This window comes from Rhodoblastus acidophilus (genome assembly GCF_025961575.1).
Lineage (GTDB): Bacteria > Pseudomonadota > Alphaproteobacteria > Rhizobiales > Beijerinckiaceae > Rhodoblastus > Rhodoblastus acidophilus_C.
Genome location: NZ_JAOQNX010000020.1, coordinates 57,672 through 104,317 on the forward strand (window position 1 = coordinate 57,672; position 46,646 = coordinate 104,317).

Here is a 46,646-nt window from a genome sequence, read left to right on the forward strand (position 1 = left end):
CAGCGACACGAATGCAACGACGATAAAGCCGGAAATCCGCGTCTGCGCCGTCAGGCAGGACAATGTCTACGTCGAATCGGACATGACGTATCGACTGGGAGGCTGGCCGGTGAAACGGCGAAACATCGCCGCGAAGGCGCCGGGCGTGTCATAGCCAAGATCGGCTGCGATGACGCCGATCGGCGCGCCCGCAGCGATGCGTGGCAATGCGAGAACCACGCGGGCTTGTTGCCGCCAGTGTTGGAAGGACAGACCGGTTTCCTCGGCAAACAGGCGCGCCAAGGTTCGTGCTGATGCGCCTGTGATCTTTCCCCATTCCGCCAGCGTCCGATTATTGTCGGGGCGCAGCAAAAGCGCCGTGCAAACCCGGGTCAGGCGAGGGTCGCGTCCGATGGGCAGGCGCCAAGGGGCATCGGTCTCCCAGTCTAATTCCATCAGAATCAGGGTCATGATCAGGCCGTCTCGCCCGTCCGCCGGGTAGTCTTCAGGGATAGAAACGGCTCTGACCAGCAGTTCCCGCAACAGCGCCGATATGCTCACGACAGTTGGCTGCGCCGGGAACGTTGTCGGAATTTTCTCTGGATGGACGAAGACGGTTCGAAGCTCGACCGTACCCATCGCGCGCAAACTATGGACGAGATGAGGCGGCATCCACAGGGCGCGTTGCGGAGGAATGATCCACAAGTCGCTGCCAGCGGACATTTCCATGACGCCCGACACGGCATAGACGATTTGGCCGCGTTCATGTCGGTGGGGAAGTACGATGGTCCCATTTTCATAGGTTCGCGTCAGCGCCCTTACCGGTGGGCCAGCGAGTTCGCCTTGGACCGTTTGCGGTTGGTACAACGTCATGTCGAGTTTTCCGTGGCGCCCACGTGAATAGCAGAAGACGCGGCAGGTCGAGAATGCGATGCCTTCAAGCTTTGACGGTTGCGTATCGGCCGGGCCTTCACCGCATTGTTGCTGGAGGCGCCCCCGGCTTTTTGCCATGATCGCGCCCAATGCGACGAGAGGGGCGAGCCATGACCACTGGCGCCGACTTCATTCTGAACGCCCTGGTCCAGGAAGGCCTGACACATCTCTTCATGGTGCCGGGCGGGCTGGTCGATCCGTTCCTGCCCGCGCTGGCGCGCCAGCCGAAACTGCAGCCGATCGTCGCCGCCCATGAGGCCGGCGCCGCTTATATGGCGGACGGCTACGCCCGCGCGACGGGCCGTTTCGGGGTTGCGCTCGGCATTGGCGGGCCCGGCCTGTGCAATATGGCGACGGCGGTCGCCGCGGCCAAAACCGACGCCTCGCCGGTCCTGGTGCTGAGCGGCGAAATCCCGACCGACATGGAGGGGCTCGGCGAATTCCAGGACGCCAGTCAGGCGACCCTCGACGACACCGCGGTGATGAAGCCGCTCACGCGCCTGTCCGCGACGGTGGCGAGCGCGCGCTGTCTCGATCACTGGCTGCGCCGCGCTCTGACCGCCATGTGGACGCAGCCCCAGGGCCCGGCGCATCTGTCGGTGACGCGCGACGCCATGACATCAGCCTGTGCGGCGGACTACAAACCGGTTTCCCCTTATTTCGACGCGTTTTCCCCCCTGAGCCGGCCCGCGGCCCTGGCCGCCCTGAAACTCTTGGAGACCGGGCCCAAAATCGCCTTCCTCGCCGGCGCCGGCGTCGAGCACGACGACGCGGCGGGCGCGCTAAAAACGGTCGCCGAGCGCTGGTCGATCCCCGTCGCCACCACGCTGCGCGCCAAGGGCGTGTTCCCGGAAGACCACGACCTGTCGCTCGGCGTGTTCGGCTATGCGGGCGCCCGCCACGCGACCGCCGCCATTTTGAACGATCCGGCGGACGTGCTGGTCGTGCTCGGCTCCGGTTTCAATGAGCGCGACACCATGCACTGGACCCTGGACGGAAGCGCGCAAAAACCCCTCATCATTCATGTCAACACTGACATGGAGATTCTGGCGGCTCATGGCGTCGCCGGCCATATCGCGCCCGGCGATTGCCATGCCTTCCTCAATTTGATGCAGGAGCGCGCGTCCGCGCTCGACGCTGCGCTGGCGGCGGGCGCGCCGCAGCGGCGGGCGTGGCTCGCCAACATCAAGGCGGCGCCGCGCCTTTACGACATCGAAAACTGCGCGAGTCCAGCAAAACCCCTACATCCCGCAACCGCAATCGCGGCCCTTCGCAAAATTTTTCCGCGCGACGGCGTCGTGCTGATCGATTCCGGCGCCCACCGCGCCTTTGCCGGGCATTATTGGCGATCCTACATGCCGCGCACCTACATCTCCGCCACCAATCTGGGCCCCATGGGCTGGGCGATTCCCGCCAGCGTCGGCGTGCAATGCGCGCGCCCCGACCGCCGCGTCGCCGTGCTCACCGGCGACGGCTGCATGCTGATGCACGGCATGGAGGTGCAGACGGCGGCGCGCTACAACCTTCCCATCCTCTTTGTCGTGCTCAACAACAGCGCTTTGGGAAACGTCTGGCTGCGCGCCCATGAACTGGGCGAACTGCCCGCGGAACTCACCAGCCTTCCCGACCACGACTGGGCGGGATTCGCCCGATCGCTTGGCGCGCGAGGCTACACGGTCACCGACCCTTCAGCCTTGGAGGAGACGATTCGCCAGGCGCTGGCGGCAAAAACAACGGCGCTCATCGACATCAAAACCGCCAAAAATTGTCCGACGCCGGTCTATGATTTCAACGCCGGCGCAAAATCCTGGTCCTATCACGAATAAGGACTCGCCATGCCTGTGCTGCAAATGGACCCCGCAAAACTGCCGGCGCCGGCCCGCGCGCTGTTCGACGCCATCGCCGACAAGCGCAAGGCGCGCGGCCAGGGGTTTGGCGGCCCCTATACAGCGCTGTTCAACCATCCCGAACTGGCGCGGCGCGTGGAAGAGCTCGGATTCTACCTCAAATTCGAGGGCGCGCTGCCCCGGCCGGTCTATCAGTTCATCGTGCTCAGTGTGGCGCATGCGACCGGCGCGGGTTTCGAATGGCATGACCATGTGGAGCACGCGCGCGCCGCCGGTCTTTCGGCAGAGCTGATCGACGCCATCGGCGCCGGCCGGACGGAAACGCTGCCGCCCCCCTATGCGCTGCTCGCCGAGATCCTCGCCCGGACAATGGCGTGGCGCGCCGTACCCGAGGAGATGCAGACACGCGCCGCCGCGCAATGGGGCGTCGAGGGCCTGGTTGAGATCGTGGTCGTCTGCGGCTTCTACCAGATGTTCGCCGCGATCAATCAGGGTTTCGATATCCAGCCCTCGTCCCGATGAGCGGCGACGATCATTTTTGCAAGGGCGCGACCTTGGAAGCGGGCTTGCGCGCGCCGATCAGAAAGACTCCCGCAATCGCGATCGCCATGCCGACGACCTGCACCGAGCCGCTCGTCGAACAGCGCATAGGCCATGAGCGCCGTGCAGGCGGGGATGAGATAAAACAGACTGGAGACGCCGGAGACGGCGTGCTGGCGGATCAGCAGCATCAGCAGCAGGATGGCGCCGATCGACAGCGCCAGCACCAGCCAGCCGAGCGCGAAAATGAACTTCGGCGACCAGGTGACCGTTCGGGTCTCGAACAGCAGGGCCGCCGCGCCGATGATCGCCAGCGCGCCAAAATATTGCCAGACCGCGCCGCCCACCAGATCGACGCTGGTCGCGAATTTTTTCTGGTAGAGCGTGCCGGCGGTCATGGACATGAGGGCGATGGCCGCCGCGCTCAGGGTGGCGGCGTCGACGCCGGACTCGAGGCCCGCCTGGCGGTCGGCGAGCTTGGGGGCGATGATGAGCAGTGCGCCGAGAAGGCCGAGCCCCAGTCCCGCCCAATGGCGCGCCGCAAGCCTCTCCCCGAGCAGCGGCCCCGCCAGCACGCCGGTCAGGATCGGCTGCAGACTGACGATCAAGGCGATCACGCCGGCCGGCATGCCATGCCGGATCGCCCAGAACACGCCGCCCAGATAGCCTCCATGGATCAAAGCGCCGACGAAGGCCGCATGCCCCCGCGCCCGCCATCCGCCGGTCAAGGATCCGCGCAGCAACGCCACCGGCGCCAGCAGCAGGAGCGCCAGAATGAACCGCAGCGACAGAAAGGTGAAAGGCTCGGCGTCGGCCGCGCCGAGTTTCGAGCCGATGAAGCCCGAGGACCACAGCACGACGAACAATGCGGGAGCGAGGCGCAGCAGCATGAAAGGCAAGTCCCGGGCAGGCGGAGGCTGTGACCTATGGTTACTTCGGCTCGGCTCCGCCGTCGACGGCTTCGGCGCGCCTGCGACCCCTTGCGCCCCCCTTTTGCGCTTGACCTTTCCGTCCCCCTCCCTTATGAACGCGCACCTAGCCGTGCGCGGAAAACCTTCCGCGCCGCTTTTGTTTTCAAGAGCGATCAACGGTTTCCACGAATTTCGGCCGCGAGGCCAAACCGGGACGGGACGCCGCACACGTCCAGCGCCGGCGAGCAAAAGTTGAAAGGAACACCCATGTCCCGCCGTTGCGAATTGACCGGCAAGGCTGTCCAGACCGGCAACCTCGTCAGCCACTCGAACCGCAAGACCCGCACCCGTTTCCTGCCGAATCTGGTGAACGTGTCGCTGATCTCCGATTCCCTGCAGCGCTCGGTGCGCCTGCGCATCGCCGCCGCCGCCCTGCGCTCGGTCGAGCATCGCGGCGGCCTCGACGCCTTCCTGCTCAAGGCCCGCGACGCCGAGCTGTCGATGAACGCGCTCAAGCTGAAGCGCGAAATCATCAAGAAGCTCGAAGTCGCCGCCGCCTGAGCGTTTTAGAGCCACAAACGCGAAACGGGCCCTTGTCGGGGCCCGTTTTTGTTTGCGCCGTCAGTCCCGGCGCGCCTACAGGACCGTCACCGGCGTGCCGACCTTGACGCGATTGTAGAGGTCGACCACGTCGTCGTTCATCATGCGGATGCAGCCGGACGACACGTTCTGGCCGATGGTCCAGGGCTCGTTGGTGCCGTGGATGCGATACATCGACGATCCCAGATAAAGCGCGCGGGCGCCGAGCGGATTTTCCGGGCCGCCCTCCATATAGCGCGGCAGGTCCGGCCGGCGGCGCAGCATGTCCGGCGGCGGCGTCCAGGCCGGCCATTCCGCCTTGCGGCTGACGGTCTTTTGGCCGCCCCATTCGAAGCCGGGGCGGGCGACGCCAATGCCATAGCGGATGGCCTGGCCGGGCGCGGTGATCAGATAGAGATAGTGGCTGCGCGTATCCACCACGATCGAGCCGACCCTGGCGCCGCCCGCATAAGACACCGGCTGCCGGCGCCATTGGTCCGACAGCACGTCGCGGGTGGCGGGCGCATAGTCGGGCTCGCGGTAAGGCGGCGCATAGGCGCTCGGCCGCTGGCGCGGCATGCGCTGCTGTGGCGCCGGCCGCCCCTGCGGCTGGCCGCCAAAGAGGAAATCAACCAGTCCGCCGCCGTAATCCTGCGCCTGGGCGGGCATTGCGATGAAAAGGCCGAGACCGCAAAGCAGCGGCGGCAGAATGCGTGATTTGTGCATGGCCAAAATCCTGGAACGCCTGACTCCACCAATATAAACCATGAATCTTCAGCATGAAGATTTACCGTAAGTCGTAGTTATTCAAGTGATAATGGTAAACGTACGGTTCAAAAACTTGTTACGGCGCATGAGCGGAACCATTTTGGCGAGGAAGGCGGCGCGCAGTCCGGCGAGATCGGTCAGCGCCACCACGGCGGCGTAAAAGGCTCCCGCGATCGCCATTTGCGCGATCATCTGCAGCAGCCCCGGATGCGTGTTTCGGAACGGTCCCGCAAGCGCCGCCATGCCCGCGCTCGCCAAGACGCTCCAGACCAGATCGCGCGCCGGCGGCCATTGCGGCCGGTTGGCCCGGGCGAAGCCCAGCAGGGTCAGCAGGCCCAAAGCCATGGCGAGGCTTTGCGCCAAAGCAAGGCTCGACGCGTCTTCCGCCCGCGGCAGAATCAGGAAAATCACGGGATCGGCGACGCAGACGACCAAAGCGGCGACCACCACCGGCCGGGTTTTCCGCGCGATCTGGAAAACGGCGTTGAGCGCGAACTGGCTGAGGCCCAGACAGAACAGGCCGGGCAGCATGAGAGTGAGGAAAAGGCCGAAGGCGCCGCGATAGGCCTGCGGCACGATCAACACTTCCACGGAGGGCAGCACGATCCAGATGCCGACGCAGGCTGGCAGCAGAATGGCGAAGACCACGGCCATGTTGCGGGCGATCTGCTCGCGCGCCTTGTCCAAGCCGTGCAGATCGTGGGCGCGCACGGCGATCTGGAACAGCAGCACGTCGAGCGCCGAGCCGAGCGCGGCGACGGCGCGCAGCCCGAGATCATAGGCCAAGGCGAAGCGCCCGGTTTCGGCAAAGCCGAAAAAGCGCGTCGCCAGCTCGCGGTTCACCAAAGGGATCAACTGATAAAGCACCACGGCCGCGACAATGGGCGCGGCATAGGCCCCATAGCAGCGCATCAACCGTCGATCGGCTTTTTCGAAGCCCGCGCCGGGATCGTGCAAATGCTGGTAGGAAAAGGCCAGCGCCCCCAAAAGGCTGATCATGCCTGCGGCCAAAGTGACCCGCGCCGAGCCGGTCGCCCAGGCGCCGCCGGCCATGCACAGCAGCGAAAACATGTTTTTGATGACGACGATGCGCATATACAGCCGGTCGTCGAACCGGGCGCGGGCGAGCGCGGTCTGGTAGTCGAACAGGCCATTGGCGAAGGAGGCGGCGAAGGCCAGCGCCAGGAGGTCGCGGGGCAGGGAGGTTTCGGGCCCCAGCAGGGCCACCAGCGCCACCAGCGGAACGAAGCCGATCGTCACCAGTGCGAAGGCGGCGTCGAGCGTCGCCCGCACCCTGGGCTTGGCGTCACGGGTCCGCACCGAATAAAACCGGATCGCGCATTGGCGAATCCATTCGAACATCAGCGCCTGGCCGAAGATCATCACGCCGATCGCCAGCGCGAAACGCCCATATTCCTCGGGCCCCAAGAATTTGGCGACGATCAGGCCGACGATCAGATTGAAGATCGTGTTGATGAGAAAGGCGAAAACAATCCTCATGGCGTAACGTCAGGCGGGCGGGCGCGGCGGGGTCTCATCGGCTGTTTTTAACGCGGCGCGCATAAGAAAGTCTTGCTGGAGCCAGACGCGAGGCTTACAAAGCCTTTGTGGCCTCTTTGAGCCGGCCGGCTTGCCGCCACGTGATCGCAATCAAGCGCTAAAAGGCCGGGCAATCCAACCATTGCTCGCCCCAATTCGCCGCTCTTGCGGCGCAGGGAACTCTCATGTCCGCTTACGACCGTCCCGCCCTCGATCCCAAAAACCTCCGCCCGCGCACCCAGCTCGTCCATGGCGGCTCCGCCCGCTCCGGCTTCGGCGAGACGTCGGAAGCATTGTTCCTGACGCAAGGCTTTGTCTACAACAGCGCCGAACAGGCGGCGGGACGTTTTACCGGCGAAGACGAGGGCTTTCAGTACAGCCGTTTTGGCAATCCCACCGTCGCCATGTTCGAGGAGCGCATGGCGCTGCTCGAAGGCGCGGAAGCGGCGCGCGCCACGGCGACCGGCATGGCCGCGGTGACCACGGCGCTGATGGGCCAGGTGAAGGCGGGCGATCATGTCGTCGCCTCGCGCGCCCTGTTCGGCTCCTGTCTTTACATCGTCCAGGACCTGCTGCCGCGGTTCGGCGTGGAATCCACGCTGGTCGACGGCCACGATCTCGCGCAATGGAAGGCGGCGCTGCGCCCCAACACCAAGACCGCGTTTCTGGAGAGCCCCACCAATCCGAATCTGAGCGTGCTCGATATTTCGGGAATCGCCGAGATTGTGCATTCCGTGGGCGCGACGCTGGTGGTGGACAATGTGTTCGCCACGCCGATGATGCAGAAGCCCCTCGAACTGGGCGCCGATTGCGTGGTCTATTCCGCCACAAAACACATTGACGGCCAGGGCCGCTGTCTCGGCGGCGTCGTCCTGGGCTCCAAGGCGTTCATCGACACGCACATCCAGGTCTACATCCGCCAGACCGGCCCGTCGCTCTCCCCCTTCAACGCCTGGGTGCTGTTGAAAGGCCTGGAAACCCTGCCGCTGCGCATCGCCCAGCAGCAGGACAGCGCCGCGAAACTGGCGGATTTCCTGGCGAGCGAACCAAAAATTTCCCGCGTGTTCTATCCCGGCCGCGCCGATCATCCGCAGGCCGAACTGGCGCGCCGGCAGATGAAGGGCGGCTCGACCATGATCGCGCTGGAGGTGAAGGGCGGCCAGGCCGAGGCCTTCCGCTTTTCCAATGCGCTGGAAGTGATCAAAATCTCCAACAATCTCGGCGACGCCAAGAGCCTGATCACCCATCCTTCGACGACGACGCACCAACGCCTGACCGAAGAGGCCCGCCTCGCCGTCGGCGTCACCCAGGGCATGTTGCGGCTGTCGGTGGGCCTAGAGGATGCAGACGATCTGATCGACGATCTCAAGCGCGGCCTGGCGGCCGTCTAGGCGAGGCGAGAGAAGCACCTCACGTTAAAATCTGTCGCGATTTTCCGGCGCGCGTCCTTCTCCCCTTGCGGGAGAAGGTGGCGCGCCAGCGCCGGATGAGGGGTTCGTCCCGGCGCACCAGCCCGCGCTAGCGCACCCAAACCACGGTCTTGCAGATCAAGCCGCCCATGACGCAGCCGCTGGTTTTGAGTTTTTTCCCACTCAAAACCATCTTGCCGGAATAAGTGCGGCCGTCATCGGGATTGAAGGCCTTGCCGACCCAGGTGATCTGGTCGGAGCGCACCATGTCGAAGAACACGCGCTGGCCGACCTTCGCCGCGCCCTTTGCGCTGCGCAGCCAGGACACCGCCCCGCACAGCGCGTCGCCGCAGGACGAGAACTCGACCTTCACCGCGCCATCGTCGCGCGTCCAAACGCCCTGCACGTCTTCGGCCCGAACCTCCGTCGCGCCGACGGCGGCGCCCAGCAGCAGACCTAAAACTCCGGTGCGAAGCTTGACCAAGAAGGGCTCCCTGTCACGGCGGAACGGCTGGCATTAAGCTGCGCCTTCGCCACGGGCGCAAGCGGCAATTAACCCGACGCCGGGTTTAAGCCAAGCGTCCAAGGCGAAATCGGCGTGGATATGGTTTAGCATCGCGCCCGCGAGCAGGAGCGAATCTGATATGAGCACACGCCAGCTGGACCGGGCCCTTCAGCCCAAATCTTTGGCTTTGGTCGGCGCCAGCGACCGCGCGAACTCACGGGGACGCGCCGTGATGGGCAATATTGTCGCATCCGGCTTCACCGGCCCGCTTTATCTGGTCAATCCGCGCCACACCGAGATTGAGGGCCGCGTCTGCTACCCGAATCTGGCCGCGCTGCCGGAAATTCCCGATCTGGTCATGGTGATCACCCCGAAGGAATTCGTCGCCGGCTTCGTCAACGAGGCTGCCGATCTCGGCGCCCCCGCCGTGATGGTGATGACCAAGGACCCGACGCCGGGATCCGATTCGCTGTTCGAACAGGTGCGCGCCATCGCCAGGGCCCGCGACATCCGCATCCTCGGCCCCAACTGCCGCATGATGGCGCCGCGCGTAAAACTCAACGCGTCGCTGTCGGCGCTGCCGCCGGCGGCCGGCGATCTCGCGGTCATCTCGCAATCCTATGCCGTGCTCTACGCCATCAGCGCCTGGGGGCAGCGCAACCAGGTCGGCTTCTCCGGCATGATTTCGCTCGGCGGCATGGCCGACGTCGATTTCGACGACCTGCTCGATTATTACGCGCTCGACCCGATGACCCGCGCCATCCTGCTCTACATCGAGCATTTGGAGGATGCGAAAAGTTTTATGTCCGCCGCCCGCGCCGCCTCCCGCGTCAAACCGGTGATCGTGGTGCGGTCGGGGCGCCACGAGGCGGCGCGGCGCAGCGGCACGCATGCCGGCAATCTCGCCACCGACGACGATGTCTATGACGCCGCCTTCCGCCGCGCCGGCGTGCTGCGCGTGCCCGACATCGACGCGCTGTTCGACGCCGCCGAGGCCTTGGGTCGCGTAAAGCCGTTCAATGGCGAACGTCTCGCCATTGTCACCAACGGGCGCGGCGTCGGCTATCTCGCCATCGACCAATTGCTGGATCTCGGCGGCAAGCTCGCCGAGGTTTCGCCGGCGACCTGCGAAGCGCTCAAGCCGCTGTTGCCGGAAAGCTGGCCCGGCGGTTCGCCGGTCGAATTGTCGGGCGACACCCAGCCGGAGCAATTCGGCCAGGCGCTCTCCATGGTGCTGCAGGACCGCGCCAATGATGCGGTTCTGGTCATCCAGGCCCCCAACGTCCTGATCGACAGCAAGAAAATGGCCCTCGCCGCCGTCGAGGCGGTGAAAAAGCACCGGAAATCCTCGATCTCGCCCAAGCCGGTGTTCGTGGTCTGGTACGGCGCCGACGAGGAGACCAACCGCATTTTCGAGGACGCCCGCATCCCGCATTACGAGCGCGGCGCGGTGTCCGGCTTCATGCATATGGTCAAGTGGCGCAAGGCGCGCGAGGCGCTGATGGCGGCGCCGCCGTCGCTGCCGGTGGATTTTGCCCCCAACACGTCCAAGGCCCGCGCGGTGGTGGCGCAGGCGATCTCGCGCGGCCATGAATGGCTGGCGCCGGTCGAAATCAGCGCTTTGCTCGAATCCTACGACATTCCCATCGCCCCGGCCCGCCTCGCCCGTTCGCCCGAGGAGGCGGCGGAAGTGGCCCGCCTCGTGCTCGGCCGCTTCGGCGGCTGCGTGGTGAAGATCACCTCGCGCGACATCGTGCACAAATCCGATCTCGGCGGCGTGGCGCTCGACCAGCGCAGCATCGAGCAGGTGGTGGACACGACCCGCAAAATGCTGGAGCGGGTGGCGGCGGAGGCCCCGCACGCGCGGGTGGACGGCGTCACCATCCATCCCATGGTGCGCCGCCCCAACGCCCGCGAACTGGTGATGGGCGTCACCGACGATCCCACTTTCGGGCCGGTGATCGTGTTCGGGCGCGGCGGCAAGGCGGTGGAGGTCATCAACGACAAGGCCCTCGCTCTGCCGCCGCTCGACCTGTCGCTCGCCCGCGCCCTGATCGAGCAGACGCAAGTGGTGCGCGCCCTGCGCGATTACCGCGACGTCCCCGCCGCCGACATTGACGCGGTCGCCCTGCTGCTGGTCAAAATCTCGCAATTGTCCGCCGACGTGCCGGAAATCCGCGAACTCGAACTGAATCCGGTGCTCGCTGATGCGAACGGCGTGGTGGTGGTGGACGCCCGCGTGGCGGTGGCGCCCTTCACCGGCCGCGCCAGCTCCACCGCCAATCCGCGTTTCGCCGTCGCCCCCTATCCCAAGGCGCTGGAGCGCCACACCACGCTGAAGAACGGCACGTCGGTGCAATTGCGTCCGGTGCGGCCCGAAGACGAAGAGATGTACAAGGTGTTCTTCACCCATGTCTCCTCGGAAGACATCCGCCTGCGCTTTTTCGGTCCCGTCAAAGAGTTTTCCCACGCCTTCATCGCCCGCCTGATCCAGATCGATTACGCGCGCTCCTTCGTCATTGTCGCGGTCGAGGAGGAGACGGGGCTGATGCTCGGCGTGGTCAGGCTGATGCTCGACGCCGACCACGAGAAGGGCGAATACGCCATCCTGCTGCGCTCCGACATGAAGGGGCAGGGGCTCGGCTGGAAACTGATGAAATATATGATCGAATATGCCCGCGCCGACGGCATCCAGGAGATCGAGGGCCAGGTCCTGAGCGAGAACGGACCGATGCTGTCGATGAATCAGGCGCTGGGCTTCAAGATCATGGACGATCCCAACGAGCACGGGGTGAAGAAAGTGGTGCTGGACCTGACGGAGCCGCCGACGGAAGCGGCGTTGCGGCCGGACAAGTAGCATTTCCGGCTTGTTCAGCATCGGGATTTATCATGGCGCTTCCCTGACCCAGAGAAAGCCCGATGTCCTCGCTTGAAAACTGTCCGGCCTGCGGCGCGTCGGCGACGCGCTCCCATCCTGTGCTGACGGCGCCGTTCATCGCGGCCTACGTGCTGGAGCGACCGATCGAGCCTTGCCGTCTGATGATCTGCGATGATTGCGGATTGTGGTTCTTCGACCGTCGCTACAGCGATGCTGAAATGGCGAAGCTCTACGGCAATTATCGGGGCGACGGCTATTTCGAGGTTCGCCACCACTTCGAACCCTGGTACACGCGCGCCTTCAACGACCATCTGGGGCGCGATCCCAAAGAGATCGCCGCCCGCAACGCCGCGACCTCGGCGTTTCTGGAGGAATCCGACGACCGGAAAACCTTCGCCACGATCCTGGACTATGGCGGCGACAGCGGCCAGTTCATGCCGCCCGGACTGGGCGGAGAAAAATTCGTCTACGAACTGTCGGACGCGCCCTGTGTTCCCGGCGTGACCCGTATCGCCGACAAAAAGGATTTTGCCGCCGAAGGCTATGACCTGGTCATGCTCTGCCATGTGCTCGAACACGCGCCAGACCCGGCTTCGATGCTGCGCGAAATGCACGCATATCTGGCGGGCCCTGAAGCGCGGCTCTATGTCGAAGTTCCCTACGAGCGCGGCTGCAACCTGAAATTTGCCCCGCCGACAGACGCTTACCGTGCGTGGCTGAAATTCGTCACCCGCCTGCCTGCCCCCCTGATCACGCTGCTTGATTTCTATTCATCAGGTTTTCGCGACCGGTTTTCGCTCATTCCGCCCCTTGGTTTCTTCAAGATGCACGAGCACATCAACTTTTTCGACGCGCTATCCTTGAAGCGCGCCCTTGAGGCGACAGGTTATCAAGTCGTTCATTGCGCGACCGAGGGACGCTGCGTCCGCGCTCTTGCGCATCGTCCGGCATGACGGATATGGGCGGAGTTTGCGGCCGCCGCCGCGCGAAAAAGGGGAAACCGCTTCCCTCATTGACTTCGTTGGCGTAGGCTTCTAACCCTCGTTTCGGGAGCCGCCCTGGCGCCCAAGGATTCACTTTTGCACGCGGTTCGCGTCTCTATCGGGACAATGACATGGGTTTGCGTATCTCTGGAAAAAATATAAATATCGGCGAAGCCCTGCGCACACATGTTTCCGAGCGGTTGAAAAGCGTCACCGAGAAATATTTCGACGGTTCGGTCACCGGTCACGTCACCGTCGAACCCGAGGGCTCCGGCTACCGCACCGATTGCACCCTGCATCTCGCCTCGGGCGTCACCATCCAGGCTGACGGCCGCGCGCAGGAGGTCTATGCGAGCTTCGACCAGACGGCGGCCCGCATCGAAAGCCGCATGCGCCGCTACAAGCGCAAGCTGAAGGATCGCAGCGCCGCGCAGCGCGACGCCGCCAATTCCGAGCCGATGCGCTACACGGTTCTCAGCGCCCTTGATGAAACCGAAGAGGCGCCGCACGAGAGCGAATTCAAGCCGGCGGTTGTCGCCGAATCGGAAAAGACGCTGCAGCAGCTCTCCGTTTCCGCGGCCGTGCTCGAACTCGACCTGTCCGGCCTGCCGGTCCTGGCTTTTCGTCACGCGACCACGGGCCGCGTGAACGTGCTCTATCGCCGCAACGACGGCAACATTGGCTGGATCGATCCGGGCGGACGCGAGTCCAAGGCCTCATAACATCTGGCGCTTATGCGTAAGGCTGCCCGCCGGACTTTTGTCGGTCTGGCGGGCGCCCGCCGCCAAGGCGTCGGGATGGCTGTACTGTCCGGCACGAATCCTGCTAAAAGAAAGCGTCTGCGCAGGCGAAGGACAGCTTCACGATTTCCATTCGGCGCTGTAACGGAAAACGATCCGAAATGCCGCTAGAACACATCATCGTTCCCAACGCCATTATCCCCGCCCTGCGCGTGAACAACAAAAAGCAGGCGTTGCAGGAGCTGAGCGAGAAGGCTGCGGAAATCTCCGGTCTGCCCGCCCGCGAAATCTTCGACGCCTGGCTGCAGCGGGAAAAACTCAATTCCACCGGCCTCGGCGACGGCATCGCCATTCCGCACGGTCGGCTGCTGACCGCGGACCACATTTTCGGCCTGTTCGCCCGCCTCGAACGTCCCATCGATTTCGAATCGCTGGACAACCAGCCCGTCGACATCATTTTCGGCCTGATCGCGCCGGAATCAGCAGGCGCCGATCATTTGAAGGCGCTGGCGACCATTGCGCGCGTGCTGCGCAATCCCGCGACTGTGGCGAAGATTCGCGCGACCCGCGAACCCTCGGCGCTCTATTCGCTGCTCATCCGTCCAAGCCGCTCCTCCGACGCCGCCTGACGCTCGGAGCCTGCTTCGCAAACCTCCTGCAACAAAGTAGCCCCTCACCCTGAGGAGCCCGCGCGAGCGGGCGTCTCGAAGGGCGGGGGCGGTCCACGGGCTTTTCAGCCGCCCGTTCAGCTCCGAAGCGCCTCGACCAGCTCGGCGAAATTCCGGGGCGGATCGCGCTCGAACAACAGCTCTTCGCCGGTCGCCGGGTGATCGAAGCCGAGCGCGCGGGCGTGCAGCGCCTGCCGGTTCAGCGCCGCGAGCGCCGCGCGCGCCGCCTCCCCCAGATGCGCCGCCTTGGTCTTGAACCCCGCGCCATAGGTCTGGTCGCCGAGCAGGGGATGGCCGATATGCGCCATATGCACGCGGATCTGATGGGTGCGCCCGGTCTCCAGCTCGCAGGCGATCAGGCTGGCGATCGGCCGTCCCTCGCGATCCCGGCCAAAATTTTCCAGCACGCGCCAATGGGTGATCGCCTCGCGCCCGCGCGCCGCCGGAACCACCGCCATTTTCTCCCGCTGGATCGCATGCCGGCCGATCGGGGCGTCGACCATGCCGGCCTGCCGGTCGGGCGCCCCCCAGACCACAGCGAGATATTCGCGGGTGAGATTGAGCCGGCGGCCATGGTCGGCGAACAGCCGCGACAGTTTTTGGTGCGCGCCGTCGGTCTTGGCGATCACCAGCAGGCCGGAGGTGTCCTTGTCGAGCCGATGCACGATGCCGGGCCGCTTCACCCCGCCGATGCCGGACAGAGTGTCGCCGCAATGGGCGATCAGCGCATTGACCAGCGTGCCCGTCTCATTGCCGGCGCCGGGATGGACAACAAGCCCGGCCGGCTTGTCGATCACAACGATATGCGCGTCCTCGAACACCACATCGAGCGGAATGTCCTCGCCCATCGGCTCGGCCGGCGCCGCCTCGGGGATGTCGAGGACGATTCTTTGCCCAGCGCGGATTTTCAGCTTGGCCTGCCCCGCCTGGGCCCCATCGACGGTCACATGGCCGGCCTCGATCAAGGCCTGCACGCGGGTGCGTGAAACATTTTCGGCCTGAACCGAGGCTTGGGCGCCCAAATATTGGTCGAGGCGCTGGCCCGCATCGGCCTCGTCCACTTCAATTTCGATCTTTGTCATGGCGCCGATAGAAAGGCCGCAGAAAAAATTGTAAAGCCCGGCGATGAGAAAAGCTGTTGTGATCGGCGCCGGTCCCGCGGGCCTGAGCGCCGCCGAAGGATTGGCGCAGGCCGGCGTCAAAACCCATGTCTACGAGCGCATGGCGAGTCCCGCGCGCAAATTTTTAATGGCGGGGCGCGGCGGCCTCAACCTGACCCATTCCGAAGATTTTGAGCGTTTCTTGGCGCGCTACGGCGAAGCAAACGAAAAACTCGCGCCGTTCCTGCACGCTTTCGGGCCGGAACAGCTGCGCGCCTGGTGCGCGGAACTGGGGCAAGAAACCTTTGTCGGCTCCAGCGGACGCGTCTTCCCCAAAGCGTTCAAGGCCTCGCCTTTGCTGCGGGCGTGGCTGCGCCGCCTGGCCACACGCGAGGTCGAATTTCACCTTCGCCATCGTTTTCTTGGCTTCGAACAGGGCAAAGCCCGATTTGAAACGCCGGATGGCGTCAAAACCATCGAGGCCGACGCTTTTGTCTTGGCGCTGGGCGGCGCGTCCTGGCCCCGGCTCGGCTCGGACGGCTCCTGGGTCGAACCCCTTAAAAACATCGGATTGACCTCGACGCCCCTGCATCCCGCCAATTGCGGATTTGTGGTCGCGTGGTCGCAGCACATGATCGAAAAATGCGCGGGTCATACGCTCAAAAACATCGGCCTGTCCGTCAACGGGCGGTCCGCGCGCGGCGAATGCGTCATCACCCGCGGCGGGCTTGAAGGCGGGATCGTCTACGCCTTCTCCCAGGACGTTGGCGCACTCATTCGCGCCCAAAAATCCCCAAAAATTCGCATCGACCTGCGCCCTGATGTCACGGTCGAGACGCTGGCGGCCCGGCTGGCGCGCCCGCGCGGAAAAAACAGTGTTTCGAACTTCCTGCGCAAAGCCGCGCATCTCGATGCGGCGGCGGTCGCCCTGCTGCGCGAGAGTGGACCGCTTCCAGAAGACCCCGCCGCGCTGGCCGCCTTGATCAAATCCGTTCCGCTGGCGGTGCGCGGCGTCGCCGGGCTGGAGCGGGCGATTTCGACGGCCGGCGGCGTCATCTGGGACGATCTCGACGAAAACCTGATGGCAAAATCGGTCCCCGGCCTGTTCGTCGCCGGCGAAATGCTCGACTGGAGCGCGCCGACCGGCGGCTATCTGCTCACCGCCTGTTTCGCCACGGGCCGGGCGGCGGGCGAAGCCGCGGCGCGCTGGCTCAGAACGTCAGGGTGACGCTCACCGGCGCGTGGTCCGAAGGCCGCTCCCAGCCGCGCGCCTCCTTGAAAATGTCCATGGCGGTCAGGTTCGGGCCCAGGGTGTTCGACAGCCAGACATGGTCGAGCCGGCGCCCCTTGTCGGCCTTGGCCCAATCCGGCGAGCGGTAGCTCCACCAGGTATAAAGTTTTTCCTCCATGGGCCGGAAGCGCCGGAGCGCATCGACCCAGGCGCCGTCGCCCAGAATCGCCTTGAGCTTGTCGGTCTCAACCGGCGTATGGCTTACGACATTGAGCAGCGCCTTGTGGCTCCAGACATCATGCTCATGCGGCGCGACATTGAAATCGCCCACCAGAATCGCATTGGCCTGCGCAATCTCCGGGGACCGCGACCATTCATGCAATTCGTCGAGGAAGGCGAGCTTGTGGGCGAATTTCGAGTTGATTTCGGGATCGGGCTCGTCGCCGCCCGCGGGGATATAAAAATTGTGCAGCTGGATCGACCGGCCCCCAATTTCGAAGGCGGCGCCGATGTGGCGCGCATCGCCCTTGTCGCAGAAATCGCGGCGGCTGGCTTCGCCGAGCGGCAGGCGCGAGGCGATGGCGACGCCATGATAGCCTTTTTGGCCGTTGACCAGAATATGCTCATAGCCGGCTTGCCGCAGCGCGGAGAGCGGGAATTCGCTGTCGCGGCACTTGGTTTCCTGGAAGCAGATGATGTCGGGCGCATGACGGCTCAAGAAATCGGTCACCAGACCGATGCGCAAACGTATGGAATTGATGTTCCAGGTGGTGATCTTAAGGTTCAACGGTAACTCCAGAGCTGGCGCATCCCGGATTTCTTTGTACGCAACAATAGAGTAGCCCTCACCCTGAGGAGCCCGCCTTGGCGGGCGTCTCGAAGGGCGGGGGCGGTCCACGTTTTTTCAGCAGCCTGCAAGCGAGATCCGCGCCACTCATAAGGGCTATTCGGAAAAAATGCCTTCGCTGGGGATGCGAAACAGATTTGCGTTGGGCGTGGTCGTCTTGTCGATATTGTGCAGGACGACCAGCGTCTCATAGCCCTGCGGGTCCTTGACGGTCCACTGGGTCAGGTTGAAATTCTTCGCGTCAAAGTACAGGCCGATGGTCGAGGTGCCGCCGAATGTGGTGGAATCCTCGAGAATGATGATGGTCTTGTCCTTGGCCGTGGTGACGTTGGTGATCTTGACGTCCTTCTTCAGATGCACGTCGTTCTTGAGCAGGAATTTCAGCGGGGTCTGCTCAATGAAATAGGTTTCCTGCGTCTTCAGCTTGCGGTCGCGGATCGCGACGGAGCGGCCGTCGGCGATGATTTCCATGGTCGCGGGCTCCGCATATTCAAACCGCATGCGGCCCGGCTTCACCACGTAAAGCTTGCCTTCGGCGCGACGGCCATCCTGTCCGGTCTGGACGAAATCGGCGGTCATGGCGCGCGAGGAATTGAAATAATCGTCGGCCATCTGAATGGCGACCTCGGGGTCGCTGATCGGGCCGGCAGGCTTGGCCGCCTCTTTCTTGGCGGGCTCCGGCGCGGGGGCGGGCGCGGGCGCCGCGGCGGGCTCAGGCTTGGCGACCTTCTTGTCGGCGGCGGGCGCGGCTTCGGGTTTGACGACTTTCTTGTCCGAGGGTTTTGTGGTCTCCGCCAAAACCGGCTGCGCGCCGATCGACAGACTCAGGCCGAACCAAAAAATCGCCTTGCTCAGTTTCATTTGCGGGACCTTCGACCCTCAAACGCCGGCGAGTGTCGACGCGCGGGGCCTTGCATATCTAAGGAGGAGGGAAACGCACGGCGGGACTATAGAATTTTGTTTGTGGCGGCAATAGGACGCTAATCCACGTCGCCGCCGACGAGAATCTGGCGCTTGCCCGCATGGTTGGCGGGACCGACAACCCCCTCCTTCTCCATGCGCTCCACCAGGGACGCCGCCTTGTTGTAGCCGATCTGAAGCCGCCGCTGCACATAAGAGGTAGAGCATTTTTTGTCGCGCAGCACCACCGCCACGGCGCGGTCATAGAGGTCGCCGCCCTCCTCGTCGCCCATCGGCAACGGGGCGTCCTCGTCCTCGCCATCGTCCTCGACGGTCACGGCGTCGAGATATTCGGGCTGCCCCTGCATTTTGAGATGCGCGACCACCCGCTCGACCTCGGTGTCCGACACAAACGGGCCGTGGACGCGCACGATGCGGCCGCCGCCGGCCATGTAGAGCATGTCGCCCTGGCCCAGCAGCTGCTCCGCGCCCATCTCGCCGAGAATGGTGCGGCTGTCGATTTTCGACGTCACCTGGAAGGAAATGCGGGTGGGGAAATTCGCCTTGATCGTGCCGGTGATCACGTCAACAGAAGGACGCTGCGTCGCCATGATCAAATGGATGCCGGCGGCGCGCGCCATCTGCGCCAGACGCTGGATCGCGCCTTCGATCTCCTTGCCCGCGACCATCATCAGGTCGGCCATTTCGTCGACGATGACGACGATATAGGGCAGGGTGGACAGGTCCATCTGCTCCTGTTCGTAGATCGCCTCGCCGGTCTCGCGGTCAAAACCGGTTTGCACCGTGCGGGTGATGACCTCGCCCTTGGCGGTCGCCTCCGTCACCCGGGCGTTGAACCCGTCGATGTTGCGGACCCCCAGCTTCGACATTTTCTTGTAGCGGTCCTCCATCTCGCGGACCGCCCATTTGAGCGCCACGACCGCCTTTTTCGGGTCGGTGACGACGGGGGTGAGCAGATGGGGGATGCCGTCGTAAACCGACAGCTCCAGCATTTTGGGGTCGACCATGATCAACCGGCACTCCTGCGGCTTCAGCCTGTAGAGCAGCGACAGGATCATGGTGTTGATGGCGACCGACTTGCCGGAGCCGGTGGTGCCGGCGACCAGCAGATGCGGCATTTTGGCGAGATCGACGATCACCGGCTCGCCGCCGATGGTTTTGCCGAGCGCGATGGCCAGCCGGTGCTTGCTGTCGGAAAAATCGGGCGAGGCGATCAGCTCTCGCAAGAAAACCGTTTCGCGGCGCGCATTGGGCAGTTCGATGCCGATGGCGTTGCGGCCGGGGACCACGGCGACACGCGCCGAAACCGCCGACATCGAGCGGGCGATGTCGTCGGCGAGGCCGATGACGCGCGAGGATTTGACGCCCGGGGCGGGCTCGAATTCGAACAGGGTGACGACCGGCCCGGGATGGACGCTGACAATATCGCCCTTCACCGAAAAATCCTCGAGCACGCTCTCGAGCGCGCTCGCGCCCTGCTCGAGCGTTTCCTGCGAGAACGCGCGCGGACCGACCTTGGGCGGATTGAGCAAGCCCGTCTCGGGCAAGCCGAAAGGACCGTCCGCAACCCGCGACGCCGATTCATGCGCGGCGCGGCGCGCGCTGCGGCTGGGCGCCTCGGCGCCCAGGAAGGGGTCCGGTCCCGCCGTCTCCTGGCGGTCGAAGGCAAAGCCGACCTGCGGTTCGCGGCGATCGATCGGGGCCGCGCGCTTCCAGACGGCCAGACGCTTGAGCGCCGCCAGCGCGCGGCGGAAAAGCGGTTCCTTCTCGGCGCGCAGGCCGCTGCGCATGTCGCTGGCCGCGGGCTTTTCCCGTTGCGGCAGGTGGCCGAAGCCGGCGGCGATGGACAGCGAAAAAATCGCGGTGACGCCGAGCACCAGCGCGGTCAGGGCGAGGCCGGCGCCGGAGAAATACAGCCGCGGCAGCGACAGCACGGCGTCGCCGATCACGCCGCCCATTCCGGTCGGCAGCGGCCAGCGCTCGGTATTGGGCAGCAGCGAGGCGAGCGCCGCCGAGGCGATGATGCCGAGCAGCCAATAGCCCAGCCGCAGCTTGCCCGCATGGGTCGGCTGGTGGATCGCCACGCGCCAACCGAAGAAGCCGAGCGGCGCGAGCAGAGCGATGGAACTCACCCCGACCAGCTGCATGACGAGATCGGCGACGATGGCGCCATGGACGCCGAGGACATTGTGGACCTTGGCGTCGGTCGCATGGTTCAGGCTGGGGTCGTTGATCGACCAGGTCGCCAGCGACGCGCCGAGCGCGACGGTCGCGCCGATGATGGCGACGCCCATGAGTTCCTGCATGCGGCGCCGCACGAACAGCCGCGCCGACTCGGGCAGGAAATCTCCCAGAGGAAAGGTCGTGGTGCGCATGAGCCCCGGATTTGCTGCTCGCTGACAAGGATGCGTTCAGCATAGTCCGGCCGGGTTAACCAGCGCTTAACCTTCTGAGGGCGTGCGGACACAAAAAAAGCGGCTCGAAAGCCGCTTTGATTGGATTTGTTGTCCGCCTCAGGCGGCTTCCTCAACGTCGGCGTCATCCACGGGCTCATCGGCCTTGGCGGCGCGACGCGGGCTTTTCGCCAGCTGTCCTTCGATGACCTTGAGCGACTCGCTGTCGGTCAGCTTCTGCACGACGGCGATTTCGCGGGCCATGCGGTCGAGCGCGGCCTCGTAGAGCTGCCGCTCGGAATAGGACTGCTCCGGCTGCACCTCGGAACGGTAGAGATCGCGAACGACTTCGGCGATCGCGACGAGATCGCCCGAGTTGATCTTGGCCTCATATTCCTGGGCGCGGCGCGACCACATGGTGCGCTTGACGCGCGCCCGGCCGGTGAGGGTGTCCAGCGCCTTCTTGACCACGTCGGCCTCGGCGAGCTTGCGCATGCCGACGGACGCCACTTTCGGCGTCGGCACCTTCAGGGTCATCTTGTCCTTGGAGAAGGAAATGACGTAGAGCTCCAGCTTGAAGCCGGCGACTTCCTGCTCCTCGATCGCAGTGATCTGACCGACGCCATGCGCCGGATACACAATAAATTCATTGGCCTTGAAGGTCGCTTTCGTCGAACCTCCCTTGCCAGTCTTGCTGGCGACGGCCTGAGTCTTTGGGTCATTGGAACGGAGAGCGGCTGCGGCGTTCGCCGGCAAGGAGGGTTTTTTCTGCGTCACCTTGAACCATTCGCTAAGGTTTGAGTTCAAATCTTCAGTGCAGGAACTGTCGGTCCCGGGCTGAGTCTTCGAGAGGGCGGGGGCCGCCCGTTCAGCCCTTACGGACTGAAATCGCTTTCAAACGCGTGTGTCGATGGGCGTTCCCTTTGCTTGCTTACGAGCGGCGCAAAGACTGTTTCTTGGACTGTTGCCGGTCCGATTGTTTCCAGTCCGACCCTGAAGGGCTCCAGGCGAACGGACCTTTGGTCTTTCGAGTCTGCGCCTTTCAAGTCGAGTCTGCGCCTTTCAAGCGCGCAAGTCCCATCAAGCCCGCAAGGCCCGGGAGGCGTCATGGACGTCAGGCAAAAACAGGTCCCGCGCCTAAGCGGGGACCCGGCCGTGCGTCGATTATTCCTCGTGAGATGAGCTTGCTGAGCTTTCCGACGGTTGCGTAAGCTTCAATATCATAAGTTAACGAACGAATCAAAGGATTATTGACCCGCCAAAAATATCAGGCAGTCAATGGTTAAGATCGGGGCCGCAGGAGCCCGCTCGGGTCCCTGCGGCAAAACCTTGTTTCAGTCGCCCTTGCCGGGGGCCTTGCTGAAGAACGCTTCGAGCTTGCCTTCGCGACCGTCATATTCCTTGGCCTGGGCCATGGCTTCGCGCTTGATGGTGACGTTCGGCCAAACCTGCGCATATTCGGCGTTCAGCTTCAGCCACTTCTCGAGATCCGGCTCGGTGTCCGGCTTGATGGCTTCGGCCGGGCACTCCGGCTCGCAGACGCCGCAGTCAATGCACTCGTCGGGGTGGATGACGAGCATGTTTTCGCCCTCGTAGAAACAATCCACAGGGCACACCTCGACGCAATCCATGTACTTACACATGATGCAATTGTCGACGACGACGTAGGTCATTATCCTCTCCCCGCGCGACAAGGGACCGCGCGATCAACTTCTGGCGTGCGGGTAGCTAGCGCTTTTGTTGATCTCATGCAAGCCGCGCGTGGCGCGCATAGCCCGAATTATCGGCGGCCCCGCCGGCCTGTTTGCGTATCCGCAAAAAGCTCCGCGAGCTTCTCGGTCATGGCGCCGCCCAGCTCCTCCGCATCGACGAGCGTCAGCGCGCGGCTGTAATAGCGCGTCACGTCATGTCCAATGCCGATCGCCAGAAGTTCAACGCGGCCCTGGCTTTCGATTTGCGCGATCATATGGCGCAGGTGTTTCTCGAGATAATGACCGGGATTCACCGAAAGCGTGGAATCGTCCACCGGCGCGCCGTCGGAAATCATCATCAGGATCTTGCGTTGCTCGGGGCGCCCGAGCAGTCTCTTGTAGGCCCAGTCCAGCGCCTCGCCGTCGATGTTCTCCTTGAGCAGGCCCTCGCGCATCATCAGGCCGAGGTTTTTCCGCGCCCGCCGCCAGGGCGCGTCCGCCGCCTTGTAGACAATATGCCGCAGGTCATTGAGCCGACCCGGATTTTGCGGCTTGCCGGCGGCGAGCCAGGTCTCGCGGGCCTGCCCGCCCTTCCACGCCTTGGTGGTGAATCCCAGGATCTCCACCTTGACGCCGCAGCGCTCCAGCGTGCGCGCCAGAATGTCGGCGCAGGTCGCCGCCACCGTGATCGGACGCCCCCGCATCGAGCCGGAATTGTCGATCAGCAGGGTCACCACGGTGTCGCGGAAATCGGTGTCCTTCTCGCGCTTGAACGACAGGGGCGTCTGCGCGTCGATGACGACGCGCGACAGACGCGCCGGATCGAGAATGCCTTCCTCGAGATCGAACTCCCAGGCGCGGTTTTGCTGCGCCATCAGCCGCCGCTGCAGCCGGTTGGCGAGCCGCGCCACCACGGCGGACAGGTTCTGCAGCTGCTTGTCGAGATAGGCGCGCAGCCGCCCCAGCTCCTCGGAATCGCAGAGATCCTCGGCATTGACCGTCTCGTCGAATTGCGGCGCATAGGCCTTGTAGTCGAGGCCGGCGGGCAGGACATTGGGCTGCGGCGGGCGGCGCGTTCCCGAGGGTTCGTCGCTGTCGCCGGGGGTGAGATCGTCGGGCGCCTCGCCGGGCGGCCCGCTCTCCATTTCGCCCTGCACATCGGGCGCGGCCTCGTCGGACTCTTCGACCCGCTCGCTCTGCATCTGCTCGAAGGCTTCCTTGTCGCCTTCGCCATCCGCATCGGACGTGTCCGTCTCCGGATTGTCCTCGGATTCCTCCTCGTCCTCGTCGATGCGTTCGTCGCCCTTTTCGGCGAGTTCGAGATCTTCGAGAATGCTGCGCACCACCCTGGCGAAGCCGCGCTGGTCCTCGAGCGCGTCGGTGAGCTTCGTCAGCCGGTCGCCGCCGATCCGCGCGTGAATCGCGTCGCGCCAGAGGTCGACGACGGCGCGCGCGGAATCGGGCGTCGGCTGTCCGGTAAATTGTTCGCGGGCGAGCAGGGCCAGCGCGTCTTCGAGCGGGGCGTCGTCGCGCGCGCGCACGGAGGCGAGGCCGGCGCGCTGGTAGCGGTCGTCCAGGGCGGCGTGCAGGTTTTGCGCGACGCCGACCATGCGCCGCGCCCCGATACATTCGACGCGGGTCTGTTCCAAAGCGTCGAACACGGCGCGGCCGGTCTCGCCCTGCGGCATGACCTTTTGATGCAGCCGCGCGTCATGGCAGGCGAGGCGCAGCGCCGCGGAATCCGCCTGGCCGCGCAGCACCGTGGCGTCGCGCGCGCTCAGCCGGCGCGGCGGATCGGGCAGGCGCAGCGCGCCGGGATCGGCCGCCTGGACATAGCCGGGCTTGTCCACGATGAAACTGACGTCGAGTTCGGGCTTGGCCGCCATGGCGCGCAGGCAGCCGACCACCGCCCGCTTGAAGGGCTCCGCGGGGCCCTCGCGCGGGGTCGAGGGCTTTTGGTTGGAAAGCGTCACGGGCGGCCTCGCGCGCGTCAGCTCAACGCCACATTCACCGCCGATTCCGGCAGGTCCTTGCCAAAGCAGCGCTGATAGAATTCCGCGACCAGCGGACGTTCGAGCTCGTCGCATTTGTTGAGGAAGGTCAGGCGGAAGGCGAAGCCGACATCGCCGAAAATCCCGGTGTTTTCGGCCCAGGTGATCACCGTGCGCGGGCTCATCACCGTCGAAAGGTCGCCGGCCATGAAGGCGTTGCGGGTGAGATCGGCGACGCGCACCATCTTGCCGATCATGTCGACGCCCTCGGGTCCCACCTGCTTGACCTTGGCGGCGACAATGTCGACCTCCTTGTCGTGCGGCAGATAGTTCAGCGTGGTGACGATCGACCAGCGGTCCATCTGGCCCTGGTTGATCTGCTGGGTGCCGTGATAGAGCCCCGACGTGTCGCCGAGCCCGATGGTGTTGGCGGTGGCGAACAGGCGGAAGGCCGGATGCGGCTTGATCACCCGGTTCTGGTCGAGCAGGGTCAGGCGGCCGGACACTTCGAGCACGCGCTGGATCACGAACATCACATCGGGACGGCCCGCGTCATATTCGTCGAAGCACAAAGCGACATTGTTCTGCAGCGCCCAGGGCAGAATGCCGTCGCGGAATTCCGTGACCTGCTTGCCGTCCTTGAGAACGATGGCGTCCTTGCCGACGAGATCGACGCGCGAGACATGGCTGTCGAGATTGACGCGCACGCAGGGCCAGTTCAGCCGGGCGGCGACCTGCTCGATATGGGTCGATTTGCCGGTGCCGTGATAGCCGGTGACCATCACGCGGCGATTGGAGGCGAAGCCGGCGAGAATGGCGAGCGTGGTGGTGCGGTCGAACAGATAATCCGGGTCAAGTTCCGGGACATGTTCGCTTTTCTTGGAATAGGCGGGCGCCTTCAGGTCGGAGTCGAAGCCAAAAGTCTGGCGAACCGAAATGACCGTATCCGGAATCGAGGGCGGGGGCGGTGTCAAAGACGTCAAGGGCTCAGTCCTGAATTTCGCGCGGCGTCCCGCCAGCGACTAAAGTGAGGCGCGCGGGGAGCCGGATTGCGAGGAAAGCTTGTCACACGGCGCGGAAGGAACGCAAGACATTATAGGCGTTGATGATCTCGCGCAGCCTGTCCTCGTTGGAGCGGTCGCCGCCATTCGCGTCGGGATGCAGCCGCTTGACCAGCTCCTTGTAGCGCACCTTGATCTCGCCGGGACCGGCGTCATCGTCGAGGCCAAGGATATGAAGGGCCTTTCGCGCGACAACCCCGTGTCGCGGCGCGCGGTTCCGGGCGGTTTTCGCCTGCATGTGGAACGGGTCGGCCATGCCCGGGCTCGCCGGTCCCGCGCGATTGGCCCCCATTTTCCAGGTGGGGCGATGGCCGGTGACGGCGTCCTTCTGGTAACGCAGCACGTCCTCGTCGCTCATGCCATTGAAATAATTGTAGGTTGCATTGTATTCACGCACATGGTCGAGGCAAAAGCAGAAATACTGGCCTTCGCGCAGCCGGCCCATGGGCGCCCGGAACTCGCCGACCGCCTGGCATCCGGGATGCGCGCAGACCGGCCCGCGCGCCGCCGCTGGAGCGGGCTGTTCGCTCTTGGCTTCGCGCCGAGTCCTGATACGGTCGAACAGAGGTGAGTTGAGATTCATGGTTCGGCACAATATGGCGTGGTCGGCGCCGCGGGCAAGGACAGGATTGAGATTAAATCCTGTTGACTTACCAAATTGCCGGCAAACCGGGGCACAGGGGAAAAAATGACGGTCAGTGTTCGCGAACGCATGGAAAGCAAGCTGCGGCAGGCGTTTCACGCCGCCGAGGTCGAGGTGATCGACGAGTCGCACAAGCATGCCGGCCACATCGTCCATGAGGGCGGCGCGCCCCATGGCGGCGAAACCCATTTTCGCGTGCGCATCGTCTCGCCCGATTTCGCCGGCAAGAGCCGCGTCGAGCGGCATCGCGCCGTCAATGCGCTGTTCGCCGAGGAATTCGCGGCCGGCGTCCACGCCCTGGCGCTGGAGACGCGCGCGCCCGGCGAATAGCTTTGCGCAAGGCTTTCGGCCGCTATTGCGGGATGCTCGGACGCGAAGCGTCATGAAATCGCCGCAAGGGGCGTTCATCGGCATCAGGACGGTTTTGGCGCCTTGATTTGACCGCGCCGCCGTTCATAACTCGCTTTGCTCGACGCGGCTTTGCTGGAAACGCGATTTGGGGGTTGCGGAACGTCATGGAAAAGTCTTTTCGGAGCCTGCGGCTGATTTTGCCGGTGGCGCTGGTTCTGCCCCTGGCGGCGCCTGACGCGGCTTTCGCCGCCCGCAAGCACGGCCACGCCCATCATGCGGCTCCCGCCGCGCCGGCCCCCTATGTGCCGACGCCCTATGTCGCCATCGACGTCGACAGCGGCCATGTGATCGCCCAGCGCGACGCCACGCGCGCCTGGTATCCGGCTTCCGTGACAAAACTGATGACGGTCTATGTCGCCCTCCAGGCGGTGGAGAGCGGCCGGCTGACGCTCGACACGCCGCTGGTGGTGAGCGCCCGCGCGACGCGGGAGAAGCCGTCGAAAATGGGCTTTGCCCCGGGCTCGCAGGTGACGCTCGACAATGCGCTGAAGATGCTGATGGTCAAATCGGCGAATGACATCGCCGTCACCATCGCCGAGGGCGTGTCCGGCTCGGTCGAGGCCTTCGCCACCGAAATGAACGACGCGGCGCGCTCGCTCGGCATGCAGGAATCCCATTTCGTCAATCCCAACGGGCTGCACGATCCCAATCATTACAGCTCCGCCCGCGACATGGCCGTGCTCGGTCGCGCGCTGCTGCTGCGCTTCCCCAACCAGGCCGGCCTCTTCAACATCGGCGCCTTCCGCATCGGCGAACAGGTCGTCCCCACTCATAACGGTCTGATCGGCCGCTATCCCGGCGCCGACGGCATGAAGACCGGTTTCACCTGTCCGGCGGGCTTCAATCTGGTCGCCAGCGCCTCGCGCTCCGGGCGGCGGGTGATCGTGGTCGTGTTCGGCGACGTCTCCGCCAAGGTGCGCACGGCGCATGCCGCCGACCTGCTGGACCGCGCCTTCGCCAGTTCGGCCGGCGCCGACGCCATCACCGCGCTGCCCTCCGCCGGCGGTTCGCCGCCCGACATGCGGGGACAGGCCTGCGGCCGGCGCGGCAAGGCCCAGCTCGCCGCGGAGAACGAGGATTTCGGCGCGCCGATTGCGGGCTCCGAAGGCGGAGAGGCCGCGCCGCAAAAGAACGGCGCCGCCATCGCCGCGCTGCCGCGCCCGGCCTATCAGCCGATCGACCTTTATGTCGGTCCGCCGCCCGGCTACCAGGGCCCGGTCGCCGGCCCGCGTCCGGCGGACACGCCGATCGGCGCGATCGCCTACACGTTGCTGCCCACGGCGGCGGCGGCTTCGGCCATTTCCGACCACGCCGCGGTCGCGCCCAAACCGCCCGCGCCCAAGGCGAAAACGGCCAAAGCCAAACCGGCCAACACCCACGCCGGCAAGGCGAAACCCAAGACCGAAGCCAAGGCCGCCGCGCATTGACGGATGCAATGGAGAAAAAACGCCCGGTTCCGGTTCCGCTGACCATCCTCACCGGATTCCTGGGCTCGGGAAAAACCTCGCTGCTCAATCGCCTGCTGCGCGATCCGGGCCTGGCCAACGCCGTCGTGCTCATCAACGAGTTCGGCGAGATCGGCCTCGACCATTTGTTCGTCGAAAAGATCGACGGCGACATGGTGATGCTGGCCTCGGGCTGCGTCTGCTGCACCGTGCGCGGCGATCTCGTCGACGCCTTGGAAAAACTGCTGCGCGACCGCGACAACGGCCGCATTCGCGCCTTCGACCGCATCATCATCGAAACCACGGGCCTCGCCGATCCCGCGCCCGTGCTGCACACGCTGATGAGCCATCCCTATTTCCTGCTGCGGTTCCGGCTTGACGGCGTCGTCACCGTGGTCGACGCCGTCAATGGCGCGGCCACGCTGGAAAATCACCCGGAAGCGCTGAAACAGGCGGCGATCGCGGATCGGCTGGTGTTCGCCAAAACCGATCTCCTCGACAATGAGGAGCGGCGGCGCGCCTTCGCAAAGCTTTCTCAACGTCTGCACAGGATCAATCCGACTGCGCGGGTCCTGAACACGGCGGACGACATCGGCGCCGCCGACCTGTTGGACGCCGGCCTGTATGATCCCGCCTCCAAAAGCCCGAATGTGCAGAAATGGCTGAACGCCGAGGTTTTGGGCGAAACCGCCTGCGAGGTCTGCGGCGAAGATCACCACCACGAGCATCATGGCCATCACGACCACGGCCATCACCATCACCACGCCCATGACGAGGCGATCCGCACCTTTTGCCTGACCAGCGCGGCGCCGCTCAGCCCCGACGCCTGCGGCCTGTTCCTGGAAATGCTGCGCAGCGCCCACGGGCCGAACCTGTTGCGCGTCAAAGGGTTGATTGCGCTGTCGGACGATCCCGAGCGGCCGCTGGTGATCCATGGGGTCCAGCATGTCTTCCATCCGCCGGTGCGGCTGGACTCCTGGCCCGACGCCGACCATCGCACCCGCGCCGTGTTCATCGTCAAGGATTTGCGGCCGGATTTCGTCGAGGGGCTCTATGCCGCCTTCTCCGGTCAGGCGCGGGCCGATACGCCTGATGCGGCGGCGCTGGTCGCCAATCCGCTGTCGCCCCGCTCCGGCGGCTTGCTGGGCTGAATTGGCCCGAAGGTTGAATCGTCGGCGTCAAGTCCCTTGGGCGGACGTCGCTTCGTGTCGAAAGAACGCATGAACGCCCAGGCCTTGGCCGGAGTTGACGCATTTGACCGATTCGAGCTGGCCGCCTGCGCCATTCCTGAACGGGTTTTCGCCCGGCGCCGAGGATCGCCCGGCGCCGGCGCCGCTCGTGGCGCCGCTCCTGGCGCGCGCCCCCGACGAACAGGACGGCCCCTTGCTTGACTGTCTCGGCCTGGAGGGGGCGCAGGCCTGCGCCGCCGAATGGGAGGAGCTCGCGGCCCGAGCCCTGGCGCCGAACATTTTTCTCGAACCCGATTTCGCCCTGAACGCCGCCCGCCATATCGCCGGCGCGAAAAAACCCGAATTCCTGTTCTGCTGGGAGGGCGGCGAGGCGCCGGCGCGCGGCCGGCTGCTGGGCGTCTGGCCGCTGTCGACGCCGCGCCCGGCCTTGCTGGCGCGCGGCTGGACCCATGTCTACAGCTGCTCCGGCGCCCCTTTGCTCGACCGCGTCTGCGCCCCCGTCGTGCTGGAGCGCATGCTGGCCTGGATGAATCATCGGCGTCTCGCCGCCGTCCGAACCCGGCTGCTGCCCAAGACCCATCCCGCCTATGCCGCCCTGGAGGCGCATGCGGCGCGGGCGGGCCTGACCTTCGCCCTCGTCGAAGAGCATGACCGCGCTGCGCTCGACGCCACCCAGCTGGGCGTCAGCGCGCGCGATTTCATCTCCAGGGAAAGACGCAAGAAGCTGCGCCGCCGGGCCCAGCGGCTGCGCGACCATGGCGCGGTGGCGTTTCATGTCGCTGAGGCGGCCGAGGACCTGCGCGAACAGATCGAAGCCTTCATGCTGCTGGAGGTCAGGGGCTGGAAGGGGCGCAAGGGAACGGCGTTTTTGAGCGATCCCGGCCACGCCGCCTTTTTGCGCGCGATGAGCCGGACGCTCGGGCGCCAGGGCAAGTGCCGGGTGTTCTGGCTTTCGCTCGACGGGCGGATGATCGCGGCGAACATCATCTTGCAGGATGGCCGCGGCGGCGCCTATTTCTGGAAGACCGCCTATGACGAGGATTTTGCCTCCATGTCCCCCGGCGCCTTGCTGACCATGGACATGACCGACCGGCTGCTCGCCGACAAAAGCGTCGCCTTCGTCGATTCCTGCGCCATTCCCAATCATCCGATGATCGACCATTTGTGGCGCGAGCGGCTGCGCGTCGCCGATGTCATGCTGGCGGTCGCGCCGGACCGTCCGCTTGCCTTCGCCGCCCTGCTGCACAGCGAAACCTTGCTGCTCACGCTGCGGGAAAAAACCAAATCCGCTCTGGCGCGGCTCGGGCTGCGCTGAATGACGGAGGCCCGCCAGCGACTGGACAAATGGCTGTGGTTTTCGCGCATGGCGCGCACGCGGGTCCTTGCCCAGGAGCTGATCGCGAAAGGCTATGTCCGCGTCGACGGCCGCAAGGCCGATCAGGCGGCAAAACTGGTGGGTCCAGGCAATGTGCTGACCATCGCCTTGGCGCAAAAAGTGATTGTCCTGGAAATTTTAGGATGCGCCGAGCGGCGCGGCGCCTATCCCGAGGCGCAAAAGCTTTATCGGATGATCGAGGGCCCCGAAGGGGCGTAAGCCGCCCTCGTGGTTCAGCACGAGGGCGACTGGAGCGTTGATAGAGAAAAAACCCTCATGGTGAGGAGGGCGCGTCAGCGCCCGTCTCGAACCATGGCTTTCAAGCTCTCACCCTTCCAGCAGGCGGCGGGCGATGACCTGCGCCTGGATTTCCGCCGCGCCCTCGAAAATGTTGAGGATGCGGGCGTCGCAGAGCACGCGCGACACCGGATATTCCAGCGCAAAACCGTTGCCGCCGTGGATTTGCAGCGCATTGTCCGCCGCCGCCCAGGCGACGCGGGCGCCCAGAAGCTTGGCCTGCCCGGCTTCCAGATCGCACCGCTTGCCCTCATCCTTTGCGCGCGCGGCGAAATAGGTGATCTGGCGGGCGATGTGCACTTCCACGGCCATCATGGCGATCTTGTCGGCGACGCGCGGGAAGTGGATCAGCGCCTTGCCGAACTGGATGCGTTCCTTGGCGTAGCGCAGGGCCAGCTCCATGGCGCATTGGGCGACGCCCACCGCGCGGGCGGCGGTCTGGATGCGGGCGCCCTCAAAGGTCTGCATGAGCTGCTTGAAACCCTGGCCCTCGACGCCGCCGAGCAGGTTTTCGGCCGGCACCTCAAACCCGTCGAAGGCGATTTCATATTCCTTCATGCCGCGATAGCCGAGCACCTCGATCTCGCCGCCCGACATGCCCTTGGCGGGGAACGGATTGGCGTCGTCGCCGCGCGGCTTTTCGGCGAGCAGCATGGACAAGCCCTTGTAGCCGGGCTCGGCGGGGTTGGTGCGGGTCAGAACCGTCATCAGGTCGGCGCGGACCGGATGGGTGATCCAGGTCTTGTTGCCATTGACGATATATTTGTCGCCTTCCTTGACCGCACGCGTCCGCAGCGAAGCCAGGTCAGAGCCGGTGTTCGGCTCGGTGAACACGGCGGTCGGCAGGATTTCGCCCGAGGCGATTTTCGGCAGATATTTTGCCTTCTGCTCGGGGGTGCCGCCGCCCAAAATCAGTTCGCCGGCGATTTCGGAGCGGGTGCCGAGCGAACCCACGCCGATATAGGCGCGCGAAAGCTCTTCGGTGACCACGCACATGGCTTCCTTGCCGAGCCCCATGCCGCCGAATTCCTCGGGGAGCGTCAGGCCGAACACGCCGAGATCGGCGAGGCCCTGGATGATCTCCAGCGGAATATATTCGTTCTTCAGATGCCACTCATGCGCATGCGGCACGACTTCGGCTTCCGCATATTTGCGGATTTCCTCGCGGATGGCTTCGAGCGTTTCGTCGAGGCCGGGCGTGCCGACCGTCGCCGAGGCTTCCGCGTGATCGACGAGATCGACGAGCCGGGCGCGATGGGCGACCGTATTGCCGGTGGCCACAAGCGTATCGATTTCGGGAATTTTCGCGGCGGCGATTTCCGCCGGCGCCAGGCCGAAATCGCTGAGGCGCACGAACTCGCCCTGGCTCATCGGAATGCCGCCGAAAATCTGCGCCAGATATTCGCCGACGCCGATGCGGGTCAGCAAATCCTCGGTTTCGCCATAGCGGCCCTCGCCGTTGACGCGCTCGGCATAGGCGAGCATTTCGCGCACGGATTCGACATAGGTCGCGAGCCAGGCGAGGCCGTGGGCCGCATGCTGCTCCTTCTCGATCAGCGCATTCGACAGCTTGCCATTGTCCGTGACTTTGGCGCGCAGGGAGGCCGCGGCTTTTTCATACAGCGCCTCGACGGCGTGGGTCGCCTTGCGCCCAAGGGCAAAAAATTCTTCGTTGGCGGCCTGAGTCATTTCGGCTCCTGCTTACAGAATTTGAATTGTCGTGGTTGTAACGGCTTAAAGCGGCGTATTTCGCAGCGCAATATGACCTTTGATCAAGCAAAACCCTTCTTTCGTAGCAGTGCCGCCGTGTCGGGCGCCCGGCCGCGAAAGGCGGCATAGGCGGCGTTGGGATCGCGGCGATTGCCGGCGGAATAGACATGATCCCGCAGTCGTTTCGCGGTTTCGGGATCGAAAATGTCGCCGGCCTCCTCGAAAGCGGCGAAACCGTCGGCGTCGAGCGTTTCCGACCACAAATAGGAATAATAGCCGGCGGCATAGCTTTCGCCGGCGAAGATATGCCCGAAATGCGGCGAGCGATGACGCATGACGATTTCGGCGGGCATGTCGATGTTCTGCAAGATCTCGGCTTCGGCCGCGCCGATCTCCGCCGGCGCGTCGGGACGCCAATGCAGTTTGAAATCGACCAGCGCCGAGGCCAGAAATTCAACCGTGCCAAACCCCTGATTGAAATGCCGCGCCGCGACGATGCGGTCGATCAAGGCCTGCGGCATGGGCGCGCCGGTCTCGAAATGCTTGGCGAATTTTTGCAGGATTTCAGGGCGCAAGGCCCAGTGTTCATAGACCTGCGAGGGGAATTCGACGAAATCGGTCGGGGTCGAGGTCCCGCTCATCGAGGGATAGACCACGTCGGACAGCATGCCATGCAGGGCGTGGCCGAATTCGTGGAACAGAGTGATGACTTCGGTGAGCGTCAGCAGCGACGGCCGCCCCGGCGTCGGCTTGGAAAAATTCATCACATTGACGATGACCGGCCGCTCCTCGCCGCCGAGTTTTTTCTGGCCGCGAAAGCCCGACATCCAAGCGCCCGAGCGTTTTCCCGCGCGGGCAAAATAGTCGCCATAAAAAATGGCGACGTGGCGGCCCGACGCATCCGTCACTTCATAGGCGCGCACGTCGGGGTGATAGACGGGCAGGTCGTTGCGCGGCAGGAAGCGCAGCCCAAACAATTTGTTTGCGCAATAAAACGCCGCCTCGATCATGGATTCGAGCTGGAAATAGGTTGCGAGTTCCGCCTGATCGAGCGCGTAGCGCGACGCGCGCAGTTTTTCGGCGTAATGGCGCCAATCGTGCGCCGCGAGCGCGAAATTGCCGCCCTCCTGATCCACGAGCCCTTGGAGCGCCGCGCGCTCCTCCTCGGCGCGGCGCAGCGCCGGCGCCCACAGTTTTTCCATCAGCCCGGCGGCGGCCTCCGGCGCATGCGCCATGGTCGGCTCAAGCTTGTAATCGGCAAAAGTGTCGTAGCCGAGCAGGCGGGCCTTTTCCTGCCGCAAGGCAAGAATTTGCGCGATCAGCGGGCGGTTGTCGGTTTTGCCGTCATGCTCGCCGCGGGCAATAAAAGCCTTGAACAGCTCTTCACGAAGATCGCGCCGCGTCGACTGACTCAAAAAGGCTTCGACACTGGAGCGCTGCAAGGTCAGCGCATAGGGTTTGGCCGTGTTGCGATCTCTCGCCGTCTGCGCGGCGGCGGCCTTGATGTCGTCGGCGAGCCCGGCGAGGTCGCCTTCCTCAAGCTCGAACAAAAAGTCGGTTTCATCCGCCAAAATGTTTTGGGCGAACTGGGTTTCAAGCTCGCTCAGCGTCTCCGCGATCTGCGCATAGCGGGCGCGGGCCTCGCCTTCGAGCTTTGCCCCGGTGCGGACAAAACTTTTGTAGGTCAGCTCCAGCAGCCGCGCCTGCTCCTCGTCCAGCGCCAGTTCATCGCGCCGATCGTAAAGCGCGCTCACCCGGGCGAACAGCGCGGGGTTCAGCGAAATGGCGGTGTAATGCCGGGTGAGCTCCGGCGAAATCTCGCGTTCGAGCGCGCGCAAGTCTTCGGTCGAATCGGTGCCGGTGAGATTCCAGAACACGCTGCCGACCTGGTTGAGCTTGCGTCCCGCCAGCTCCAGCGCATCCACGGTGTTGGCGAAGGTCGGCGCCTCCGGATTGGCGGTAATCGCCGCGATTTCCGCATCGTGTTCGCGCAGGGCTTGGGAAAAAGCCTCGCGGAAATGCGCCGTGGCGATCTGCGCAAAGGGGGGCAGGGCAAAGGGCGTCGACCAGTAGTTCAGCAGCGGGTTGGCGGTCATGAAAATCTCCGTTGACCCTACAAATAGGTTTGTTGCGCCGGTCGCGCCAGTTGCATTCCGACCCGCGCCAAAGCCATGATCCCGGTCGGAGAGTTTTATGCGCGACATCTGGCGTTTGCTCCTCGAGAGCCTCAAAAATTTCGATGGCGACGACGGTTACGCCATGTCGAGCCACATCGCCTTGCAGGGCTTGACCGCGATTTTCCCGTTCCTGATTTTCGTCACCAGCCTCGCCGGCTTTTTGGGGGCGAAATTCGTCGCCTCCGACGCGGCCGGCGCCTTTTTCGAGATCTGGCCGCCCCAGGTCGCCGGGCCGATCCTTCATGAGATCGAGCGGGTGTTGAACGCGCGCCACGGCGGCCTGCTGACGCTCAGCGCCGCGCTCGCCGTCTATTTCTCCTCCAGCGGGGTGGAGGCGCTGCGGACCGGCCTGAACCGCGCCTATGGCCTGAAGGAAACCCGGCCCTGGTGGCTGCTGCGGCTGGAATCCGTCGGCTATGTCATCATCGGCGCGCTGGCCCTGCTGGCGCTGACGCTGCTTCTGGTGCTGGGGCCGGTGATCTGGGCGGGCGCGCTCAAATTCGCGCCGGGACTGGAGCCGCTCACCCATCTGGTGGCGCTGGCGCGCTATGGCGTCGCCACCATCATTCTGGTGACCGCGCTCCTCGTGGCGCATCGCGTGCTGCCCAACGCCCACATTCCGCTGCGCGATTGCGCGCCGGGCATCATTCTCACCTTGGCGGCCTGGATGATTTTCGCGACGGCCTTCAGCGCCTATCTCCAGCGCTTCGCCTTGAACTATGTCGCCACCTATGCCGGCTTGGCCTCGGTGATGATCGCCATCGTGTTCCTCTACGCGCTCGGCGCGATCTTCATCTATGGCGCGGAGCTGAACGAGGCTTTGCGCGCCCGCAAAAGCGTAAAAGGGCGGGACCAAAGCCCCGCCCCTTGAGCAAGAAATCAGGATTTCTTGCCGGCCTCGATCACGTCCTCGATGGTCCGCAGGCCGGTTTCGGTGGCGTTGACCAGCACCGCCATATTGCCGGGCGCGTGCTGGTTCTTCCACATTTTGGTGTGCGCCAGCGGGATTTTCGCCCAGGGGAACACTTCGGACATGCAGGGATCGACGCGCCGGTCGACGACAAAATTGTTCGCCGCCGCCGCCTGTTTCAGATGGGCGAAATGCGAGCCCTGGATGCGTTTTTGCCGCATCCAGACATAGCGGGCGTCGAAGGTCAGGTTGAACCCGGACGTGCCCGCGCAGAACACGATCATGCCGCCGCGCTTGCACACCAGGGTCGAGACCGGAAAGGTCGCTTCGCCCGGATGTTCGAAGACGATGTCGACGTCTTTCTTGCCGGTAATGTCCCAGATCGCCTTGCCGAACTTGCGGGCTTCCTTCAGCCAGTCATTATATTCTTGCGAGTTGACCTTGGGCAGCTGGCCCCAGCACTTAAAATCTTTGCGGTTGATGACGCCCTTGGCGCCGAGCGAAAGGACGTAATCGCGCTTGGTTTCATCCGAGATGATGCCGATGGCGTTGGCGCCGGCGGCGGCGATCAGCTGCACGCCGAACACGCCGAGACCGCCGGAAGCGCCCCACACCAAAACATTGTCGCCGGGCTTCAGCCGGTGCGGCTCATGGCCGAACAGCATGCGATAGGCGGTGGCGAGGGTCAGCGTGTAGCAGGCGCTTTCCTCCCAGGTCAGGTGCTTCGGCCGCACCATCAGCTGGCGGTCCTGCACGCGGCAGAACTGGGCGAAGGAGCCGTCGGGCGTCTCATAGCCCCAGATGCGCTGCGAGGACGAGAACATCGGGTCGCCGCCGTTGCACTCCTCGTCGTCGCCGTCGTCCTGGTTGCAGTGGACGACCACTTCGTCGCCGACTTTCCAGCGCTTCACCTTGGAGCCGACCGCCCAGACGATGCCGGAGGCGTCGGAGCCGGCGATGTGATAGGGCAGCTTGTGCACGTCGAGCGTCGAGATCGGCTCGCCGAGCGCGGCCCAGACGCCGTTGTAATTGACGCCGGCGGCCATCACCAGGACGAGCACGTCATGGCTGTCGAGCTCCCAGGTGGGCACGACTTCGAGCTGCATGGCGGTTTCGGGCGGGCCGTGACGGTCCTTGCGGATCACCCAGGCGTGCATGTTTTTGGGAACATGGCCGAGGGGCGGAATTTCGCCGATATCATAAAGGTCCTTGTAGACCGGCTTTTGTTCGGTCAACGCTCACTCCTGTCGGTTTAACCTTTTCCCCGGGCGCCGACGATGCTAGTCCGGCGCGCGCAAAATCCAAAAGCGAAATTTGCTGCGCTGCGGCATTTCGCTGTCGGGAAACCGGCGCTTTTTGGAACGTTTGCGCCTTCGCCTCCGCGAAATCCGGCAGATAAACACTTTTGTACGCTTTGGCGAGTGTACTTGCGGCTATGATGCTTTGTCCTTAAGTCCAACGCCTTATAGGCCGCGCGCGGCTGCGCTCGCGCAGCGCCAGGCGCGGCGAAATCAAGGATTTGCGCAGGAACGTTCCGGCATTTTTTCCAAATCGTCTCGGCTTTACGGCTGATTGTGCTTTGCGAAAAAGTCAGGCAAAGCATCGCAGGAAAGAACAGCGTCACACCGGAGGCTCGAATGACCAAGACCCAGACTGGCCGCGACAAGCCGTGGATTTTCCGGACCTATGCGGGCCATTCGACCGCCGCCGAATCCAACAAATTGTATCGCGGCAATCTCGCCAAGGGGCAGACGGGCCTGTCCATCGCCTTCGACCTGCCGACCCAGACCGGCTATGATTCCGACCATCCGCTGTCGCGCGGCGAGGTCGGCAAGGTCGGCGTGCCGATCAGCCATCTCGGCGACATGAACACTTTGTTCGACGGCATTCCGATCGCGCAGATGAACACGTCGATGACGATCAATGCGGCGGCCCCCTGGCTGCTGTCGCTCTATATCGCCGCCGCCGATCAGCAAGGCGCGCCGCGCACGGTGCTGCAGGGCACGACGCAGAACGACATCATCAAGGAATATCTGTCCCGCGGCACCCACATTTTCCCGCCGGGCCCGTCGCTGCGCCTGACCCGCGACGTCATCCTGTTCACGACGAAAGAGGTTCCCAAGTGGAACCCGATGAACGTCTGTTCCTACCACCTGCAGGAAGCCGGCGCGACGCCTGTCCAGGAGCTGTCCTACGCGCTGGCCACCGCCGTCGCCATCCTCGACACGGTGAAGAAATCCGGCCAGGTCGCCGACGCCGATTTCGGCGAAGTCGTGGGCCGCATCTCCTTCTTCCTCAACGCCGGCATGCGTTTTGTCACCGAACTGGCGAAGGTCCGCGCCTTCACCGAATTGTGGGATGAGCTGACCCTCAACCGCTATGGCGTGAAGGAAGAAAAGCACCGCCGTTTTCGTTACGGCGTGCAGGTGAACTCCCTCGGCCTCACCGAGCCGCAGCCGGAGAACAACGTTTACCGCATCCTGATCGAGACGCTGGCTGTCGTGCTCTCGAAAAAAGCGCGCGCCCGCGCGGTGCAGCTTCCGGCCTGGAACGAGGCCCTCGGCCTGCCGCGTCCCTTCGACCAGCAATGGTCGCTGCGCCTCCAGCAGATTCTTGCTTACGAAACCGACCTCCTCGAATACGGCGACCTCTTTGACGGCTCCATCGAGCTGACGAAAAAGGTGGATGAGCTCAAGGCCGAAGCTTTGGCCGAACTCGCCGCCATCGACGCCATGGGCGGCGCGGTCGCGGCGGTGGAAACCGGCTATCTCAAGGCCAAGCTGGTGGAATCCAACACCCGCCGCCTCGAAGCCATCGAATCCGGCGAACAGATCGTCGTCGGGGTCAACAGGTTCACGGAAACCGAGCCCTCGCCGCTCACCGCCGGCAATGGCGCGATCATGGTGGTCCCCGAACATGTCGAGGCCGAGCAGATCGAGCGCCTGAAGGCCTGGCGCGCCCAGCGCGACGCCAGGGCGGTGGAAAAGGCCATCGCCGATCTGCGCGCCGCCGCCCAGGAGGACCGCAATATCATGGAGCCGTCGATTGCGGCGGCCAAGGCGGGCGTGACCACCGGCGAATGGGCGCAGACTCTTCGCGAAGTGTTCGGCGAATTCCGCGCGCCCACCGGCGTCGGCCGCGCCGCCCGCGAGGCCGGGGCCTCGCTCGCCAGCGTGCGCGCCGATGTCGAACGCGTCTCGAAAAAACTCGGTCGCCGCATCAAGATTCTGGTGGGCAAGCCGGGCCTCGACGGCCATTCCAACGGCGCCGAACAGATTGCCGTTCGCGCGCGCGATGCCGGCATGGAAGTGGTGTATGAGGGCATCCGCCTGACCCCGGCGGAAATCGTCAATGCCGCGCTGGAAGAGGGCGTGCATATTGTCGGCCTCTCCATCCTGTCGGGCTCGCATCTGTCGCTGGTCCGCGACGTCATGGCGAAGATGAAGGCGCAGGACATTTCCGACATTCCGGTGATCGTCGGCGGCATCATCCCCCCGGAAGACGAGAAGCAACTGCTGTCCGAGGGCGTCGCCGCCGTCTACACGCCCAAGGATTACGAGCTCAACGCGATCATGGCCGACCTCGTCCGCGTCGTGGAAAAGACCGCCGAAGCCGCCTGAACCAAGCCTCCGCGATTGCCAGCCTCCGCCGTGTGGGTCAAAAACGGCGGAGGCTTTTCTTTTTCGATTCGACGGGAGTGCGAGCATGGCCGGCGGAGCCTGTACACAGGGATTGGACACCGGATTTATTGAACTCGGGTACGCGAAAGTCGCGGCCCTCGGCGTGGTTCAGGGCATTACGGAACTGCTCCCGATTTCCTCGACCGCGCATATGCGCATCGTGCCGGCGCTGCTGGGCTGGCGCGATCCGGGTTCGGCGTTTTCCGCCGCCATGCAAATGGCGGCGCTGGCGGCGGTGATCTCCTATTTTTGGTCCGATTTCTCCGGACTGCTCGGCGGCTCCGTGCGCGCCATCGCCCGGCGCGATTTTCGCGATTGGCAGTTCCGCTTCACCAGCTGGATCGCGCTCGCCACCGTGCCGCTGATCGTTTTCGGCCTGCTGCTGTCCTCGACGCTGAACGCCTGCGGTTCGCCTCTGCGCAGTCTTTATGTCATCGGCGCCGCCTGCATCGTCATGTCGGTGCTGCTGGCGCTCGCCGAATTGTTTTGCCTGCACAAGCGGACCATGGACAATGTCTCGCTCAAGGACGCCATGCTGGTCGGCCTGGCGCAAGTCGGCGCTCTGATCCCCGGCGTGAGCCGGTCCGGCTCGACCCTGACTGCGGCTTTGTTCCTCGACCTCAAGCGCGAGGAAGCCGCGCGCTTCTCGTTCCTGTTGGGCCTTCCCGCCATTTTCCTGGCGGGCGTCAAAGAGTTCCACGAACTCTACAAGGCGCATCTGTCGCTGGAGGGCTGGATGATCCTGGCCGTCGGCCTGGTGGTCGCCTCGATCTCGGCCTTTGTCGCGATCTGGAGTCTGATGAAATATCTGGAGCGGTTTTCGTCCTGGATTTTTGTCTTCTACCGTTTCGCCATCGGCGTTTTCCTGATCAGCGCCGTCTATCTGGGCTGGCTGACCTGACGGGCCATTCCGCAGTAGCCCTCATCCTGAGGAAGCCGCGAAGCGGCTGTCTCGAAGGACGAGGGCGGTCCAGGAATCGGCGACGTCCTCGCACTCTCAATATCTGGACAAAAAACCCCTGGTCCGCGAGGACCAGGGGTTTTGTTTTATTGAGAAGCCCCGGGAGCGCTCCCTTCTCCCCTTGCGGGAGAAGGTGGCGCGCGCAAGCGCGCCGGATGAGGGGTTCGTGCAGGCGCCGATCAGCCGCCGCGATTGGCGATCAGATCCTCGACCACGGTCGGGTCGGCGAGCGTGGACGTGTCGCCCAGCGAGCCGAACTCGTTTTCCGCAATCTTGCGCAAGATGCGGCGCATGATCTTTCCGGAGCGCGTCTTGGGCAGGCCCGGCGCGAACTGGATGACGTCAGGCGAAGCGATCGGGCCGATCTCCTTGCGGACCCAGGCGACCAATTCCTTGCGCAGCTCTTCGGTCGGCTCGATGCCTTCCATCACGGTGACATAGGCATAAATGCCCTGGCCCTTGAGGTCGTGCGGATAGCCGACGACGGCGGCTTCCGAAACCGCGGCATGCGCCACCAGCGCGCTCTCCACTTCCGCCGTGCCCATGCGGTGACCGGAGACGTTGATGACGTCATCGACGCGGCCGGTGATCCAGTAGAACCCGTCGGCGTCGCGACGGCAGCCGTCGCCGGTGAAATATTTGCCGGGATAGGTGGAGAAATAGGTCTGCTGGAAGCGCTCGTGGTCGCCATAGACGGTGCGCATCTGGCCCGGCCAGCTGTCGGCGATCACCAGATTGCCCTCGCAGGCGCCCTCGATGACATTGCCGTTGGCGTCGACCACCTGCGGCTGCACGCCGAAGAACGGACGGGTCGCCGAACCGGGCTTCAGCTTGGTGGCGCCGGGCAGCGGGGTGATGAGAATGCCGCCGGTTTCGGTCTGCCACCAGGTGTCGACGATCGGGCAGCGGTCCTCGCCGACCACGCGGTGATACCATTCCCAGGCTTCCGGATTGATCGGCTCGCCGACGGACCCGAGCAGGCGCAGGGTCTTGCGCGACGTCTTCTTCACCGGCTCCTCGCCGGCGCCCATCAAGGAGCGAATGGCGGTCGGGGCGGTGTAGAAAATGTTGACGCCGTGCTTGTCCACGACATCCCAGAACCGCGAGATGGTCGGATAGTTCGGGATGCCCTCGAACATCAGAGTGGTCGCGCCGTTCGCCAGCGGGCCATAGACGATGTAGCTGTGGCCGGTGACCCAACCCACGTCGGCGGTGCACCAGTAGATGTCGCCCTCGTGATAGTCGAACACATATTGATGCGTCATCGACGCATAGACCAGATAGCCGCCGGTGGTGTGCACCACGCCCTTGGGGGCGCCAGTCGAACCGGAAGTGTAGAGGATGAACAGCGGGTCTTCCGCGTTCATTTCGGTGGGCGGGCAATCCGCGGAAACTTTTGCCGTTTCCTCGTGCAGCCACACGTCGCGGCCGTCCTTCCAGGCGATATTGCCGCCGGTGCGCTTGACGACGATCTGGGTCTTGACGATGTCGCCGGTCTTGTCGATGGCGGCGTCGGCATTGGCCTTCAGCGGCACCTTGCGGCCGCCGCGCAGACCTTCGTCGGCGGTGATGACGACCTTGGACTTGCAGCCCTCGATGCGGCCGGCCAGCGAATCAGGCGAGAACCCGCCGAAGACGATGGAGTGGATCGCGCCGATGCGCGCGCAGGCCAGCATGGCATAGGCGGCTTCGGGGATCATCGGCAGGTAGATGGTGACGGTGTCGCCCTTCGAAACCCCCTTGGCCTTCAGCACATTGGCGAAGCGGCTGACTTCCTCGTGAAGCTGCTTGTAGGTGATCTTCTTGGACTCGTCGGGGTTATCCCCTTCCCAGATGATCGCGACCTGGTCGCCGCGCTTGGCGAGGTGACGGTCGATGCAGTTCAGCGAGACGTTGGTGGTGCCGTCCTCGAACCATTTGATCTGGACATTGTGCGGATCGTAGGAGGTGTGCTTCACCTTGGTAAAGGGCTTGATCCAGTCGATGCGCTTGCCATGCTCCGCCCAGAAACCTTCGGGGTCCGACACGGACTTCGCGTAAAGCTCCTTGTACTTCGCGTCGTTGACAAAAGCGCGGTTTTCCCACTCCGCCGGAACGGGATAAACTTTATCGGACATGCATTCCTCCCAACACAATCAGACGCCCCTCTTGGTTCAGTGGGCGTCTTTGATCGGGAGCATTATGGCCCAAGCGTGCAACGCCTCACAAGCGGGGGGGCGCTCACACTTTGGTCCATCACCACCGGGACTTGGCGTCGCCGGAACTTGGCGGCGCCTGGACGCGCCGGTCAGGGGCATTCCTTGTGGACCTTGTCCAGCGCCTGGGCGAGTCCGGTCAGCGCATAAGTGTCGGTGGTGGTCTTTCCTTTCACGGAACCGGCGGTGACCACCAGTTTCGATCCCTTCTTCAGGGCGGCGATGAACTGGCTCTCTTCCGCGGGGTTCTTCACCCAGGCGTTCGCGCCCTTGGCGAGCAGGCTGAACGTGCTCGAGCCGATTTCGGCGCTCGCCTCCGAGCCGTCCTTCATCGGAAAGCCCATGATGATGGCGATCTCGTTCTTGACGTTTTCAGCGGGGCGCGTGGAAATGAAGACATAAGCGGAATCGCGGCTCGCCGTCTTCGGCTCGCGGCTTTTCGGCTTGGCCAGGGCGTAGCAGGTCTTCGGCTTGCCCTGGGTCTGATAGGCGCCCCATTCGCCGAAAATGCCGAGCTTTAGCGTCTTGCCGGCGTCCTTGGAGTCGGTCTTCTTGTCGTCCTTGCCCTTGGCCTTGGCGTCCTTGCTGTCCTTGTGCTTGGAATCCTTGGGCTTGGCCTTCTCGTCGTCGGCCGGCTCCTCGGCTGCGGGCTTTTTCGATTTTGCGTGCGAGACCATGGGGGTCAGCGCGCAGACCGAGCCGGCGAGCAATCCGATCATGAGCATGCGGGCGTGACGATTAAAGGACATCATGGAGCAGCCGTGGAAAGTTCGGTTGAGACGAATCAGATGCGCGGGATCATAGCGCCAATTTCTGTTTGGCGAGAGCCGCGGCCCCGCTTGATTATGACGCCAACTTGGCGGAAATCGGACATCCCCCAAGAAACGGATTTTTGGCATGATCGCCGCCCTGTGTGAATCCTTCGGCCCGCCGGAAAACCTGGTTTTGCGCGACGTGCCCGATCCCGTTCCGGGCGCCGGCGAGGTCCTGGTCGCCCCCACCCGCGTCGCCCTGAATTTTTTCGACACGCTGATCATCGCCGACAAATATCAGCTCAAGCCGGCGCTGCCCTTCTCGCCCGGAGGCGAGTTTTGCGGACGCGTGGTCGCGCTCGGCGCGGGCGTGTCGGGTTTTTCGCCGGGACAGCGCGTCGCCGGCTATTGCTCCTATGGCGCGGCGCGGTCGCGCCTCGTCGTTCCCGCCGAAAGCTTGACCCCCGTCCCGGACGGTCTCGACGACGACCAGGCCGCCGGCCTGTTCATCACCTATGGCACCACCCTTTACGCCCTCAAGCAGCGCGCGCATCTGCGCGAGGGGGAAACCCTCGCCGTGCTCGGCGCCTCCGGCGGCGTGGGACTAGCGGCTGTCGAAATCGGGCGGGCGATGGGCGCCCAGGTCATCGCCTGCGCCTCGTCGCCGGAAAAGCTCGAATTCGCCCGCGGCTTCGGCGCGCAACAGGGCATAGATTACGCGGCGCAGGATTTGAAGGAGGCGCTGAAGCGCGCCACCGACGGGCGCGGCGTCGATTGCGTCTATGACGCCATCGGCGGCGATTTCAGCGAAAAGGCGGTGCGCGCCATGGCCTGGAACGGGCGTTTTCTCGTCGTGGGCTTTGCGGCCGGCGAAATCCCCAAAATCCCGCTCAACCTGACTCTTCTAAAGGGCTGCTCCCTCATCGGCGTGTTCTGGGGCGAGTTCGTCAAGCGCGAGCCGGCGGCGCATCGTGAAAACATGGCGCAGATTTTTGACTGGGCGGCGAACAAAACCATTTCCGCCCATGTCCATGCGGTGCTGCCGCTGGAGCGAATCGCCGAGGCGCTGAACATGCTCAAGGAACGAAAGGCGCAGGGAAAGATCGTGCTGGCGGTGCCCCAGTAGGCTGGCGAAACCAAGGGTTACCGCATAGATTGAGGTCCAGCGTTCCCAATCGAGGATCGAGCATGCGCTTTAAAAATCTTGTCGCCGTCGCGGTCATCGGCCTCAGCCTGTCCGGCTGCGGCTACAACACCATTCCCACCGCCGAGGAAGACGCCAAAGCGCGCTGGGCCGACGTGCAGAACCAGTACCAGCGCCGCGCCGATCTCATTCCCAATCTCGTCTCGACCGTGCAGGGCTACGCCAAGCAGGAGAAGGACGTGCTGGTCGGCGTCACTGAAGCCCGCGCCAAGGCGACGCAAGTCCATGTCGACGCCTCGCAGCTCACCGACCCCGACAAGCTCAAGCAATTCCAGGACGCGCAGGCCGCTCTCAGCGGCGCCCTGGGGCGTCTGCTCGCGGTCTCGGAAAATTATCCCGACCTGAAATCCAACCAGAATTTCATGGCGCTGCAATCGCAGCTCGAAGGCACCGAAAACCGCATCGCCGTGGCGCGGCGCGACTACATCGCCGCCGTGCGCAACTACAATCTCACCCTCGAAACCTTTCCCACCCTGCTCTGGGCGAACACATTGTTTCGCGGCAAAAAACCGATGGCGGCGTTCACGGCGTCAGATGGCGCGCAATCGGCGCCGCAAGTGAAATTCTGATTTTTTGGGAGGCGAGCCCATGGCCAGGGCGGTCCGGACGCTCAAAGTCTGGGGGATTGCGCTTGTCGCGCTGCTGGCGTTGGGCGCGCTGTCCCGGGCCCAGGACATAAATTTTCCGGTGCTGACCGGACGCGTGGTCGATCAGGCGCATGTGCTGGGTCTCGACACACGCGACGCCCTCGACACGAAACTGGCCGATCTCGAGCACAAATCGAGCATCCAGCTCGCCGTCGCCACCGTGGATTCGCTGCAGGACCGCGACATCGAGACCTATGCGAACCTGCTGTTCCGCAAATGGGGGCTGGGCGACAAGAAGACGAACAATGGCGTGCTGCTGCTGGTCGCGCCCAAGGACAGAAAAGTGCGCATCGAGGTCGGCTACGGCCTCGAAGGGGTTTTGACCGACGCGCTGTCAAAACTGATCATCGTCAACGGCATCGCGCCCCGCTTCAAGAAGGGGGATTTTGACGGCGGCGTCACCCGCGGCGTCGACGACATCATCGCGATCCTGACCACCGACACCAGCGAATGGCAGCAGAAGCCGGATCTGCGCCAAAACACCCCCGAAGACTTGGTTCTCGTGTTTCTGCCGCTGGTGATTTTTCTCGTCGTCATGCTGATCGTCTGGCGCCACCGGCGCGGCGGCGGCGGCCCGTTCGTCTGGATCAGCAGCAGTTCGAGCGGCGGCGGCTGGGGCTCGTCCGGCGGCAGCGATTTCGGCGGTTTTTCCGGCGGCGGCGGATCATCCGGCGGCGGCGGCGCTTCGGGGGACTGGTGATGCGTCAGACGGTCGATGAAGCGGCCATAGCAGCCGCGGTGCACAGGGCGGAGGCCCGAACCAGCGGCCAGATCGTCTGCGTGCTCGCAAAAAGATCATGCGACGGCCATGGTCAGGACGCGCTCTATGCCGGCGTGCTGGCCATGCTCACGCCCTGGCCGCTGCTGGCGGCGACGCACTGGTCGGCCCAGGCCATTTTCACCCTTCAGCTCGCGATTTTCGTCATCGCGCTGGCCGTCCTGCATTTTACCCCCCTCGGCGCAACCCTGGCGTCCAGGGCGGAAAAACGCCGGCAGGCCTTTCGCTCCGCAACCGAACAGTTTTTTGCCCGAGGCGTGGGTCGCACGGAGAGCCGGGCGGGCGTGCTGATTTTTGTTTCGCTGGCCGAGCGTTACGCGCGCATCCTTCCCGACGAGGGTTTGGCGGAAAAAATCTCCGAAGACGAATGGCGCGAAGTGGTGGCGCTGCTCACGGATCGCCTTCGCGCTGGCCAGGTGACCGAGGCGTTTGTGGCGGCGATCGACCGCTGCGGCGCGCTGCTCGAACGCGCCGCGCCGGGAAGCGGCGGCGACAATGAATTGCCGGACGGTCTGATTCAGCTCGACAAATGAACGGCAGTCTCTCCTTCTCCCCTTGCGGGAGAAGGTGGCGCGAAGCGCCGGATGAGGGGGCGCCGCGACGTGACGAACCCACCCATTAATGCGGCGAATCCCTCATCTGTCTCGCCTTGGCCGAGCCAACTTCTCCCGCAAGGCTACGGCATTCACGAAAGTGATTCCCTTTTTGTCAGAGACCTGATTCCCTGAGCTTGGCTTTCATTGATGGAGGCTGAGCA

The 46,646-nt window shown here is 64.3% G+C and carries 40 protein-coding genes; 21 read left to right on the forward strand and 19 right to left on the reverse strand.

The features are described 5' to 3' along the window. Positions 1–66 precede the first annotated feature (66 nt). Entirely contained in the window at positions 67–990 is a 924-nt protein-coding gene (locus tag M2320_RS14765) for an AraC family transcriptional regulator (RefSeq protein ID WP_264597933.1), read from the reverse strand. A gap of 32 nt (positions 991–1,022) precedes the next feature. On the opposite strand from M2320_RS14765, the gene M2320_RS14770 reads away from it, so the two are divergent. Beyond that, complete coding sequence (locus tag M2320_RS14770; RefSeq protein WP_264597934.1) at positions 1,023–2,738, forward strand: thiamine pyrophosphate-binding protein; 1,716 nt, start codon at positions 1,023–1,025, stop codon at positions 2,736–2,738. Positions 2,739–2,747: 9 nt separating this feature from the next. After that, positions 2,748–3,281, forward strand: coding sequence for a carboxymuconolactone decarboxylase family protein (locus M2320_RS14775; protein WP_264597935.1), 534 nt, complete (start codon positions 2,748–2,750; stop codon positions 3,279–3,281). Here M2320_RS14775 and M2320_RS14780 read toward each other — a convergent pair. After that, positions 3,248–4,189 (reverse strand): DMT family transporter, encoded by a 942-nt coding sequence (locus M2320_RS14780; RefSeq protein ID WP_264597936.1) that lies wholly within the window; start codon positions 4,187–4,189, stop codon positions 3,248–3,250. The genes M2320_RS14775 and M2320_RS14780 overlap by 34 nt on opposite strands. 288 nt (positions 4,190–4,477) lie before the next feature. Here M2320_RS14780 and rpmB point away from each other — a divergent pair, with 288 nt between their 5' ends. Then, positions 4,478–4,771, forward strand: coding sequence for a 50S ribosomal protein L28 (gene rpmB, locus M2320_RS14785; RefSeq protein ID WP_184426742.1), 294 nt, complete (start codon positions 4,478–4,480; stop codon positions 4,769–4,771). 75 nt (positions 4,772–4,846) lie between these two features. Here rpmB and M2320_RS14790 read toward each other — a convergent pair whose 3' ends face one another. Together M2320_RS14790 and M2320_RS14795 are read right to left on the reverse strand one after the other, a co-directional pair. Beyond that, the gene (locus M2320_RS14790; protein ID WP_264597937.1) at positions 4,847–5,515 is read right to left on the reverse strand and encodes a L,D-transpeptidase; all 669 of its coding nucleotides are present in this window, start codon (positions 5,513–5,515) and stop codon (positions 4,847–4,849) included. Positions 5,516–5,596: 81 nt separating this feature from the next. Next, positions 5,597–7,057 carry a lipopolysaccharide biosynthesis protein gene (locus M2320_RS14795; RefSeq protein ID WP_264597938.1) on the reverse strand — a complete coding sequence of 487 codons (1,461 nt, stop codon included), beginning with the start codon at positions 7,055–7,057 and terminating at the stop codon, positions 5,597–5,599. A gap of 224 nt (positions 7,058–7,281) precedes the next feature. Between M2320_RS14795 and M2320_RS14800 the strand changes: the two genes are divergently transcribed. Next, positions 7,282–8,487 carry an O-succinylhomoserine sulfhydrylase gene (locus tag M2320_RS14800; RefSeq protein ID WP_264597939.1) on the forward strand — a complete coding sequence of 402 codons (1,206 nt, stop codon included), beginning with the start codon at positions 7,282–7,284 and terminating at the stop codon, positions 8,485–8,487. 127 nt (positions 8,488–8,614) lie between these two features. Here the strand turns inward: M2320_RS14800 and M2320_RS14805 are convergent, their stop codons facing one another. After that, the gene (locus tag M2320_RS14805) at positions 8,615–8,989 is read right to left on the reverse strand and encodes a DUF2147 domain-containing protein (RefSeq protein WP_264597940.1); all 375 of its coding nucleotides are present in this window, start codon (positions 8,987–8,989) and stop codon (positions 8,615–8,617) included. A gap of 160 nt (positions 8,990–9,149) precedes the next feature. On the opposite strand from M2320_RS14805, the gene M2320_RS14810 reads away from it, so the two are divergent. The 4 genes from M2320_RS14810 to M2320_RS14825 all read left to right on the forward strand — a co-directional run bounded on the left by M2320_RS14810 (position 9,150) and on the right by M2320_RS14825 (position 14,240). Continuing rightward, positions 9,150–11,867, forward strand: coding sequence for a bifunctional acetate--CoA ligase family protein/GNAT family N-acetyltransferase (locus tag M2320_RS14810; protein ID WP_264597941.1), 2,718 nt, complete (start codon positions 9,150–9,152; stop codon positions 11,865–11,867). 62 nt (positions 11,868–11,929) lie between these two features. Next, complete coding sequence (locus M2320_RS14815; protein WP_264597942.1) at positions 11,930–12,841, forward strand: class I SAM-dependent methyltransferase; 912 nt, start codon at positions 11,930–11,932, stop codon at positions 12,839–12,841. Positions 12,842–13,002: 161 nt separating this feature from the next. Continuing rightward, entirely contained in the window at positions 13,003–13,593 is a 591-nt protein-coding gene (gene hpf, locus M2320_RS14820; RefSeq protein ID WP_264597943.1) for a ribosome hibernation-promoting factor, HPF/YfiA family, read from the forward strand. Positions 13,594–13,772: 179 nt separating this feature from the next. After that, complete coding sequence (locus M2320_RS14825) at positions 13,773–14,240, forward strand: PTS sugar transporter subunit IIA (protein WP_184426726.1); 468 nt, start codon at positions 13,773–13,775, stop codon at positions 14,238–14,240. 116 nt (positions 14,241–14,356) lie between these two features. Here the strand turns inward: M2320_RS14825 and M2320_RS14830 are convergent, their stop codons facing one another. Then, positions 14,357–15,361 carry an RluA family pseudouridine synthase gene (locus tag M2320_RS14830; protein ID WP_264597944.1) on the reverse strand — a complete coding sequence of 335 codons (1,005 nt, stop codon included), beginning with the start codon at positions 15,359–15,361 and terminating at the stop codon, positions 14,357–14,359. A 43-nt stretch (positions 15,362–15,404) separates the two neighbouring features. Between M2320_RS14830 and M2320_RS14835 the strand changes: the two genes are divergently transcribed. After that, a complete protein-coding gene (locus M2320_RS14835) occupies positions 15,405–16,607 on the forward strand; it encodes an NAD(P)/FAD-dependent oxidoreductase (RefSeq protein WP_264597945.1) in 1,203 nt (400 codons plus the stop codon). On the opposite strand, the gene xth is transcribed toward M2320_RS14835, so the two are convergent. The 8 genes from xth to M2320_RS14875 form a co-directional block, all read right to left on the reverse strand. Continuing rightward, positions 16,591–17,397: an exodeoxyribonuclease III gene (xth, locus tag M2320_RS14840; protein ID WP_264597946.1), complete on the reverse strand. Its 807-nt coding sequence runs from the start codon at positions 17,395–17,397 to the stop codon at positions 16,591–16,593. The two genes, M2320_RS14835 and xth, sit on opposite strands and share 17 nt — an antisense overlap. Before the next feature lie 156 nt (positions 17,398–17,553). Beyond that, positions 17,554–18,318 carry a LolA family protein gene (locus M2320_RS14845; protein ID WP_264597947.1) on the reverse strand — a complete coding sequence of 255 codons (765 nt, stop codon included), beginning with the start codon at positions 18,316–18,318 and terminating at the stop codon, positions 17,554–17,556. A 119-nt stretch (positions 18,319–18,437) separates the two neighbouring features. Further along, complete coding sequence (locus M2320_RS14850) at positions 18,438–20,753, reverse strand: DNA translocase FtsK (RefSeq protein WP_264597948.1); 2,316 nt, start codon at positions 20,751–20,753, stop codon at positions 18,438–18,440. A 138-nt stretch (positions 20,754–20,891) separates the two neighbouring features. Beyond that, on the reverse strand, positions 20,892–21,548 hold the full coding sequence (locus M2320_RS14855) for a CarD family transcriptional regulator (protein WP_264597964.1): 657 nt from the start codon (positions 21,546–21,548) through the stop codon (positions 20,892–20,894). Positions 21,549–22,105: 557 nt separating this feature from the next. Beyond that, positions 22,106–22,444, reverse strand: a complete 339-nt coding sequence (fdxA, locus tag M2320_RS14860; protein ID WP_184426714.1) for a ferredoxin FdxA — start codon at positions 22,442–22,444, stop codon at positions 22,106–22,108. 107 nt (positions 22,445–22,551) lie between these two features. Further along, the gene (cobT, locus tag M2320_RS14865; protein WP_264597949.1) at positions 22,552–24,435 is read right to left on the reverse strand and encodes a cobaltochelatase subunit CobT; all 1,884 of its coding nucleotides are present in this window, start codon (positions 24,433–24,435) and stop codon (positions 22,552–22,554) included. 17 nt (positions 24,436–24,452) lie between these two features. After that, positions 24,453–25,436 (reverse strand): cobaltochelatase subunit CobS, encoded by a 984-nt coding sequence (gene cobS, locus M2320_RS14870; protein ID WP_264597950.1) that lies wholly within the window; start codon positions 25,434–25,436, stop codon positions 24,453–24,455. An 82-nt stretch (positions 25,437–25,518) separates the two neighbouring features. Continuing rightward, entirely contained in the window at positions 25,519–26,097 is a 579-nt protein-coding gene (locus tag M2320_RS14875; RefSeq protein ID WP_184426708.1) for a J domain-containing protein, read from the reverse strand. Positions 26,098–26,202: 105 nt separating this feature from the next. Between M2320_RS14875 and M2320_RS14880 the strand changes: the two genes are divergently transcribed. From M2320_RS14880 to M2320_RS14900, 5 genes are all read left to right on the forward strand, one after another. Continuing rightward, positions 26,203–26,487 (forward strand): BolA family protein, encoded by a 285-nt coding sequence (locus M2320_RS14880; RefSeq protein WP_184426706.1) that lies wholly within the window; start codon positions 26,203–26,205, stop codon positions 26,485–26,487. 185 nt (positions 26,488–26,672) lie between these two features. Further along, positions 26,673–27,995: a D-alanyl-D-alanine carboxypeptidase family protein gene (locus tag M2320_RS14885; RefSeq protein ID WP_264597951.1), complete on the forward strand. Its 1,323-nt coding sequence runs from the start codon at positions 26,673–26,675 to the stop codon at positions 27,993–27,995. An 8-nt stretch (positions 27,996–28,003) separates the two neighbouring features. Further along, positions 28,004–29,164 (forward strand): CobW family GTP-binding protein, encoded by a 1,161-nt coding sequence (locus M2320_RS14890; RefSeq protein ID WP_264597952.1) that lies wholly within the window; start codon positions 28,004–28,006, stop codon positions 29,162–29,164. Positions 29,165–29,267: 103 nt separating this feature from the next. Beyond that, a complete protein-coding gene (locus M2320_RS14895) occupies positions 29,268–30,518 on the forward strand; it encodes a GNAT family N-acetyltransferase (protein WP_264597953.1) in 1,251 nt (416 codons plus the stop codon). Then, positions 30,519–30,797 (forward strand): RNA-binding S4 domain-containing protein, encoded by a 279-nt coding sequence (locus M2320_RS14900; protein ID WP_184426698.1) that lies wholly within the window; start codon positions 30,519–30,521, stop codon positions 30,795–30,797. A 108-nt stretch (positions 30,798–30,905) separates the two neighbouring features. Here M2320_RS14900 and M2320_RS14905 read toward each other — a convergent pair whose 3' ends face one another. Both M2320_RS14905 and M2320_RS14910 read right to left on the reverse strand, forming a co-directional pair. After that, positions 30,906–32,564, reverse strand: a complete 1,659-nt coding sequence (locus tag M2320_RS14905) for an acyl-CoA dehydrogenase family protein (protein WP_264597954.1) — start codon at positions 32,562–32,564, stop codon at positions 30,906–30,908. A gap of 83 nt (positions 32,565–32,647) precedes the next feature. After that, entirely contained in the window at positions 32,648–34,681 is a 2,034-nt protein-coding gene (locus tag M2320_RS14910) for a M3 family metallopeptidase (protein ID WP_264597955.1), read from the reverse strand. 97 nt (positions 34,682–34,778) lie between these two features. On the opposite strand from M2320_RS14910, the gene M2320_RS14915 reads away from it, so the two are divergent. Then, entirely contained in the window at positions 34,779–35,633 is an 855-nt protein-coding gene (locus tag M2320_RS14915) for a YihY/virulence factor BrkB family protein (protein ID WP_264597956.1), read from the forward strand. 8 nt (positions 35,634–35,641) lie between these two features. On the opposite strand, the gene ccrA is transcribed toward M2320_RS14915, so the two are convergent. Beyond that, positions 35,642–36,907, reverse strand: a complete 1,266-nt coding sequence (ccrA, locus tag M2320_RS14920) for a crotonyl-CoA carboxylase/reductase (protein ID WP_184426691.1) — start codon at positions 36,905–36,907, stop codon at positions 35,642–35,644. Between the two features lie 366 nt (positions 36,908–37,273). Between ccrA and M2320_RS14925 the strand changes: the two genes are divergently transcribed. Further along, positions 37,274–39,292 carry a protein meaA gene (locus M2320_RS14925; RefSeq protein WP_264597965.1) on the forward strand — a complete coding sequence of 673 codons (2,019 nt, stop codon included), beginning with the start codon at positions 37,274–37,276 and terminating at the stop codon, positions 39,290–39,292. An 85-nt stretch (positions 39,293–39,377) separates the two neighbouring features. Beyond that, entirely contained in the window at positions 39,378–40,253 is an 876-nt protein-coding gene (locus tag M2320_RS14930) for an undecaprenyl-diphosphate phosphatase (protein WP_184426687.1), read from the forward strand. Positions 40,254–40,492: 239 nt separating this feature from the next. Here M2320_RS14930 and acs read toward each other — a convergent pair whose 3' ends face one another. Then, on the reverse strand, positions 40,493–42,430 hold the full coding sequence (gene acs, locus M2320_RS14935; RefSeq protein WP_264597957.1) for an acetate--CoA ligase: 1,938 nt from the start codon (positions 42,428–42,430) through the stop codon (positions 40,493–40,495). A 170-nt stretch (positions 42,431–42,600) separates the two neighbouring features. Continuing rightward, entirely contained in the window at positions 42,601–43,260 is a 660-nt protein-coding gene (locus M2320_RS14940; protein ID WP_264597958.1) for an invasion associated locus B family protein, read from the reverse strand. 145 nt (positions 43,261–43,405) lie between these two features. Between M2320_RS14940 and M2320_RS14945 the strand changes: the two genes are divergently transcribed. The 4 genes from M2320_RS14945 to M2320_RS14960 all read left to right on the forward strand — a co-directional run bounded on the left by M2320_RS14945 (position 43,406) and on the right by M2320_RS14960 (position 46,422). Then, a complete protein-coding gene (locus tag M2320_RS14945) occupies positions 43,406–44,386 on the forward strand; it encodes an NADPH:quinone oxidoreductase family protein (protein WP_264597959.1) in 981 nt (326 codons plus the stop codon). Between the two features lie 62 nt (positions 44,387–44,448). Then, positions 44,449–45,033: a LemA family protein gene (locus tag M2320_RS14950; protein WP_155445440.1), complete on the forward strand. Its 585-nt coding sequence runs from the start codon at positions 44,449–44,451 to the stop codon at positions 45,031–45,033. A gap of 19 nt (positions 45,034–45,052) precedes the next feature. Next, positions 45,053–45,811 (forward strand): TPM domain-containing protein, encoded by a 759-nt coding sequence (locus M2320_RS14955; RefSeq protein ID WP_264597960.1) that lies wholly within the window; start codon positions 45,053–45,055, stop codon positions 45,809–45,811. Next, complete coding sequence (locus M2320_RS14960; protein ID WP_264597961.1) at positions 45,811–46,422, forward strand: TPM domain-containing protein; 612 nt, start codon at positions 45,811–45,813, stop codon at positions 46,420–46,422. Before M2320_RS14955 ends, M2320_RS14960 begins: the two co-directional genes overlap by 1 nt. Positions 46,423–46,646: the final 224 nt, after the last annotated feature.

Bases quoted from the DNA above. Each gene is read 5' to 3' on its own strand.
- M2320_RS14765 (WP_264597933.1), bottom strand. From the start codon at position 990: ATGGCAAAAAGCCGGGGGCGCCTCCAGCAACAATGCGGTGAAGGCCCG.
- M2320_RS14770 (WP_264597934.1), top strand. From the start codon at position 1,023: ATGACCACTGGCGCCGACTTCATTCTGAACGCCCTGGTCCAGGAAGGC.
- M2320_RS14775 (WP_264597935.1), top strand. From the start codon at position 2,748: ATGCCTGTGCTGCAAATGGACCCCGCAAAACTGCCGGCGCCGGCCCGC.
- M2320_RS14780 (WP_264597936.1), bottom strand. From the start codon at position 4,189: ATGCTGCTGCGCCTCGCTCCCGCATTGTTCGTCGTGCTGTGGTCCTCG.
- rpmB (WP_184426742.1), top strand. From the start codon at position 4,478: ATGTCCCGCCGTTGCGAATTGACCGGCAAGGCTGTCCAGACCGGCAAC.
- M2320_RS14790 (WP_264597937.1), bottom strand. From the start codon at position 5,515: ATGCACAAATCACGCATTCTGCCGCCGCTGCTTTGCGGTCTCGGCCTT.
- M2320_RS14795 (WP_264597938.1), bottom strand. From the start codon at position 7,057: ATGAGGATTGTTTTCGCCTTTCTCATCAACACGATCTTCAATCTGATC.
- M2320_RS14800 (WP_264597939.1), top strand. From the start codon at position 7,282: ATGTCCGCTTACGACCGTCCCGCCCTCGATCCCAAAAACCTCCGCCCG.
- M2320_RS14810 (WP_264597941.1), top strand. From the start codon at position 9,150: ATGAGCACACGCCAGCTGGACCGGGCCCTTCAGCCCAAATCTTTGGCT.
- M2320_RS14815 (WP_264597942.1), top strand. From the start codon at position 11,930: ATGTCCTCGCTTGAAAACTGTCCGGCCTGCGGCGCGTCGGCGACGCGC.
- hpf (WP_264597943.1), top strand. From the start codon at position 13,003: ATGGGTTTGCGTATCTCTGGAAAAAATATAAATATCGGCGAAGCCCTG.
- M2320_RS14825 (WP_184426726.1), top strand. From the start codon at position 13,773: ATGCCGCTAGAACACATCATCGTTCCCAACGCCATTATCCCCGCCCTG.
- M2320_RS14830 (WP_264597944.1), bottom strand. From the start codon at position 15,361: ATGACAAAGATCGAAATTGAAGTGGACGAGGCCGATGCGGGCCAGCGC.
- M2320_RS14835 (WP_264597945.1), top strand. From the start codon at position 15,405: ATGAGAAAAGCTGTTGTGATCGGCGCCGGTCCCGCGGGCCTGAGCGCC.
- M2320_RS14845 (WP_264597947.1), bottom strand. From the start codon at position 18,318: ATGAAACTGAGCAAGGCGATTTTTTGGTTCGGCCTGAGTCTGTCGATC.
- M2320_RS14850 (WP_264597948.1), bottom strand. From the start codon at position 20,753: ATGCGCACCACGACCTTTCCTCTGGGAGATTTCCTGCCCGAGTCGGCG.
- fdxA (WP_184426714.1), bottom strand. From the start codon at position 22,444: ATGACCTACGTCGTCGTCGACAATTGCATCATGTGTAAGTACATGGAT.
- M2320_RS14875 (WP_184426708.1), bottom strand. From the start codon at position 26,097: ATGAATCTCAACTCACCTCTGTTCGACCGTATCAGGACTCGGCGCGAA.
- M2320_RS14880 (WP_184426706.1), top strand. From the start codon at position 26,203: ATGACGGTCAGTGTTCGCGAACGCATGGAAAGCAAGCTGCGGCAGGCG.
- M2320_RS14885 (WP_264597951.1), top strand. From the start codon at position 26,673: ATGGAAAAGTCTTTTCGGAGCCTGCGGCTGATTTTGCCGGTGGCGCTG.
- M2320_RS14890 (WP_264597952.1), top strand. From the start codon at position 28,004: ATGGAGAAAAAACGCCCGGTTCCGGTTCCGCTGACCATCCTCACCGGA.
- M2320_RS14900 (WP_184426698.1), top strand. From the start codon at position 30,519: ATGACGGAGGCCCGCCAGCGACTGGACAAATGGCTGTGGTTTTCGCGC.
- M2320_RS14905 (WP_264597954.1), bottom strand. From the start codon at position 32,564: ATGACTCAGGCCGCCAACGAAGAATTTTTTGCCCTTGGGCGCAAGGCG.
- M2320_RS14910 (WP_264597955.1), bottom strand. From the start codon at position 34,681: ATGACCGCCAACCCGCTGCTGAACTACTGGTCGACGCCCTTTGCCCTG.
- M2320_RS14915 (WP_264597956.1), top strand. From the start codon at position 34,779: ATGCGCGACATCTGGCGTTTGCTCCTCGAGAGCCTCAAAAATTTCGAT.
- M2320_RS14930 (WP_184426687.1), top strand. From the start codon at position 39,378: ATGGCCGGCGGAGCCTGTACACAGGGATTGGACACCGGATTTATTGAA.
- acs (WP_264597957.1), bottom strand. From the start codon at position 42,430: ATGTCCGATAAAGTTTATCCCGTTCCGGCGGAGTGGGAAAACCGCGCT.
- M2320_RS14940 (WP_264597958.1), bottom strand. From the start codon at position 43,260: ATGATGTCCTTTAATCGTCACGCCCGCATGCTCATGATCGGATTGCTC.
- M2320_RS14945 (WP_264597959.1), top strand. From the start codon at position 43,406: ATGATCGCCGCCCTGTGTGAATCCTTCGGCCCGCCGGAAAACCTGGTT.
- M2320_RS14950 (WP_155445440.1), top strand. From the start codon at position 44,449: ATGCGCTTTAAAAATCTTGTCGCCGTCGCGGTCATCGGCCTCAGCCTG.
- M2320_RS14955 (WP_264597960.1), top strand. From the start codon at position 45,053: ATGGCCAGGGCGGTCCGGACGCTCAAAGTCTGGGGGATTGCGCTTGTC.
- M2320_RS14960 (WP_264597961.1), top strand. From the start codon at position 45,811: ATGCGTCAGACGGTCGATGAAGCGGCCATAGCAGCCGCGGTGCACAGG.